The sequence below is a fragment of the Flavimobilis sp. BM9 genome (assembly GCF_058313055.1).
In genome coordinates this window covers 570,591-626,064 of record NZ_JBZEMO010000001.1, presented here as the reverse complement: position 1 = coordinate 626,064, position 55,474 = coordinate 570,591, and the positions used below count along the sequence as shown (strand labels likewise).

Genomic DNA, 55,474 nt, shown 5'->3' with positions numbered 1-55,474 from the left:
GCCGACGCCTCGAACACCGGGCCGAACTGGCGGCACGGGCCGCACCAGGACGCCCAGAAGTCGAGCAGGACGATGTCGTTGGACTTGATGGTCTCCTCGAACGAGGCCTCGGTCAGCGCCGTGGTGGGCATGTCGTCTCCTTGTGCATCTTCTTACGCTTCCAGTGGACACAACCATCCCAGGCGGCACATATTCCCGCCGCGCCCGGTCCCCCGTTCGCCGATCCGTGTCTCGGGAGGATAGAACTGTCGGGTGACCGAGACAGCCGACTTCCCGTCCGAGAGCCCGCGCCCGTCGGGATGGCTCAGCCGCGCCGAGATCAACCGCATCCGCGCGCAGGTCCCGATCGTCTACGTCGACGCCGTCCCGGTGCGGGTCGACGAGTCCGGTGACGTCGTCGCCGTGGGTCTCCTGCTGCGCGTGACGCCGGAGGGCGTCATGACGCGCGCCCTCGTCTCCGGACGCGTGCTGTTCCACGAGCGCGTGCGCGACGCGCTGCTGCGGCACATCGAGAAGGACCTCGGACCGGTCGCGCTCCCCCAGATCCCCGCCGCGCCGCAGCCCTTCACAGTCGCCGAATACTTCCCCACGCCCGGTGTCACGCCGTACTACGACGCTCGCCAGCACGCGATCTCCATGGCCTACGTCGTCCCCGTGCACGGCGACTGCACCCCGCAGCAGGACGCGATCGACCTCGCCTGGATCACCCCCGAGGAAGCAGTCAGCGAGGCCGTCCAGGTCGAGATGCACGGCGGCAGCGGCTTCCTGCTGCGCCAGGCGATGGCGCACGTGGGTCGCGCCGTCTGACACGTCGCGGCTAGGCGAGCGGAGCCGGGGTCAGACGCGCACCCGTCACCTTCGCGTCACGAAGATCCTGAGCGATCGCCTCCGAGACGATGTAGAGCCAGGTCTCGACGGAGCTGGGAACAGTGACGACCACGCCATCCAGACGAGTCATCTCCTGTGCTGGCGAAGGATCTGCGGTGATGTTGCGACCAGCCAGAGCGTCACGCGAGTACACCTTCAACGTGGGGTTGTCCGGACCAACCCATGTCGTCGCTCCACGATGCAGGATGTCGTGATGCTCGACCAGGTGCGGGAACCAGTACGGGTCGGCACCTCCGTCAACCCTGCCGATGCAACCTGGCACCCACTGCACCGAGTCACGATCCGTGACGTGTCCCTCCACGATCTCCTTCGCCCGCGAGCTCAACAACAAGAGGCTATCGAGAAACACGACGTCGATCGGCTGGGAAAGGGGGCCCGCCCACCTCCACGAGAGCGCCGGGACCGGGTCGACCCAGCCTTCACGGGCGAGGCGACGCACATCGTCAGCATCGTGCCCATCCCGGCGCGCTCCAGGCCCAAAATCACCCGAGAGCTCCCAGAAGCTCGCTCCGCCAACCGGCTCACACTGAGCAGTCAAGTTGACTCCATTCATAGCACTCACGACGCCCCTGCAGACGGGCACGCACGATAGTTGGAACCTGGCGGCACCGGCTTCCTGCTGCGCCAGGCGATGGCGCACGTGGGTCGCGCCGTCTGACACGTCACGACTACGCGAGCGGGGCCGGGGTCAGGCGCGCGCCCGTCACCTTCGCGTCACGAAGATCCTGAGCGATCGCCTCCGAGACGATGTAGAGCCAGGTGTGGACGAAGCTGGGAACGGTGACGACGACGCCATCCAGACGAGTCATCTCCTGCGCTGGTCGGGGATCTGAGGTGATGTTGCGACCAGCCAGGGCATCACGTGAGTACACCTTCAACGTGGGGTTGTCTGGACCGACCCATGTCGTCGCTTCACGGTGCAGGATGTCGTGGTGTTCCGTGAGATGCGGGAACCAGTAGGGGTCGCCCGCTCCGTCAACACTGCCGATGCGAAACTGCAACCACTGCACTGCGTCACGGTCCGTGACGTGTCGCTCCACGATCTCCTTCGCCCGTGTGCTCAACAACAAGAGTCGTTCGAGAGCAACAACGTCAATTGGCTCGAAAACGGGACCAGCCCACCTCCACGAGAGCGCCGGGACTGGGTCGATCCACCCCTCACGGTTAAGGCCACGCATGTCGTCAGCATCGTGCCCATCCCGGTCCGCACCAGGCCCAAAATCGCCCGAGAGCTCCCAGAAGCTCGCGCCGCCTGCCGGCTCACACTGAGCAGTCAAGTTGACTCCATTCATAGCACTCACAGCACTTCCAATAGGCGGCACGCACGATGGTCGGATCACTCTGCACGACATCGACAACTAGCCGCTGGAACTCCCGGACGAACCGGGCAGATTGAAGTTCGGGAAGCGACTCCTGCATCGCAATCAGCCGCGCAGCCCGCATGTTTCGAACGACCCGGTTGTGATAGTTCCAGGGGTGCGGGCCCGCGTGCTTGATCCGATACACGTTCCAGGCTTGAGCCGCGTCAAGCACGCTGAGGCCAGACGGGTCTGCAATGCTGGACTTCCGCGGCGCCCTGCCCGGTCGGACGCTAGCAGCGGCGGTGCTCGCGGGCAAGACAAGCTCGCGATGGCTCGTTGCTCTGCAGACCGCGGCTCGGCCGGGTCGTGATGGCCATTCAGCCCAGGTGGAGTGTCGGCCAGTCCGCGAGGTCCTCGCGCATGCGCCGGTCGTGCGTCGCGACGACGACGGCCGCAGGCGTGCGGCGCAGCGCGAGCGTGAGCTCGTCGACGAGGTCGATCGACAGGTGGTTGGTCGGCTCGTCGAGCAGCAGCACGTGCGGCGCCGCGAGCAGCGCGCACGCGAGGTCGAGGCGACGCCGCTGCCCCACCGACAGGTCGACGACCGGACGGTCGAGGTCCTCCTCGGGCAGCAGTCCCAGGAACGCGACGGGCACGACCAGCTCGGGGTCGAGCGCCCCGGCCTCGAGCAGCCGTAGCGCGAGGCGCGCGCACAGGTCGAAGCCCGTCGCGCCGTCGGCCACCGACGCCGCGAGGCCCGACAGGTCGACGCCCGCCTGCACGCCCATCCCCTCCTGCCCGACGACGCCCAGCCGCGCCCCGGGCCGCACGACCCGGTCGCCGCGGTCGCTCGCCAGGGTCCCCGCAAGGACTGCGAGCAACGACGACTTGCCCGTCCCGTTGCCGCCCGTGATGAGCAGCCTGCCCGACGGCGGCACCGCGATCCGCGTCCCCGGCAGGTCCAGCCGCCCCGGCACACGCGGGCTGCGCACCGCGAGCACCTCGAGCGCTGCGGCACGCGACCAGTCCTCGGCCATCGCCGGGAGGTCCGGGAAGCGCAGCTCCGCGGGCGGCACCGGGACCTCGACCGCCTGCGCCTCGAGCCGCTCGACCAGCCGGTCAGCCGCCTTCACGTGGATCCGCGCGCGCGTGCCGCGGCGGTTCTTGTTCGAGCCCTTCGGCGGGCGCCACTCGTCCGACAACCCCTCGTACGACGCGTCGAGGCGCTGCGCGAGCACCTCGCGCCGCTTCGTCTCCGCGCGGAAGCGCTGCCGCCAGCGGTGCAGCGCCTGGTTCTTCGCGAACCGGAACGACAGGTAGCCCGGCTGCCCGTAGAGGACCGGTCGGCCGTCCATCGCCGGGTCGAGGTCGAGGATCCCGGTCGCGACGTCGTCGAGCAGCATCCGGTCGTGCGTCACGATCACGACCGCCGCCCGCGACTCGAGGAGCTGCGCCGTCAGGTACTCGATGCCCGAGTCGTCGAGATGGTTGGTCGGCTCGTCGAGCAGGAGGACGTCTGCGCGCTGCGCGAGCCGGCACGCGAGACGCACCCGGTGCCGCTCCCCGACCGACAGGTGCGCGAGCTCACGCGTGCGGTCCGTGCACGCCCCCAACCGGGAGAGCGCCTCCTCGACCCGGCGCCCGGCGTCCCACGCGGCGACGTGCTCGGCGCGCGCGAGCAGCTCGGTCAGGGCAGCGAGGTCGCCGCGCTCGTGGTCGAAGTCTCGCGTCGCGGCGTCGAGCTCCGCCGCGAGCTCGTGGACGTGCACGAGCGCCTCGTCGATCTCGTCGCCGACCGTGCGCCCGGGCTCGTGCACCATCTCCTGCGGCACGACGGCGATGCTGCCCTCGCAGCGCACCTCGCCCACCGACGGCGCGAGCTCACCAGCGAGGACGCGCAGCAGCGTCGTCTTGCCGCTGCCGTTCTCGCCCACGACGGCGAGGCGCTGCCCCGCTGAGACGTGCGCGGTGACGTGCTCGAGGACCTGGCGCCCCGGATAGCCGTAAGCGACGTCGTCGGCGACGAGGTGCACGGTGGGCATCGGTCTCCTGTCGTCGCTACGGGCGGCTGCAGCATCCCAGCCTACGGCCGCTACCGTGGGCTCATGACCGACCGCATCGAGCACGACAACCCGCACGACCTGCTCGGCACGCCGCTGCCGCCCGCCCGCACGCCTCGCAACGTGGTCGTCACGGCGGCCGTCACGGACGCCCTCGCCGTGCTCACGTTCGCCGCGATCGGTCGGGCGAGCCACGACGAGGCGCTCGGGCTGGCCGGGCTCGCGGAGACGGCATGGCCGTTTCTCGCCGCGCTGCTCGTCGGCTGGCTCGTCCTGCGCGCGCACCGCGCGCCTCGGGCGGCGTGGCCGACAGGCGCGGGCCTGTGGCTCGTCACCTGGGGCGGCGGCATGCTGCTCCGTGCTGCGACGGGCGGCGGGACGGCGACCGCGTTCGTGATCGTCGCGCTGTGCTTCCTCGGCCTGTTCCTCGTCGGCTGGCGGCTGCTCGCCCGCCTCCTGGGCAGCCGGTCGCTCCTCCCCGGACTCTCGGAGAGCTGACCGCTCAGGCGCTCGTGAGCGCCGCGGCGATGTGCGGGGCGAGCGCGCGGAACGCGCGGCCTCGGTGGGAGATCGCGTTCTTCTCGTCCGGCGTCAGCTCGGCCGTGGTCCGCTCGCTGCCCGCGGGCAGGAGTATCGGGTCGTAACCGAAGCCGCCCGTGCCGCGCCGCGCGGTGAGCAGCGTCCCCCGCAGGTACCCCTCCTCGACGTGCTCGACGCCGTCGGGCGTCACGAGCGCGGCCGCGCACACGAACTGCGCGCCCCGGTGCTCGGGTGCGATGTCCGAGAGCTGCGCGAGCAGCAGGTCGAGGTTCGCAGCGTCGTCGCCGTGCTTCCCGGCCCAGCGCGCGGAGAAGATGCCAGGCGCGCCGCCCAGGACGTCGACAGCGAGGCCCGAGTCGTCCGCGACGGCCGGCAAGCCGGTCGCCTTCGCGAGGGCATGCGCCTTGATAAGCGCGTTCGCGGCGAACGTGAGGCCGTCCTCGACGGGCTCGGTGACGCCGAAGTCCGTCGCCGAGACGACCGACGCAGGGTCGAGGCCGGAGACACCCGAACCGTCCGCGGGCACGAGGATCGCGCGGAGCTCACCGAGCTTGTGCGCGTTGTGCGACGCGAGGACGAGCCTCGCAGGGGCGGTCTGGGCAGGCACGGTCATGTCGTCTCCAGCGGTTCGCGGGTGGTGGTCTGGCGATTCAGACGGCGTACGTCTCGCCCGGACGGGCGAGCTCGGCCGGGCCAGCGTACGTGGAGCGGGCCTCGTCGAGGATCACGGCCGGATCCGTCCAGGGCTGCAGGTGCGTGAGCACGATGCGGCGGGCACCGGACGCCGTCGCAACCTCACCTGCACGCCGTCCGGTCAGGTGGATGCCGCGCGCCTCGTCGCGGTCTTCTTGGAAGGCCGCCTCGACGAGGAACAGGTCGGCGTCGCGGGCGGCGTCCATGATGTTGTCGCACACGTCCGTGTCGCCCGAGTACGTGATCGTGACGTCGCCGTCACCCGACTCGCTCGGCCCGGTGATGCGCAGCGCGTACGCCTCGACGGGATGGTCGACGGCGTACGGCTCGATCGTCAGGGGGCCGACCTGCCACGGCTGGTCCCACGTGCCGAGGTCGAAGCAGCACAACCGCTCGGCCGCACCGAGACCGAAGGCCACACCGACCCGCTCGTCGGTCGCAGCCGGGCCGCGGACCGGCATCCGGCGGCACTCGCCGCGCGCGTCCTGACCGTGCTCCGGGTGGTAGCGCAGGTACACGTACAGGCCGCACAGATCGATGTAGTGGTCAGGGTGCAGGTGCGTGATCGCGACCGCGTCGAGCGAGCTCGGCTCGACGTGCGACTGCAGCGGACCGAAGGCGCCGCTGCCGAGGTCCAGCAGCACGGTCCACGTGCGGCCGTCCGCGTCGTCGGCCGCGACGAGGTAGCTCGAGGCGGGCGACTGCGGGCCGGCCATCGACCCGGAGCAACCGACGACGGTGAGCCTCACGAGTGCCTCACCAGGTCATCGTGGTTCTCGCCCTCGACCGCGGTGACCTCGGGCCCGAGGAAGCGCCGCGCGAGCGCGTGGAACGACGTCGGGTCGCCCGTCGCGACGAACCGGTGCTGGGGCGGGCCGGCTTCGGGGCTGCGCGCGAGGTCGTGGGCGACGAGGGTGCGGTAGACGTCCTTCGCGGTCTCCTCAGCGCTCGAGACGAGCGTGACGCCCTCCCCCATGACGTAGGAGATCGGGCCGGTCAGGAGCGGGTAGTGCGTGCAGCCGAGGACGAGCGTGTCGACGCCCGCGTCGCGCACAGGCTCGAGGTAGCGCTTCGCGACCTCGATCGCCTCAGGGCCCGACGTCGTCCCCGACTCGACGAGCGACACGAAGTCAGGGCAGGCCTGCGACACGAGGCGGACGTCCTGTGCGATCGCGAACGCGTCGTCGTAGGCGCGGGAGTCGATCGTGGCGCGCGTGCCGATCACGCCGACACGGCCGGAGCGGGTCGCGGCCATCGCGCGGCGCGCGGCGGGGAGGATCACCTCGACGACGGGGACCCCGTGGCGGACGGTGTAGCGCTCGCGCGCGTCACGCAGGACGGCAGCCGAGGCGGAGTTGCAGGCGATGACGAGCATCTTGACGCCCTCGTCGACGAGGCGGTCCATGATCTCGAGAGCCATCGCGCGCACCGCAGCGATCGGCTTGGGGCCGTAGGGGCTGTTCGCAGTGTCCCCGATGTAATGGATCGACTCCTGCGGGAGCTGGTCGAGGATGGACCGCGCCACCGTCAGACCTCCCACGCCGGAGTCGAAGATGCCGATGGGCGCGTCGTTCACGGCTCCGAGCCTAGCGAACGGTCCTGACGGACGCGGTGCCTGCCGTCACGTTGAGCCGCACCTCACACCTGGGAGGCGCGTCCCGGTCGCAGATCGCGCCGGTGCAGGAAACGCCGCGGGGCGGCCCCGGCCAGATGGCCAGGACCGCCCCGCGACGAAGGGGTTGGAGCGTTGCCGCTTAAGCCCTGCTGCGTCCGCGGCCGACGAGACCCAGGATCAGGCTGACGACGAGGACGGCGACGCCGATCCAGACGAGGAGCGAGCCCACCCCGGAGAAACCGACGATCATGAGAATGACACCGACGATCAGAATCAGAAGCCAGCTAGGCATGAGAATCTCCTCTCGTTGGGCGGCCCGGGCAGGCCGCCTTTCTCCTCAACCATGCAGGGGGTCATCGCTGGCCGCACGCTGAACCAATAACACCAGGGTGGTAACACCCATCACAGTGTTTCAAGTTGCGGATCATCGACTTCTGAGGTCTGCGAGCATCAGCTCGACGAGGGAATCCTGCAGGAAGCCCGTGAGCACATAGACCGACCCGAGCAGCCGGACCCGCTCGTCGAGCCCGTGCTCCGCACGGGGCCGCCCCTCCCACGCCGCCGCCACCGCGTCGTCGAGACGCTCCGCCGACTCCTCGTCCACGATCTCGAGGCGGTCCGCGAGCACGAGGCGCAGGTCCGTGAGCGCCCCCGCGACGTCGGCAGCCTCGTCCCGGCCGACGACGACGTCACGCGCCCCGAGCCCCAGGTCGTCCTCGCTGAAGAACGCCGTCGCCGACGCCGCGCCGGTCGACTCCTCCGCACGCACGAGACGCCCGATGAGGTCGACGAGCCGCGCGACCTTGTGCCGCGCGACGTCCTGCTGGGTGAGCCGCCGGAACTCGGCAGACACCTCGGGCTCGGTCGGCGCGGCGTCCGGCAGCAGACGCGCGATCGCCGAGTCCGACGGCGCGTCCGGCACCTCGGCCGTCACGCCCGCGAGCGGCCACCCCTCCGGGACGTCCACGTCGGCGTCACCCTCGTCGACGTCGAGCCCCACGACCTCAGACTCGAGCAGCTCGATGACCTGCTCCGCGACCTGCGCCAGGACGTAGCGCTCGTCACGGGTCAGCCGCGCCACGTACCGCTCAGGGCGCACGTCGTCGACACGGAAGACCTGCATCAGCGCGGCGACCTCTCGAACGTCGCCCACAGGCCGCGCTCGTGCATCGCCTGCACGTCCCGCTCCATCTGCTCCCGGCTGCCCGTCGAGACGGCCGAGCGCCCCTCGTGGTGCACCTCGAGCATGAGCTGCTCGGCCTTGGCCTGCGTGTAGCCGAAGTACGACTCGAAGACGTACGCGACGTAGCTCATGAGGTTGACCGGGTCGTTCCACACGATCGTGACCCACGGGTCGTCGGGGCGCGCGAGCGTCGCCGTCGCGCCGCGCTCCTCGGCGTCCAGCTGTGTCCCGTCCTCACGTCCTGCCACGGTGCCAGCCTAGGACAGCGTGCAATACGGTCTGAGGATGACCGGTCACCCCACGCACAGCTCCGCGCTGCTCACGGACAAGTACGAGCTCACGATGCTCCAGGCGGCGCTCGCAGCAGGAACCGCCCACCGCAGGTGCGTGTTCGAGGTCTTCACCCGGCGGCTGCCCGCAGGCCGTCGCTACGGGGTCGTCGCGGGTACCGGCCGGTTCCTCGAGGCGCTCGAGCGCTTCCGTTTCGGCACCACCGAGATCGAGTGGCTGCTCGCCGACGGCGTCGTCGACGAGCCGACGGCGCAGTACCTCGCGGACTTCCGCTTCTCGGGGACCATCCGCGGCTACGCGGAGGGCGAGATCTACTTCCCCGGGTCGCCGCTCATGGTCGTCGACGCGCCGTTCGCCGAGGGCGTCGTGCTCGAGACGCTCGCGCTGTCGATCCTCAACCACGACTCGGCCGTCGCTGCCGCCGCCTCGCGCATGACCGCCGCCGCCGGCGACCGGCCCTGCCTCGAGATGGGCGCCCGCCGCACCCACGAGGAGGCCGCGGTCGGGGCGGCGCGCGCCGCCGTCGTCGCGGGCTTCGTCGGGACGTCGCACCTCGAGGCGGCACGCCGGTACGGGCTCGCCGCGATCGGCACGGCCGCGCACGCGTTCACGCTCCTGCACGACGACGAGGAGCAGGCCTTCGCCGCCCAGGTCGCCTCGCTCGGCACAGGCACGACGCTGCTCGTCGACACGTACGACGTCACGCAGGGCGTCGAGCGCGCGATCAAGGTCGCGGGGACGGGGCTCGGCGCGGTACGGCTCGACTCGGGCGACCTGGGCGCGCAGGCCGTCGAGGTGCGCCAGCAGCTCGACGCCCTCGGTGCGACCGGCACGCGGATCACCGTCACGAGCGACCTCGACGAGCATGCGATCGCGGCCCTCGCGTCCGCGCCGGTCGACTCGTACGGGGTGGGCACGCAGCTCGTCACCGGCTCCGGCCACCCCACCTGCTCGATGGTCTACAAGGTCGTCGCCCGCGAGGACGCGGCAGGTCGGCTCGAGCGGGTCGCGAAGGCGTCTGCGTCCAAGGCGAGCGTCGGCGGGGCGAAGAACGCCGCCCGGACGCTCGACGGACGCGGGCGCGCGACAGGCGAGATCGTCGCGGTCGGGACGCCCGAGGCGGTCGCCGCGTGGACCCCGACCGGGCGGACGCGACCGCTCCACGTCGACCTCGTGGTCGACGGCGAGATCAACACTGACCTGACCGGGGCGCAGGGCGTACGCCGGGCCGCAGAGCACCACGCGCGCGTGCGCGCCGAGCTCCCGCTCGACGCGTTGCGACTCTCGGTCGGTGACCCGGCGCTCTCGGCGAAGGTCGTCGACCTCGGCTGACCTGGGCGGTCGTCAGCGCTTGCCGACGAACCAGCGCCGCACGAGAGCGACGCGCGCCTCGAGCTGCTCGACGGTCGCGAGCGGCACCTCGGGCCCCCCGCACTGCCGACGCAGCTCGACGTGCACGGTTCCGTGCGGCTGGCCCGACCGGCGGGCCCAGCCCGCGACGAGCTGGTTGAGCTCGCGTCGCAGCTCGGCTGCCTTGCGGTGGTCCATCTCCTCGCGGACCGCGTCCGCGCTGCCACGGCTCATCTGCCCGGCCTGACGCTGCCGCAGCAGCGTCGTCACCTGGTCCGCGTCGAGAAGCCCGGGCAGGCCGAGGAAGTCGAGCTCCTCGTCCGAGCCGACGTCGGCACCCAGGCCGAACTCGCCGCCGTCGAACAGGACCTTGTCGAACGACGCCTGCGCCTCGAGCGCCTCGAACGAACCGAGCAGGTCGCCGGCGGCCTTGTCCTCACGGTTGGCCGCAGCGATGAGCGAGTCCTCGAGCTGCCCGTCGGTCTCCCCGGGCTTCTCCGGCCGGTCGAGCGCGTGGTCACGCTCGACCTCCATCGCGTGCGCGAGCTCGAGGAGCTGCGGGACGCTCGGGAGGAAGACCGACGCGGTCTCGCCGCGACGCCGTGCGCGCACGAAGCGACCGACGGCCTGCGCGAAGAACAGCGGCGTCGACGCCGACGTCGCGTACACGCCGACCGCGAGACGCGGGACGTCGACACCCTCGGAGACCATGCGCACGGCGACGAGCCAGCGCGAGTCCGACGACGAGAACTCCTCGATGCGCTGCCCTGCACCTGCATCGTCGGAGAGGACGACCGTCGGCGACTCGCCCGTCAGCCGGGCGATGTGGCCCGCGTAGGCGCGCGCGTCCGTCTGGTCGGTCGCGATGATCATCGCGCCCGCGTCGGGGACCGAGCGCCGCACCTCGGTGAGGCGCTTGTCCGCAGCGGCGATGACCGACGGGATCCACTCACCGTTCGGGTCGAGCGCGGTGCGCCACGCCTGCCCGGTCATGTCCTTCGTGAGCGGCTCGCCGAGGCGTGCGCTGATCTCGTCGCCCGCCTTCGTGCGCCAGCGGACGTTCCCGGAGTACGACATGAAGATCACGGGCCGCACGACGTGGTCGCGCAGCGCCTGACCGTAGCCGTACGTGTAGTCGGCCGACGAGCGCCGGATGCCGTCGTTGCCGCGCTCGTAGCGCACGAACGGGATCTTGGCGGTGTCCGAGCGGAACGGCGTTCCCGTCAGCATGAGCCTGCGGGTGGCGCTCTCGAACGCCTCGCGGACCGCGTCACCCCAGCTCAGCGCGTCGCCCCCGTGGTGCACCTCGTCGAGGATGACGAGCGTGCGGTCGGCCTCCGTGCGGGCGCGGTGGAGCGCGGGGTTGGCAGCGATCTGCGCGTACGTGATCGCGACGCCGTCGTAGAAGGCGCCGTGCCGCCCCTGGTTGTTGCGGAACGACGGGTCGATCTTGATGCCCACGCGCGCAGCCGCGTCGGCCCACTGGTGCTTGAGGTGCTCGGTCGGTGCGACCACGGTCACGCGCCGCACGACGCCCGCCTCGAGGAGCTCGGTCGCGAGCCGCAGCGCGAACGTCGTCTTGCCGGCGCCCGGGGTCGCGACAGCCATGAAGTCGCGCGGGTGCGTCGCGCGGTACCGTTCGAGCGCCTCGGCCTGCCACGCACGCAGCTTCGTCGCGGTACCCCAGGGCGCACGCTGCGGGAACGCGGGCGCGAGCTGAGACGCCGCCGCCGACGACGCGTGCACGGGCATGCTCTGCACAGCCTGCCGCGGCGCGGGCCCACCGACGGTCGCCCGGGCGCGCTCCGCCGAACGTTCGCGAGCCCGCTGGACGCGGTCCTCGAGAGCGGAGGCGAAGAGGTCAGGCTGCTCTGCTGCCTCCGTCACTTGTCCGAGTCGCCGGCGCCGTCGTTCCCGTCGCCGTCCTCGGGCTTGCGGAAGCCCTCGTAGATCTCCTTGCACACGGGGCACACCGGGAAGCGGTTCGGGTCGCGACCAGGGACCCACACCTTGCCGCACAGCGCGATCACGGGGTTCCCCGAGACGGCGGAGGCGAGGATCTTCTCCTTGCGGACGTAGTGCGAGAAGCGCTCGTGGTCCCCCGGCTCGACCTCCTGCGTCTGCTCGACGCGCTCGAGCAGGCCCGTGGCGCCGCCGTCGCGGCTCGGCCCGCCGGGGCCCGTGGGGCCGGACGGGGCGGAAGGTCCGTTCGGGGAGGGGAGGGTCTCGCTCATGAGCACGAGTCTACGATGCCCCCTCCGACACACCCGGTCCGTCCGGGCGTCGGTACAGTGCTCGGGTGACCTCCCCCGCAGCCCCGTCGCCGCCTCCCGGGAGCCCTGCGCCCGACGGCGCGAAGGCCCGCGCGGACAGCTGGACGTGGGCGGTGCGCGTCTACCGGACACGCTCCCTCGCCGGCGCGGCGTGCCGCGCCGGGCACGTGAGCGTCAACGGGGAGAAGGCCAAGCCGTCGTCGCCCGTCCGGGTCGGCGACGAGGTGCGCGCCCGCACGGACGCGGGCGAACGCATCCTCGTCGTACGTCGGGTCCTCACCAAGCGGGTGAGCGCGCCGCTCGCGGCCGAGGCCGTCCAGGACCTCACACCTCCGCCTCCCCCGCGCACCGAGGTCCCGCTCGCGCCGATGCGCGAGCGAGGCGCCGGGCGTCCCACGAAGCGGGAGCGGCGACAGATCGACGAGCTCCGCGGTCGCGAGGCCCGCTAACCGCCGAAGCCGGCTGACCGCCGAGGGCCGCGAGGCCCGCTGGGGCCTGGAGGCCTGCTCAGGCGAGCGGGCTCGCGAGGGTGTTCGTCCCGAAACCCGAGGAGAAGGTCGGGCCGCGGTCGGCGAGCTCGCGCGCGAACTCGTGCTGCCACGCGGGGAACGGTGTGTGCGCGAGAGACTCGTTCGCGAACCGGCGGTCCTCGGTCACCTCGGTGACGCAGAACGACGGGATGCTGAGGTTCGTCACCGGAGTACCGCGCTCGCACTCGGCGATGACGAGGCCGCGGTTGCGCCCCGCGAAGACGTCGACGACCCAGCCGTCGTCGCCGAGCCAGGCGGAGTAGCGGTTCTTGACGATGCGAGCTCCCCCGCGCCGCATCATCTCGATGCCGACGTGGACGTCGATCTCGCGCTCGGCCTCGTACCGCGTGCCACCGACCTGCGGGCCCTTGACGGTGAGCGCGCAGAAGTCGAAGCGGTCCGCGTGCACGTCGAGGAGGTCGACCGCGTCGAGGTCGGCGCTCGGGTCGAGCACGATCCCGTCCGCCTGGACGCGCAGTCGCATGGCGTAGCCGTCGACGGCCAGGAAGTAGGACTGCACGATGAGCGTCGGCGTCGGGTCGTCGCGCACCGCGTCAGGCAGGCCTCGGACGAAGAAGCGCCGCTCGAACTCGAAGTCGCCGTATCCGGTCTCGCTCATGGGTTGTCCTGGGGTGGGGGCCGGTGGTCGTCGGCGGGGACGCCGTCGGGCCGAACGTAGCACCGCGGGCCCCGGATTCGTGGGATCTCGGGGCTGTGCGGCCTCTCTCAAGACGCGTCAGCGTCCGTAGGGCAGCGAGCGGCGTCCCTCGGGGTCGATCCGGCCGAGGATCAGGTCGCTGATCGTGTGGAGCTGGGCGACCTGCTCGTCGCTGAGCGGTTCGAACACCTGGGAGCGGACCGTGCGCGCGTGCCCGGGTGCGGCCTCGACGACGGCGTCCCAGCCTGCGTCGGTGAGGCGGGCGTTCATCGCCCGGCGGTCCGCGTCGCAGACGGCGCGGCTGACGAACCCGCGCTTCTCGAGGCGGGTGACGACGTGGGAGAGGCGCGGCAGGGTCGCGTTGGTGCGGGCTGCGAGGCCCGTCATGCGCAGCGTACGGTCCGGGGCCTCGGAGAGGATCGCGAGGACGTAGTACTCGAAGTGGCTGAGCCCGCTGTCGCGCTGGAGCTGGGAGTCGAGGACGCCGGGCAGGAGCTCGACGACGCCGATGAATCGCACCCAGGCGGACAGCTGCTCGGGGCTGAGCCAAGGGCTGTCGTCGGGGGCTACCACGGTGCTGTCGTCGTTCATGCCCTCATCATAGCGCATTGGTTGACGCTTCAACCAATGCGGCGTAGCGTCGATGGAACCGAGCCGCCCGCTCGGCACCACCCCCGTCGAAGGAGCTCCTCATGACCACGATCACCATCATCGGCACCGGCAACATGGCCCACGCGATCGGCGGCGTGCTCGCCGACGGCGGCGCCTCGGTCCAGTACATCGGCCACGGCGAGAACACCCCCGTCCAGGGCGACATCGCCATCCTCGCCGTCCCCTACCCCGCCGTCGACGACGTCCTCGCGACATACGGCGACCAGCTCGACGGCCGCGTCGTCGTCGACATCACGAACCCCCTCGACTTCAGCACGTTCGACTCCCTCGTCGTCCCGTCCGACAGCTCCGCGACCGCGCAGATCGCCGCACGCATCCCCGGCGCCAAGGTCCTCAAGGCGTTCAACACCACCTTCGCCGCGACGCTCTCCGCCAAGACCGTGGGCGGCCTGCCCACCACGGTCCTCGTCGCCGGGGACGACACCGACGCGAAGGCCGCGCTGATCGGCGCCGTCACCGCGGGCGGCGTCTCCGCCCTCGACGCCGGAGCGCTCTCTCGGGCACGCGAGCTCGAGGCCCTCGGGTTCCTGCAGCTCACCCTCGCCGTCGGCGAGAAGCTCCCGTGGACCGGCGGCTTCGCCGTCGCGCGCTGAACCGCCCGAGGAGGTGCGCGCCAGGCGGCGCGCACCTCCTCCCGCGTGCACCACGGGCCCCGGGCGCCCGAGATGCACCGTTTGCGGCATTCCCGGCGCGGACTTAGCGTCACAGGGTCCGGCACGAGCCGTCGACCGCAGCGTGGCGGCCGGCAAACGGCTGGGATGCCGGACCCGACCGACGGGCTCACCCGCCCGCCGAAAGGGGCAACGCGATGAGGTCCACACCCACACGATCGCGCGTCGCCGGGGCCGCACTGGCCCTCGTGCTCGCCGGGACCGTCGGAGCCTCCGGCTCCGGATGGCACGGCCACGACAAGAAGCACCACCGCGACGACACCCGCGCGAAGAACGTCATCTTCATCGTCGGCGACGGCATGGGCATCGCCCACCGCGAGCTCATCAGGCTCGCGACCGTCGGACGCGACGCGGAGCTCGAGATGGACCAGATGCCGTACCACGGCTGGGCCCACACAGACCCGGCGGATCCCGAGGACGTCGTCACCGACTCCGCGGCCGGCGCGACCGCGTTCGCGACCGGGGTCCGCTCCTACAACGGCGCCGTCGGCGTCGACGTCGACGGCAAGCCCGTCACGAGCCTGCTCGAGCGAGCCAAGAAGTCTGGCAAGGCGACCGGGCTCGTCACCACCTCCCAGGTCACCGACGCGACGCCCGCCTCCTTCGGGTCGCACGTCGCGGACCGCAGCGACCAGAGCGAGATCGCCCGCCAGTTCCTCGAGGTCACCCAGCCAGACGTCATCCTCGGCGGCGGCGAGGACTGGTGGTACCCCGCGGACGAAGAAGGTGCGTGGCCGGACAACCCGCCCACCGACCCGAGCGAGCAGTCGAAGGGCACGAAGGGCAACCTGGTCGAGCGCGCCAAGACGCTCGGGTACGAGTACGTGACCGACGCCGACACCCTCGCCGCCGCCAAGGTCCACCAGGGCGGCAAGCTCCTCGGGCTCTTCGCCAACGAGGAGATGTTCGAGCACCACAACGAGGGACCCGACGCCATCTACGACCCGTCCGTGCCGCTGCCGACCATGGCCACCAAGGCCCTCGACGTGCTCAAGAAGGACAAGCAGGGCTTCTTCCTCGTCATCGAGGAGGAGGGCATCGACGAGATGGCGCACCACGGCAACGCGACGCTCATGATCGAGGCGGGCCGTGCGCTCGACCGGACGGTCGCGCTCGCACGTGACTTCGCGAAGAAGGACGGCAACACGCTCGTCGTCGTCGCGGGCGACCACGAGACCGGCGGCCTCGCGATCGAGAACCCCGACGACGACGAGTCGGGCGACGGCGAGCAGGCCGAGGACGGGCCCATCACCCTCTACGGGACGGACCAGGAGTTCTACGTCGACTGGACGACCAGCGGCCACACGGGCGCCGCGACCCCGGCCACCGCTGAGGGCCCGGGCGCGGCCCGCATGCGCGACGTCCGCGACAACACCGACATCCACGACCTCGTCCTCGCGGCGATGAAGCTGGACCGCGGACGCCGCTGACCCGTCAGCGCGGCGCCGCCGTCGCGCGACGACGCCCGCGGCGACGACCCGCGACGGCGACCCGCGACGGCGACATCGCACGACGACGCGGGCGCCCGCACCGGTGAGGTGCGGGCGCCCGCGTCGTGCTGCGTCGGCCTGGCTCCGCGCTACGGCGCAGCCGTGCGCGCTACCGCGTCGCCGTGCTCCAGGTACGGATGCCGCCGTCGAGGTTGCGGACGTCGTCGTGCCCGAGCTGCGCGAGCAGCCGTGCGGCGCTGTGACCGCGCTGCCCGACGGCGCAGTGCACCACGACCGGCCCCTCCCCGATCTCGCCGTGCCGCTCGCGCAGCTCGTCGAGCGGGATGTTGACCGCGCCGGGGATCGACTCGCGCTCGTGCTCGGCCGGGGTCCGGACGTCGACGAGCGTCGCACCCGCCGCGAGGACGGCGTCGAGCTCGTGCCACTGGACCGATCGCGTCAGGCCGGACGCGAGGTTCTCCGCGATCATGCCGAGCATGTTGACCGGGTCCTTCGCGGAGCCGAACTGCGGCGCGTAGGCAAGCTCGAGGTCGGCGAGGTCGCTCGCGTGCAGCCCGCTGCGGATCGCCGTCGCGACGACGTCGATCCGCTTGTCGACGCCCGCCTCGCCGACACCCTGCGCACCCAGGATCTCGTCCGTCGCGGCGTCGACGACGAGCTTGAGCGCCATCGGGCGCGCTCCCGGGTAGTAGCCGGCGTGGTCGCTCGGGTGCGTGTGGATGACACGGACGTACCGACCTGCCGCGCGTGCACGGCGCTCGCTCCACCCAGTGGAGGCGGCGGTCAGTCCGAACACCCCGACGATCGCCGTGCCGAGGACCGGCTGGGACCGCACCGGACGGCCGGTGATCGCGTCCGCGACGAGGCGGCCGTGACGGTTGGCGGTCTGTGCGAGCGGGACGAACGCGTCGCCGCCACCGATCGCGTCGCGCTTCACCGCGACGTCGCCGACGGCGAAGATCGCAGGGTCGCTCGTGCGCTGCTGCTCGTCGACGACGACAGCGCCGCGCTCTCCCGTCTCGAGCCCCGCCTCGCGGGCGAGACGTGACTCGGGCGAGACGCCGACGGCCATGACGAGCAGGTCCGCCCGGACGGTCGAGCCGTCGTCGAGCACGAGGTCGGTCTCGGTGACGCTCGTCGCCGCAGCGCCGGTGCGCACCGTGACGCCGTTCTCCTCGAGGCGGGCGCGCACGAGCGCGGCCATCTCGACGTCGAGCGGCGGCAGGACCTGGTCCGCGAGCTCGACGACCGTGACGTCGAGACCACGCAGCGCGAGGTTCTCGGCGAGCTCGACGCCGATGAAGCCCGCACCCACGATCGCGGCGGTGCGCGGTCCTGCGGCGACTGCCGCGACGATGCGGTCGACGTCGGCGACGTCGCGCAGCACGTGCGCCCGCTCGGCGCCCGGGAGCGTGGGGCGGATCGGGGAGGCGCCCGTCGCGATGACGAGCGAGTCGTAGCCGAGCTCGACCTCCTCGCCGGACCGGAGCCGGGCGGTCACGGTGCGGGCGTCGCGGTCGATCGCGACGACGTCGTGCCCGGTGCGCACGTCGAGGCGGAAGCGTGCTCCGAGCGACGCGGGCGTCTGCAGCAGGAGGGCCTCACGGTCCTCGATGACGCCACCGACGTGGTACGGCAGCCCGCAGTTCGCGAACGAGACGTGCTCGCCGCGCTCGAGGACGACGATCTCGCGGTCCTCGTCGAGCCTGCGCAGCCGGGTGGCGGCGGACATGCCGGCGGCGACGCCGCCGATGACGATCGTGCGGGGTACGGCCTGCGGGTTGCTCATGGCGCGCCTCGTCAGCGGCCGAAGAGGCCGGAGAACCAGCCGCCGGACTTCTGCTGCGCGCCGACCGAGGTCTGCGGCTCGTCAACGCAGCGGCACTGCTCGGACTTGGGCACGGACGCCATGACGGAGTCGACGTGCTGGCCGCAGCCCGCCCAGGTCGTCTTGCCGCACTTCTTGCATGCCACCGGTCGGCACATGTGTTGCTCCTGGTTTCTCGTCGGAAGATACCCCCTGGGGTACCTGATGTTCGCCACGATACACCCCCGGGGGTATGCTGTCCACATGAAGCTCCCACCCGAGACCACCCAGGCCGTCACCACCCGGCTCAAGCGCGCGCACGGCCAGATCGCCGGCATCATCAAGATGCTCGAGGAGGGCCGGGAGTGCGAGGACGTCCTCACTCAGGTCGCAGCCGTCAGCAAGGCGCTCGACCGCGCCGGCTTCGCGCTCATCGCCGGCGGCATGCGCGAGTGCCTCGTCGCCGACGACCCGTCGGTGTCGGACCAAGAGCGCCTCGAGAAGCTCTTCCTCTCCCTCGCCTGACCTCCCCCTGGCGCTCGAGGCTAGAAAAGTGATATCACTTTGCTACCAACGAGCACGAGGAGAGGCAGACCATGAGCGAGGCAGACCAGTCCGTCGGAGGCACCCCCAGCACCGTCCCCGTCGGACATGACGGCGTCCGCGTCGAGATCGACGAGCGCACCGTCACCATGCGCAACGGATGGGCCGCGCTCGGAGGCGCCACCCTGCTCCTCGCCCTCGCGGCCGGAGCCTTCGTCGGGATCGAGCTCGTCGACCCGGTCGCCCTCAAGGCCCTCCTCGCCGTCGCCGGCTCGATCCTGTCCATCGTGTCGGTCCTCGCCTACAGCGCCCTCACGATCGTCAACCCCGGCCAGACCAAGGTCGTGCAGTTCTTCGGCCGCTACATCGGCACCGTCCGCCGCACCGGACTCGTCCTGACGCCCCTGCTCTCCTCCCGCAAGACCGTCTCCGTGCGCGTCCGCAACTTCGAGACGAGCGAGCTCAAGGTCAACGACGCCGACGGCAACCCCGTCAACATCGGCGCCATCGTCGTCTGGCAGGTCGCCGACACCGCCCGCGCGACGTTCGCCGTCGAGGACTACGCCAACTTCGTCCGCGTCCAGTCCGAGGCCGCGCTCCGGCACGTCGCGACGACGCACCCCTACGACAACGCCGACGACGGCGAGGCCACCCTGCGCGGATCCACCGACCAGGTCTCCGCCGAGCTCGCCCACGAGGTCGCCGAGCGCGTCGCGCTCGCCGGCGTCGAGATCATCGAGGCGCGCATCTCGCACCTCGCCTACGCCCCCGAGATCGCCCAGGCGATGCTCCAGCGCCAGCAGGCCGGCGCGATCATCGCGGCGCGCGAGAAGATCGTCGAGGGAGCGGTCGGCATGGTCGAGACCGCGCTCGAACGCCTCGAGCGCGACTCGATCGTCGCGCTCGACGACGAGCGCCGCGCCGCCATGGTGTCCAACCTGCTCGTCGTCCTGTGCGGCGACTCGCGCGCGACCCCGATCGTCAACACCGGCAGCCTCTACAGCTGACACGTGCACGACGACGCGACCACCCCGGCAGGGCGCGGCACCGACGGTGCCCCGCCCTCCTCGGGCGAGCCCGCGCCCCGCACCCCGCACGACGAGAACACCCGCAGCAGCGCGGGCGGGGCACGCCCCGCTCGTGCGGCGCGCAAGCAGGTGCTGCTCCGCCTCGACCCGGCCGTGCACGACGCCGTCGCGCACTGGGCCGCCGACGACCTGCGCAGCGTCAACGCCCAGATCGAGGTGATCCTGCGCGACGCTCTCGACCGCGCTGGACGCTCCCCCCGGGGCGCGGGCCCACTCCCCCGACGGGGTCGCCCGCCGGGCGAGACGACACCCTGAGCCCGGGCGCCGCGCCCCAGCCCGGCCCCTCGCTCTCGTCCTGGCCCTGGTCCTCGCCGCCGTCGCCCTCGTCCCCGACCTCGTCCCCCACCGATCGTCCAGGCGCACACGTCACGTGTGCTGGCGGGCGATCGGCCGCGAAGGTGGCGGGTACGACGAAGGGCCCCGCCAGCGGCGGGGCCCTTCGTCGTGCAGGGGTGGAGGTGCGGGGAATCGAACCCCGGTCCGGTGACGCGTATCCAGGACTTCTCCGGGCGCAGTCTGCTAGTGGATTTTCTCGGCCCCAGCTCTCATGCAGACATGCTGCTGACAGGCCCAGTCATCTGAGAGTCCCCACGCCGCCGATGACGAGCGACGTGAGCAGTGGCTTCCTAGATGACGCCAGGAACCGGGACGGAAGCTAGCCCGGGCTGACGGACTTCGGGGCTCGCTCAGGCGGCGAGGGCGAAGTCGGTGCGCTTGGAATCGGCACCTATTGGTTTGCAGACATCGTTAACGAGATAAGTCTGCATCCTCGGCCCGCTTCTCCTCGAAGCACGACCACCGTCGAAACCGATCACCCCCTGTGCAGTTGTCAAGCAACGCCCGTGGGCGCCACCCCGAGGGGTGAGCCTGACAAGCAAGACCAGTCTAGAGCACCCTCGTCGGGGTCCGCACTGCTTTTTGTGGTGGCACCGGACACGCTCCACCCGACGTCGGACCTGCCCGGACGAGCCGGGCCGTCGCGCAAGGTGTCAGCTCATCTCGCGGTGACGCATGGCGCGCTGCGCCTCGAGGTTGTCCTGACGCTCGCGCAGCGTCTGCCGCTTGTCGTACTCCTTCTTGCCGCGCGCGAGCGCGATCTCGACCTTGGCACGGCCGTCGAGGAAGTAGATCGACAGCGGGACGATCGTGTGGCCCTTGGCCTGCACGTCGTTGCCGAGCCGGACGATCTCGTTCTTGTGCAGCAGAAGCTTGCGCTTGCGACGCGGCGCGTGGTTGGTCCACGTGCCCTGGGCGTACTCGGAGATGTGCGCGTTCTCGAGCCACGCCTCACCCCGGTCGACGGCGACATAGCCGTCGACGAGCGACGCCCGGCCTGCGCGCAGCGCCTTGACCTCCGTGCCGGACAGGACGATGCCCGCCTCGTAGACGTCCTCGATCACGTAGTCGTGACGCGCCTTCTTGTTCTGCGCGATCATCTGCTTGACCGGCACCCGCCCGGCGTCGGGCCGGTGGCTCTTCTTGGAGCCGTCAGGGATCTGGTACAGCTTGCCCTTCACCATCGTCCCTCCTCCGGGATGAGTCGTGCTGCGGCGCCGATCGGCCGCGACCATCCAGGATACCCGGCGAGAGCCTGGTCTCCCGAGCGATTATCGGTTCAGAGCATCGACATGGGGTTGACGGTGGACCCGTTGACGTAGACCTCGAAGTGCAGGTGGCAGGCGGTGCTCGTGCCCGTCGTGCCGGAGTATCCGACGAGCTGTCCCTTGGAGACGCGCTGGCCCGTCGCCACGGCGAACTTCGAGAAGTGGTTGTAGCTCGTCATGAGGTTCGCACCGGCCACGGTCCCGTGGTTGATGAGGACCTGGTTGCCGAAGCCCGACACGTAGCGCGCCCACTGCACTGTGCCCGCAGCAGACGCGTAGATCGGCGTGCCGCAGTATGCGCGGAAGTCGGTGCCCGCGTGCAGGCGGAGATACCCGAGCACGGGGTGCATGCGGTAGCCGTACCGCGACGTGATGTGCACGTTCTTCACCGGGTAGGCGAGGAACTTCGAGCTGGACGGCGGGTCGTTGCCGGGAAGTGACGTCGGCGGCTTGCTGCCGTTCTTCTTCGCGTCCTCAGCCGCCTTCTTCGCAGCTTCCTCCGCAGCCTTGCGCTCCGCCGCGCGGATCGCGGCGAGACGAGCCTTCTCCTTCTGCGTCAGACCGATGACCTTCTGGATCTCGTTCTCGAGCGCCTTCGCGTCGGCTTCCTTCTGCGCCTTCGCCGCGAGCTGCTGCGCCTTGCGGTTCTCGATCTTGGCGAGCTGTGCCTGCTGGGACGAGACGAGGGCCGCAACCTCCTGCTTCTTCTTCTCGGCCGCGCCCTGAGCCTCCTGCGCGGCGACGACCGCGGCGTCCGCCTCGGTCTTGAGCGAGGCGATCTGCTCGCGGACCCCGGCGAGCCGGGCCTGCGCGTTGCGCGACGTCGCCTCCGCCTGCTGCAGGTCCGTGAGCGAGTTCGTCTGGGCACGCAGGGCGGTCTGGGAGAGCGTGTAGCGGTCGACGAAGTCCTCGGTGCTCGACGCGCCGACCACGAGTCCGAGGCTGTCGGCCCGGCCCTCGCCGCGGTACGCGCGACGTGCGAGCTCGGCGATCGACGCACGCGTCGTCGTCGCGGCCGCGTCCTGCTCCTGGACCTGGGTGACGAGGAGCGACTCCTGGGACTTGGCGTCCTCGAGGCGCTCGCCGAGCGCGTCGGCCGCGGCCTGCGCCTTCGTGTGCGTCGCGACGGCCTCGTCGAGCTCGGCCTGCGCGACGGGCAGGAGCGCCTCGACGCGCTTGAGCTCGACGTATGCGGCTGCCATGTCGGCGTCCGTGTCCTCGAGGTCCTCCTCGAGGTTGTCGATCTCCTTCTCGGCGGCGCTCCGCGCCTTCTGTGCGGCTTCCTTCTTCTCGCGCAGGTCGTCGAGCGTGTCCGCGCCCGCGGGCGCGGGCGCGACGACCGCGACCAGCCCGACGACGATCAGGGCGGCAAGAGAACGACGCAGGTTCCTCATGTCACACCTTCGTGTAGCGGTTGAGGGTCACCAGGGAGGAGATCGCGGCAAGGATGATCGCGACGGCGAGCAGCAACGGGGCGATCGTCCAGACCTCGCCGACACCGACGAGCGGCACCCACGAGACCTCGCCCGCGAGCCAGTCGGTCACGAGGTACTTCACGCCCAGCCACAGCCCGCCGACCGCCATCACCGCACCGAGCGCTGCGGCCAGCGCACCCTCGAGCATGAACGGCAGCTGGATGAACAGGTTGCTCGCGCCGACGAGCCGCATGATGCCCGTCTCACGCCGTCGGCTGAGCGCCGAGAGGCGGATCGTGGTGGTGATGAGCAGCACCGCAGCCAGCAGCATGACCGCGGCGAGCCCGACGGCGAGCACGGACGCACGGTTGAGCACGAGGAACAGCGAGTCGAAGATCTTGCGCTGGTCCTCGACGCTCTCGACGCCCGGGCGGCCCGTCAGGACGTCAGAGACGACCTGGTAGTTCTCGGGATTGACGAGCTTGATGCGGAAGGACGCCTGCATGTCCTCGGCACGGATCGCCTCGGCCCAGTCCTGACCGGAGAAGTACTCCTGGAAGGACTCGAACGCCTGCTCCTTCGTCTCGAACCACACCTCCTGGATCTCCGGGGCGAGCTCGGGCGACTTGATGAGCGCCTCGAGGTCGGTCACCTGCTCGGGCGTGGCCTCGCCTGCGGCGCACTGCACCTTCGACGAGCCGTTCGGGCACAGCAGGACCGTGACCTCGACCTTGCCGTACCAGTCGTCCTTGAGCTTGGACACCTGCATCTGCAGCAGGCCCGCGGCACCCACGAACGTGAGCGAGACGAACGTGACGAGGATGACGGAGATGGTCATCGACAGGTTGCGACGCAGCCCGATGCCGATCTCGGAGAGGATGAACTGAAGTCTCATGATCCCGTCCCTCAGCGCGCCGAGCCGTACACGCCACGGTGCTGGTCGCGGACGAGCTCGCCCGCGGACAGCTCGATGACGCGCTTTCGCATCTGGTCCACGATCTCGTCGTCGTGCGTCGCCATGACGACGGTCGTGCCGGTGCGGTTGATGCGGTCGAGCAGGCGCATGATCCCCAGGGAGGTCGTCGGGTCGAGGTTGCCGGTCGGCTCGTCGCACAGCAGGATCGGCGGGCGGTTGACGAACGCGCGAGCGATCGCGACGCGCTGCTGCTCACCGCCGGAGAGCTCGTGCGGGCGGCGCTTCTCCTTGCCGCCGAGGCCGACCATCTCGAGGACGTCAGGGACGACGGTCTCGATGTGGTGCTTGGGCTTGCCGATCACCTGCAGCGCGAACGCGACGTTCTCGAAGACCGTCTTGTTGGGCAGCAGGCGGAAGTCCTGGAAGACGGCGCCGATCTGGCGGCGCAGTGCGGGGACCTTCCAGCTCGACAGCGTCGAGAGGTCCTTGCCGGCGACGAGGATCGTGCCCGACGTCGGGCGCTCCTCGCGCAGCGCGAGCCGCAGGAAGGTGGACTTGCCCGAGCCGGACGCGCCCACGAGGAACACGAACTCGCCACGCTCGATCTCGAGAGAGATCGAGCTGAGCGCGGGTCGCGCACCGCGTGCGTAGATCTTGGTGACGTTCTCCAGGCGAATCACGTGGGGTGCCGGTTCCGTTCCTTCGTGCCGGTCGGCCAGACGACCGACAGCCCCGTGGCGGGTCGCGTCGCGACCGCAGACCACGGTGAGCCTCGTCGAGCGTAGGCAGACCCGTCCCGGAGTTGGGGGCGGACACGCCGCCGCCCGCCGTCCTGGAAGCGCTCTGGGAGCGGTCTGGACGCTCCGGGCGGCCGTGCGGCGTGCGGGGATCAGTCGCGCTTGGACCGGCGCCAGCGGATGCCGGCCTCGATGAAGTCGTCGATGTCGCCGTCGAACACGGCGCCCGTGTTGCCGACCTCGTGCTCGGTGCGCAGGTCCTTGACCATCTGGTAGGGCTGCAGCACGTAGGAGCGCATCTGGTCGCCCCAGCTCGCCTTGATGTCCCCGGCGAGCTCCTTCTTCTTGGCCTTCTCCTCAGCCTGACGCTCGAGGAGGAGGCGCGACTGGAGGACGCGCATGGCAGCCGCGCGGTTCTGGATCTGCGACTTCTCGTTCTGCATCGACACCACGATGCCCGTCGGGATGTGCGTGAGGCGCACGGCAGAGTCGGTCGTGTTGACGGACTGCCCACCGGGGCCGGACGACCGGAAGACGTCGACCTTGATCTCGTTCTCGGGGATGTCGATCGAGTCGGTCTGCTCGATGAGCGGGATGACCTCGACGGCGGCGAACGACGTCTGGCGGCGGCCCTGGTTGTCGAACGGCGAGATGCGCACGAGGCGGTGCGTGCCGGCCTCGACGGACAGGTGCCCGAATGCGTAGGGAGCCTTGACCTCGAACGTCGCGGACTTGAGGCCTGCCTCCTCGGCGTAGGACGTGTCGAGGACCGCGGTCGAGTAGCCGTGCCGCTCGGCCCAGCGCAGGTACATGCGCATGAGCATCTCGGCGAAGTCGGCGGCGTCGACGCCACCCGCGCCGGCGCGGATCGTCACGACGGCCTCGCGGGCGTCGTACTCGCCCGACAGCAGGGTGCGGACCTCGAGCTGGTCGAGGTCCTTGCGGATCGTGAGGAGCTCCGCCTCAGCCTCAGCGAGCGTCTCCGCGTCGTCGTCGCCCGCGCCCTCGGTCGCCATCTCGACGAGGACCTCGAGGTCGTCGATGCGCGACTCCATCGAGGTGATGCGCTCGAGCTCGTTCTGCGCCTGGGACAGCGCGGTCGTCACCTTCTGCGCCTTGTCGGTGTCGTCCCACAGGTCGGGGGCGGTCGCCTGCTGCGACAGGTCCTCGATGCGTGCGCGGAGCGCCTCAGGGTCGCTCACGGCACTGATCGTGCTCAGGGTCGCCCGGAGGGCGCTGATCTCGGCGGAGAAGTCGGTGGTGGCCACGAGAGTCAAGGTTACCCTCCGCGGTCCGCTTCCCCTCACGGAATGCGGGCCGCGGTAGCGGGGTTGTGCGGTCAGGTGGAGCGGCAGGTCGGGCGCTCCCCCGCTGGCGCACACGTGCCAGCCCGTCGGACGCAGGAGCGGCACGTGCACTACGGACATCGCCTCGAGCTGGGCACCTTCATCACTCCGGGCGCCGCCCAGCCGAGCGCGACGGTCGCGCTCGCGCAGCTGAGCGAAGAGCTCGGGTACGACGTCGTGACGTTCCAGGACCACCCGTACCAGCCCGCGTTCCTCGACACGTGGACACTCATGAGCTGGGTCGCGGCGCAGACGACGCGGATCCGGGTGGCGGCGAACGTGCACAACCTGCCGCTGCGTCCGCCTGCCGTGCTCGCACGGTCGGTCGCGAGCCTCGACCTGCTCTCGGGTGGCCGCGTGGACCTGGGGCTGGGTGCGGGGGTGTTCTGGGACGCGATCGAGGCGATGGGCGGTCGGCGGTTGACGCCCGGCGAGGGCGTCACGGCGCTCGAGGAGGCGATCGATATCATCCGCGGCGTGTGGGCGACGCACGAGCGTGCGCCGCTGCGCGCGGGCGGCACGTTCCACCGGGTCGACGGCGCGAAGCGCGGCCCGGCGCCCGCGCACGACGTGCCGATCTGGCTCGGCGCGCTCAAGCCGCGCATGCTGCGGCTCGTGGGCCGCAAGGCGGACGGCTGGTTGCCGTCGCTCTCCTACCTTGCTCAGGACGACGGCGGCAACGGCACGCAGGCGTTCGCGCGCGGCAACGCGGCGATCGACGAGGCCGCGGAGGCTGCGGGCCGTGACCCGCGCGAGGTGCGGCGCCTCCTGAACATCGGCGGGCGCTTCACGCCCGTGCGGCGGGGCTTCCTCGACGGCCCGGCCGGGTCGTGGGTCGAGGACCTGCTCCCGCTCGTCGTCGAGCAGGGTGCGGGGACGTTCATCGTGTCGAGCGACGACCCGAACGTGCTGCGGGAGTTCGCGCAGGACGTCGCCCCCGCGCTGCGCGAGGCCGTGGACCGGGAGGTTCCGGGCGGGTCGGCAGGCGTGCGGGTGCGGCCGCGGGCGTCGCTCGCGCTGCGCCGCGAGGGCGTCGCGTACGACGACGTGCCTGAGTCCCTGCGCGAGCTCGCGGTCGAGCCCGGCGACCGGGAGTTCCACCGCCTTCGCGGCGGATACATGCGCGGGGGCAACCCGGGGCTCGTGCTGCGGCCGCGCAGCACGGCCGAGGTGGTCGAGGCGCTCGCGTTCGCACGCCGGCACCCGGACCTGGACCTGGGCGTGCGCTCGGGCGGGCACGGCATCTCGGGCCGGTCGACGAACGACGGCGGCCTGGTGCTGGACCTGGCGCGCATGAACGCCGTCGAGGTGCTCGACGAGGCGGCGCGGCTCGTGCGGGTCGAGCCGGGGGCGCGCTGGATGGACGTGGCGCGGGTGATCGCGCCGTTCGGGTGGGCGGTGACGTCGGGCGACTTCGGTGGTGTGGGCGTGGGCGGGCTCGCGACGGCGGGCGGTGTGGGCTTCCTGAGCCGGTCGCAGGGGCTGACGATCGACCGCGTGCGGGCGGTGGAGATGGTGCTCGCGGACGGGTCGGTGGTGCGCGCGAGCGCGGACGAGAACGCGGAGCTGTTCTGGGGTGTGCGTGGCGCGGGCGGCAACCTGGGCGTGGTGACGTCGTTCGAGATCGAGGCTGGCGAGGTGGGCGAGGTCGGCTGGGGTGTGCTGACGCAGGACTTCTCGGACCCGGCGGACTACCTGGTGCGGTGGGGTGCGGCGGTCGAGTCGGCGCCGCGCGATCTGACGAGCTTCCTGCTGACGGGGGCGCCGCGCGCGGGGCGGCCGCCGGTGGTGCAGACGATGTCGATGGTGGTCTCGGACGATGCGGAGACGATCGTGGAGCGGTTGCAGCCGATCGCGGCGATCTCGCCTCTGTATGGCCAGGACGTGCGGTTGACGACGTACGAGTCGGTGATCGCGAACGCGCCCGAGGAGGGGCACGTGTCTGACGGTGAGCCGCACTCGCGCTCGGGGCTGTTGGAGCAGGTGACGCCGGGCTTTGCGCGGGCGGCTGCGGAGGCATTGGCGTCGGGCGAGATCTACTTCTTCCAGATCCGTGCGCTGGGCGGTGCGACGACGGACGTGCCGGCGGAGGCGACGGCGTTCGCGCACCGGGGTGCGCAGTTCGCGGTCTCGGCGATGGGCCGGTCCGAGGAGTCGTTGGAGCGGGTGTGGGCGCCGCTGCGCGAGCACATGGTCGGGCTGTACGCGAGCTTTGAGACGAGCCGCGCCCCCGAGCGGGTCACGGAGGCGTTCCCGCCGACGACGCTCGAACGCCTGCGCTCGCTCAAGGCTGAGGTGGACCCCGACAACGTGTTCCGCCACAACGTCGACGTGACGACGCGGTAGCGCCCCGCGTCCGCCCACCCTCGTCGAGCCGGAGAGCGAGCACCCACGCACACGTTGCGTGTGCAGGCGCGCTCACTGTGCGGGCGGGACGTCAGCTGCCGCGGGCCGCGCCCTCGACGACGATGCGGACGCCGCCGTCGTCGTCCAGCACGTCCATGAGCCAGCCGACGAGTGCTGGCCGTGCCACGCCCGCGAGCTCGACGACGGCGGTCTGCCCGTCGGGCGATGTCCCGGCGACGAGCCGCACGTCACGCAGGGGCACGACGTCAGCGGAGTCGTCGAGGTACTCCTGCGCGGCCGTCGCCACTGATGCGTCGGTCAGCACGATGACAGGATCCACGGTCTCGTCGCCGACCTGGTCGAGGTTCGCGTGGAACAGCGTCTCGTCGAAGGTTCCGGCGGCATACGCGGCAGCTGCGTCGGCCACGGACAGAAGGCGCTTGCGCTCCAGCTGGACACTCGTCACAGCGGCCACCGTGGCGATGAGGGCCAGGGCTACCGCGACGAAGCCGATCGCGAGAACCAGCACCTGACCGCTGTCATCGTCGCGCAGACGCCGCGCAAGTCGCCTCGCCCTTCCCGCGGGCGTCACGGCGTGGCTCGCAGGCGGTCGACGACGCCCCGCTGGGACGCCTCGACGGGCACGGACATGCTGTCGAGCCCGATGCTCGCGACACCGGGAAGCGGCACGCGGAGGTGCACGCGCACCGATATGTCCTGCCCCGGGGTGACGCACGGCTCGGCGCAGTCGACCTCGACCGCCGCACGGTCGGCAGCGAGCCCGTGGTCCTCCAGCGCGACCTTGACGGCCGCTACGGCTCGGGCGGCAGCGTCAGCGTCGTCGTCGGCGATCGTGTAGGCCCGCAGGACGTCCCGGGCAGCCCCCTCGGTCGCGAACGCCGCCGCCTGCACCTGGCTGAGGAACACGACGAGGTAGACGAGCGGGATGATGAAGACGACGGCCACGAGAAGGAACTCGACCTGGGCGTTGCCAGCGTCGTCGCCCAGGTGCACGCGTCGAGCGAGACGAGCTCCCCTCGGCCGGCCCTTCACTGCTGCTCCATGATCGCGTGGCCGCGGACCGTGATCGTCCCTGCGGACCCGATCAGCCCGATCACCGGGGCGGGGGCCGTCACGGTCACCTCGGCGAGCAGCACGTCGTCACGAGTGACCGTCCCTGCGACGACGTCCTGCGCGTACCTCTCCGACAACGAGCTCGTCACGAGGTGGGCCGTGCGGTCGACGCCATCCCGCGGGGTGCTGTCCGCGCGTGCAGCGAGGCGTGCGCCCTCCGCAGCGGCGTCGACGAGGGTCGTCCGCACGTGCAGCACGAGCGCGAGCTGGAGCACCGCGACGAACAGCACGACGACGAGCCCGCCGACGAGGACGAACCCGACGGGGGCAGACCCTGCGTCCGCGGCACCGAGCCGCGTACCGAGACGGGTCAGGGTGCCTTGACGCTCTTGACCGCGTCCGTGAACAGCTGGGAGAGCAGCCCGCCCGCCGTCGTCCACAGGATGATGACGAGGCCTGCGCTCATCATCGTGACGAGCACCCAGCCAGGGACGTCTCCCCTGTCGCGCGGGCCCGACATCATGACGCGCGCAGCGAGGCGCGCCTTCCATGACACGTCCGGCGCTCGCCACGTCGTGGTCCCCTGGTTCATCGTGATCCTTCCTGATGGTCGTTCCGGCGCCCGCTGCGGGCGCCGGTCGTGCAGGTGCTGGCAGAGCCTCGTCCTGTGTCACAGCCCGATCCTCAGGACGAAGAGCGACGGGAACACGGCGAAGACGACGGTGATCGGCAGGACGAGGAACACGACCGGGACGAGCATGAGCACCTCCTTGCGGCCACCCACCTCCATGAGCGTCCGCTTCCCCTGCTCGCGCACGTCCTGGGCCTGAGCCCGGAGCACCTCCGCGACGGGCGTCCCGCGCTCGACAGCGACGGCGACGCCCTCCGCGAACCTGCTGAGCGGCGCGAGCCCTGTCCTGTCCGCGAGGCCTTCGAGCGCGCCGCTGAGCGACGCTCCTGCGTGGACGTCCGCGAGCGTCATCCGCAGCTCGCGCGCCAGCTCGCCGCTCGCGGTCCGGGCGACGCGCTGGAGGGCCGCGACCGGAGCCTCCCCTGCGGCCACCGCGAGCGCGAGAAGCTCGGCGATCGTCGGGAACTCGAGGAGCATGACCTCGTCTCGGGCACGGATCGTCCGGGCGAGCTCCCGGTCGCGGAGCATGGCCCCGCTGGCGCCCGCGATGAGCACGAGGACTGCCCCCAGCAGCACTGGGAGGTTCCGGGTGGCGGAGAGGACGAGCGCGAAGAAGAGCCCGGCAGCGAGACCGATCGTGCCCCAGAGAAGCTGTTGCGCCCGGTACTGCTCGACCGTCCAGCGCGAGCCAGCGCGCTGCAGCCGGCGCCTGAGCTGGACCGTCGGTGTGCCGAGCCTGGCGACGAGCCCACCGAGGGTCGCGACCCAGGGCGCGACCAGCATCTCGAGCGTGGGGAACGGCGTGATGGCGCGACGCTCCTCGAGCAGCGCCGACCCGGTGTCCCGACGACCGACATACGGCGCTACGCGCGCGGCGAAGGTGACCCGACGCGCGCGCAGGCGCCACGCGATCGTCAACAGCCCGACGCCGCCCACGAGCCCGATCGCCGCGCCCTTCACCTCCTCCGGGCTCATCGCAGCACCCGCACGTCGTCAGGAAGCCGCCCGATGCGCAGCATGGCCCAGTAGGCGAACGTCGAGACCGCGCCGCCTCCGGCGAGCACGAGCGCACCCTCGATCGAGCTGTAGGCCGACGCAGTCTCGGGACGGGCGCTCAGGAGGGCGAGGATGACCCAGGGGCCCGCGACGGCGAGCCTGGCTCCGGCGACCGTCCAGCTCTGCCGGGCCTCGAGCTCGCCGCGCGTCCTGAGGTCTTCGCGCAAGAACGCGGAGAGCGTGCGGAGCAGACGACCGAGGTCCGTCCCGCCGACCTCGCGGCTGAGGCGGAGCGACTCGACGATGCGGTCCGCGACAGGATCGGCCATCCGGGTCTTGAGGTCGTCAAGGCAGTCGTTGAACCTGCCGGTCGCGCGGTAGTCGCGCGCGAACGCGGCGAACGGCTCGCGCAGCTCTTCGGGGCCCCGCACCGCGAGCTGGCTGAGCGCCTCGGGCAGCGAGAGCCCGGCGCGCACTCCGGAGGCGAGGTGGTCGACGACCTCGGGCCAGACCTCACGGAGCGCCTCGCGGTGCTTGCGCGCGCGGTGCCTCACGATCGCGACCGGCGCCCCGGCTGCGATGACCGCGAAGCTCGCCGCGATCGGGAACGAGCGTGTCGCCGCGAACGCGACGAGCAGCACGGCCACCGCACTGCCGAGGCACATGCCGACGACGCTGCGCACCCGCACGCCCGGCAGGCCCGCCGCCCGCAGGGCGTCGTCCATCCGGGCCCCGCGCGTCGTCCCGCGCGGACGGTCCTGCTGCTCCCAGCAGGACAGCCAGAGACACAAGACCCCGGCGCCCAGGAGGAGCCCGACGACGACTCCCATCAGCTCGCGGCCCGCAGCTCGGCGGCGATGTCGATGCCCGCGCGTTCGAAGCGCTCGAGCCCTGGCGGGAAGCCGTCTCCACGGACCAGCGCGCCGTCGACCGTGCGGAAGACGTCGGCAAGCTGCACGACCCCCGCCTCAGCGCGGCCGGGGACCGCCGCGATCTGCTCGACACGCCGTGTCCCGTCAGACCGGACGCCGAGATGGACGACGAGGTCGATCGCGGACGCGACGGTCGGCACCACGAACGTCGCCGAGACGTTCTCCCCGGCGAGGAGCGGCAGCAGGCAGAGCTTGGCGACGGCGTCTCGTGCAGAGTTGGCGTGCAGGGTCGCCATGCCGGGGATGCCGGCATTGAGGGCGATGAGCAGGTCGAGGCTCTCGGCCTCGCGTACCTCGCCGACGACGATCCGGTCAGGGCGCATGCGCAGCGCTTCCTTGACGAGTCGCCGCAGCGGGATCTCGCCCGTCCCCTCGAGGCTCGGCTGGCGGCACTGCATCGCGACGGTGTCGCGGCACGCGAGCCTGAGCTCGAAGACCTCCTCGCACACGATCACCCGCTCCTTCGCGGGGATCGAGCCGCCTAGGGCGTTCACCATGGTGGTCTTGCCCGCCTGGGTGGATCCGGACACGAGGATGTTGAGCCCTGCCCGGACCGCCGCGTCGAGGAACCGTGCTGCGTGCACGGTGAGCGACCCGAGCGCCACGAGGTCCTCGAGGCCGCGAGCGGCAACGACATACTTGCGGATGTTGACGGCCCACTGCCGAGTGATGTCGGGGATCACGACGTGCAGGCGCGACCCGTCGGGCAGGGTCGCGTCGACGAACGGGGACGACAGGTCGAGGCGACGTCCGCTGGACTTGAGCATCCGTTCGACGAGGTCGCGGAGCTGGGTCTCGGTGAGGATCGTCGTCGTCAGCTCGGGGACTCCGCGCCGCGCGACGAAGACCCGGTGCGGGCCGTTGACCCAGATCTCCTCGATCTCGGGATCGTCGAGGTACGGCTGCAGCGGGCCCATGCCTGCGACAGCGGCGACGATCTCCCGGGTCGCACCGTCGGCGTCGGCGAGCGCCGGGACGACGCCACGTCCCGAGCGCCGGTCGTAGTCCTCGACCGCCTCGCGGACGAGGACGGCCAGGTCGCCCGAGTCGCGCTCGGGGTCGATCCCCCGGCGTCGGATGAGCTCGCGCACCTCGCGCTCGAGGATGGCCACACCGTCCACGTCGTCCCCCGTCCTGCCCCGCCCCCGCGGTGCTGGCGTGCCGCCCCCGCGGCACGCCAAAGCAGACCATAGGGGGTTTTCGGGCGGAGCGCGCGGCGACTGTGGACAACTCACCCGCCGAGAGCCGGACCGCGGCCCTCCGGCACGCCGCCACATCCGGACGGGAACGCATGCCCCCACGCGTCAGGTCTGCGAGAGGACTGCCCGTCAGAGGGAGCCCTGCGCCTGTGCTCCCGGCAGCGGGCGCGTGACCCACGCGTCCGGCTCGGCGAGCATGTCGGTCGCGGCGGGCGGGAGGTCGCCCGAGGCGACGTCGGCGAGCGTCACGTGCTCGAGGACCGTGCGCATGGCGACGCGCAGCGCGACCCACGTCTCGCGCAGGTGCGCGGACGCTCCCTGGTAGTCGACGTCCTCCGGCTGCACCCCGGCGATGTTCGCGAGCGGGCCGTCGATCGCGCGGATCACGTCCGCGACCGAGATCGTCGCAGGGTCCCGGGCGAGGCGGTAGCCGCCGTCGGCTCCTCGCCTCGACTCGACGAGACCGGCGCCACGCAGGTCGCCGAGGATCGACAGCATGAACGGAGCCGCGATCTGCTGCGCCGTCGCGACACTCTCCGCCTTGACGAACCCCCCGTCGTACGTGGTCGCGAGCTCGAGACAGCCCCGGACGGCGTAGTCGATCTTGGCGGTGATGCGCATGGGCCACAGTATGCCCGGCCAGCAGTGGCCCGAGCGTGAGCGCCCAGCGTCAGGCGTCGCCCCACGCGCCGCCGCGCCGGTAGGCGGGCGTCGCGACGGCGAGGACCGTCACCGCGAGCGCCACCGCGAGCGTCATGACCGCCGCCATCGCGACCGCCGTCCCGCCGAGCACGCCGACGAGCGGGCTGATCAGCCCCGCGAGACCAGCCTGCATCGCCCCCATGAGCGCGGCCGCCGTGCCCGCCATGTGACCGTACGGCGTCAGGGCGATCATCGACGCGTTCGCCGGGATCATCCCCTGCATGCCGAGCACGAGCCACAGCACGCACAGCAGCGCCACGAGCCCGCCCGCGCCCGTCGCGGTGACCGCGACGAGCGCAGCGCCGAGGCCCATCTGCACCACGAGCGCGACCCGCAGGATCCGCATCGGCGACACGCGCCGCACGAGCGCCGCGTTGAGCTGCGCCGACCCGACGAGCGCCACACCGTTGATCGCGAACGCGATCGCGAACTGCTGCTCGCTGAGCCCGTACTCCTCCTGCAGCACGAACGTCGACCCGACGACGTACGACATGATCACCGCCTGCCCCAGCCCGGGGATGACGGCGACGGCCATGAACTTCTTGTCCTTCAGCAGCGACGCGTAGCCGGCGGAGACGCCACGCGGGCCCGCGATGCGGCGCCGGTCCCCCGGCAGGGTCTCCGGCATGAATCGCCACACGATCACCAGCAGCACCGCGCCGATCACCGCGAGCGCCGCGAACACGAGGTGCCACGTGCCGCGCGACGCGATCGCCCCGCCGACCGTGGGTGCGAACAGCGGCGCGACACCGATGACGAGCATCAGGCGTGACAGGAGGCGCGCGGCCTCGGCGCCGACGAACCGGTCACGGATGACCGCGATCGCGACGACGGACGCGGCAGCGTTGCAGAAGCCCTGCAGCACGCGCAGCGCGATCAGGATCTCGATCGTCGGAGCGACGATGCACGCGAGCGACACGAGCACGTGCGCCGCGACGCCGATCAGGACGGGCAGCCTCCGCCCGAACCTGTCGGAGAACGGGCCGATGACGAGCTGGCCGACGGCGCCACCCAGCAGCATCCCCGAGACGGTGAGCTGAGCGGCAGCCGCGGTCGAGCGGAGGTCGAGCGCGACCGTCGGGAGCGACGGCAGGTACATGTCGACCGTGATCGCCGGGAGGGCCGCGAGCGCGCCGAGCATGAGCACCCACTTGAAGCCAGCGCCTCGAGGTGCGGGCGGGGCTGAGACGGGGTCGTTCGGGCGCGGGCTCACACGCTCGATCTTATCGATTCGATCCAGTGGCAGACCTCGCGGCAGCGGCTGTCACGGAGGCATGCGTCACAGCTCTGCGGTCGCGACGGTCTCGTGTCACGCCGTGGGGAACCGTCGGGCAGGGCGGCGGCCAGGACTCACCGGACCGCTGCCGCTCGCCGCCTCCCGCGCCGATGTCAGAGGGGTGCGGGACAGTGGAGGCATGTGCGGACGCTTCGCCTCGTTTCGGCAGACCCAGGACCTGCTCGACGCCTTCATGATCGACCCGACGCTCCCCCTCGACCCGGAGCTCGCGGCCTGGCAGGCGTCGTGGAACGTCGCGCCCACCGACCCGGTACGGATCGTCGTCGAGCGCGCACCCCGCGGTGCGGCACCGGGAGCGGCAGCCGAGCGGTCGCTGCGCCTCGCCCGCTGGGGTCTCGTACCGTCCTGGTCCAAGGACCCGAAGGGCGGCGCCCGGATGATCAACGCGCGCAGCGAGACCCTCCTCGAGAAGCCCGCGTTCGCCAAGCCGATGGCGGCCCGCCGCTGCCTCGTGCCGACCGAGGGTTACTACGAGTGGAAGGCGGGCGCCGACCCGAAGGCCCGAAAGCAGCCTTACTTCATCCGCCCCACGAGCGCGGGAGTGACCGCGTTCGCGGGCCTCTACGAGTTCTGGCGCGACAAGGACAAGGCCGACGACGACCCAGCACGCTGGCTCGTCACCACGACCGTCATCACGAAAGCCGCGACAGGCGACATGCTCGACCTCCACGACCGAGTGCCCGCCGTGCTCCAGCCCGATCTCTGGGCCGAGTGGCTCGCTCCCACGACGAGCGCCAGCGACGCCCGGGCCCTTCTCGACGTCCCCGTCCCCGACCTCGAGTGGTACCCCGTCAGCGCTGCGGTCAGCACCGCGACCACCGAAGGGCCGCAGCTCATCCAACCGGTCTCCTGACCCGCAGAGGCGACGCGGTCAGTGCGCCTCGGGCGCGCGAGCCCAGTCCAGCCGCACCGGCGTCAGCACGCCCAGACCCGCGACCTCACGCGGCTCGAGCGTCGTCTGAGCGAAGCGCGGGTTGTTCACCAGACGGTGCGCCGTCACCTGGTCCATCAGCACCGTCGACGGAGCCGCCTGGTCCGTGAGCCGCGACGCCAGGTTCACGCTCGGACCGAACACGTCACCGAACCGCGACAGCACACGGCCCCACACGAGGCTCACGCGCACGGGTCGTCCCGCATATCCCGCGACCGCCATGTCAGCCTCGTCCGCGCTCGCCAGGCTCAGCGCGACGTCAGCACCCGTCACCACGTCGTCAGCGATGAACAGCAGCGCGTCACCCACCGTCTTGACCACACGGCCACCGTTCGCCGTGACGATGTCCCGCGCACGCGTCTCGAACGTCTGGATGAACTCCGCGAACTCGCTCGCACCGAGCTGAGCAGTCAGCCGCGTGAACGACACGATGTCCGCGAACCCCACCGCACGCGGCAGCGGCAGCTCGCCGCCCTCAGCGCGCGCGACCGAGTCGCGACGCACACCCGCACCGAACTCGACCGCCTGCCTGCCCACCAGCGCCGCCATCTGCCGGCGCCACGCATGGACGAGCTGCTTCTCGAGCGCAGGCGCCAGACGTGACATCTCCTGCGCCACCTTGAGGCGCGCCTCCGGGTCGCTCACCCCGTCCCGCCGGACGACGTGATCGACGAGCGCCTCGAAGTGCCACAACGACAACCGCTCCGTCGAGTGCCCGACCGACCGGATGAGCGTGCCCATCGTGCGGTCGTCGAGCCCCTCACGGCTCGACTCCTGCGCAAGGTGCCGCAGAGCGTTCGCGTCCTCGTGCGTGAACTCGCGCGCCGACGGGTCCGTCACCGGGAGCCCCATGAGCTGCCAGTACCGCTGCGCGAACTCCGGCTCGAGCCCCGCCTCCTCGGCGAGCTCGTCCAGGTTCAGCTCGGGTCCGCCGCCGAGCAGCGCGGCGATGAGCTGCTCAGCAGCGTCGGACCAGGAGGAGAGCACGGCCCCATCCTAGGCGGAGCCGACGGTCCGAACGTGGCTCACGTCACCGCTGCGCACCTCGCACCTCTCACCGTCCGCCAGCTCGAGCAGGAGCGACCCGTCCGCCCCGAGCCCCACTGCGGCGCCCCGTACCTCCTTGCCGCCCGGCACGAGGACGCGCACCTCACGACCGATCGTCGCCATGCGCGCCTCGACCTCACTACCGAGCCCAGCCGCGAACGCGTCACCGTCCCCGTCACGCCACTGCCGGACGACGTCCGCGAGCGACTCCTGCAGCGCCGTCAGCAGCATCTCCCGCGACGGCGACGCTCCCGAGAGCCACAGCGACGACGCGCTCGGCACCGGCAGCTCGTCCGCCGTCTGCAGCACGTTCAGGCCCAGGCCCACGACCACACGCTCGTCGTCGACCACCTCCGTGAGGATGCCGCCCACCTTCCGCAGCGCACCCCAGCCGAGCATGTCCTCGCCGTCGGGCGCCTCGACGAGCAGGTCGTTCGGCCACTTCGTCAGGACCTGCACGCCCGTCGTCGCGCTCACCGCACGCGACGCCGCGAGGCCCGTCAGGAGGGGCAACCATCCCCACGTGTCGCGCGGCGTGCCGGGGGCGAGCAGCAACGAGCACGTCAGCGCCGTGTGCGGCGGCGTCTGCCACGCCCGGTCGAGCCGACCACGGCCCTGCGTCTGGTGGTCCGCCACGACGAGCGACGGCAACGGCCACGCGTGCGCCTGCGCACGCGCCTCCTCGACGAGGTACGTGTTCGTGGACCCCACCTCCCCGAGCACGACGACGCGCGCCGCGATCCCCGTCGGCGCCCTCAGCAGGTCCTGGACCAGCTCAGCATCGAGCCGGTGACGCGGGGGCAGCGCAGTGACGTCGTCCATGACCCCATCTTGCCCCCGTCAGCCGGCCGCGCTTGTGCGTTCCCGACGAAATCTCTCGCCCTTAGCCGTGCGCGGCCTGCACTGGCGGCGCGAAGGGCGCGGCCTAGGCTCGGGGGGTGACCGACGTGAACACGACCGACGCGACCCCGGCCTCCTCGAAGGTCGCTGATCTGCAGGAACGACGCAGGTCCGCGATCGACGTCCCCGAGGCGGCAGCACGCGAGAAGCAGCACGCCCGTGGCAAGAAGACTGCCCGCGAGCGCATCGAGGCGCTCCTCGACGAGGGCAGCTTCGTCGAGCTCGACGCGTACGCGACGCACCGCTCGACGAACTTCGGCCTCGACAAGAGGCGCGTCCCCGGCGACGGCGTCGTCGTCGGGCACGGCACGGTCGACGGCCGCCAGGTGTGCATCTACTCGCAGGACTTCACCGTCTTCGGCGGCAGCCTCGGCGAGGTGCACGGCCAGAAGATCACCAAGGTCATGGACCTCGCCCTGCGCACCGGCGTGCCGCTCATCGGCATCTCCGACGGCGGCGGCGCACGCATCCAGGAAGGCGTCGCCGCGCTCACGCAGTTCGCGGAGATCTTCCGCCGCAACGTCGCCGCGTCGGGCGTGATCCCGCAGATCTCGCTCATCCTCGGCCCGAGCGCGGGCGGCGCGGTCTACTCCCCCGCCCTGACCGACTTCATCGTCATGGCGGACGGCACGTCCAACATGTTCATCACCGGCCCCGACGTCATCCGAGCCGTCACCGGCGAGGACGTCGGCTTCGAGGAGCTCGGCGGCGCGACGACGCACAGCACGCGATCCGGTGTTGCCCACTACATGGGCGCCGACGAGGACGACGCGATTGACTACGTCCGCCACCTGCTCGCCTACCTGCCCCAGAACAACATGACGGACGCCCCGACGTTCCCCCTCGACGTCGACCTCGAGGTCACGGACGAGGACCTCGAGCTCGACACGCTCGTCCCCGCCTCCGACTCCCAGCCGTACGACATGCGCACGGTCATCGAGCACATCGTCGACGACGGCGAGTTCCTCGAGGTCCAGCCGCTGTTCGCCGGCAACGTCCTCGTCGGGTTCGCGCACGTCGAGGGACAGTCCGTCGGCATCGTCGCGAACCAGCCGCTCAACATGGCCGGCACGCTCGACATCGACGCCGCCGAGAAGGCCGCACGCTTCGTGCGGACGTGCGACGCCTTCAACATCCCCGTGCTCACCCTCGTCGACGTCCCCGGCTTCTTGCCCGGCACCGACCAGGAGTGGAACGGCATCATCCGCCGCGGTGCCAAGCTCATCTACGCGTACGCCGAGGCGACCGTCCCGCTCGTCACCGTCATCACGCGCAAGGCCTACGGCGGCGCCTACATCGTCATGGGCTCCAAGCAGCTCGGCGCGGACATCAACCTCGCGTGGCCGACCGCCCAGATCGCCGTCATGGGGTCGGGCGGCGCCGTCAACATCCTGCAGCGCGGGGCGCTCAAGGCTGCTGCCGACGCCGGTCTCGACGTGGACGCCGAGCGCCGCCGCCTGACCGCGGAGTACGAGGACGCGATCGTCAACCCGTGGGACGCCGCCCAGCGCGGCTACGTCGACGACGTCATCGCGCCGTCGACCACACGCGTGCAGGTCGTGCGCGCCCTGCGCGCGCTGCGCACCAAGCGCGCCTCCCTCCCGCCCAAGAAGCATGGGAACATCCCCCTGTGACCAGCTCTGCACCCACCCCCGACCCCGCCGACATCCCGGACGACGTCGACCCCCGCCACCGCGCGCCGCTCGTCGTCGACGCGACACCGCTGCACGCGCTCGTCGACGAGCTCAGCGCGCTCATGCACTCCTACGTGAGCACCGCCGTCGGCGTGCGCGCCGAGTTCGACGCCGCGACCGCCGAGGACGACCCCCGGGTCGGGGACCTCGAAGACCGGATCGCACGCCTCAACACGCGCCTCGGCGAGGCGTTCGAGCAGCAGCTCGGCCTCGTCTCCGGGCACACGGCCGAGTCCTGGGAGGACGACGACGAGGACGACGAGGACGATGACGACGAGAGCGGGACGTTCGAGCTGACGTTCGTCGTCGACCTCGACGACGACCTCGACCACGACGCGCAGCTCGCGCTCGTCGAGAACCTCGGCACCGCGACCGCGGACCAGCTCGAGGCCGCCGGGCTCGACGTCCAGCACTGGGGCGTGGCCTACCTCGGCGACGAGGACGAGGACGACGAGGAGTGAGCGTCCCGATGACCGAGCTGCCTCCCGTGCGGATCGTCCGCGGCACCCCCGACGACGACGAGGTCGCGGCACTAATCGCCGGGCTCGCCGCCGCCCAGCAGGGCGACGCCGAGCCGACCGCACCAGCACCTCGCTCAGCCTGGCGACGCGGGACCACCCGTGCCGGCGAGAGCTTCGGCCGGACGCCCGACGGCTGGCGCTGGAGCGTGCGCTGACCCGCTGCTGACGCCACGCACCCACCACGTCCCGCGCGGCTGGACGAGCCAGCCCGTCGCCCGCCGCACCGGCGCAGACGCGAGCGCGAGGGCGACCAGCACGGCCGCCGCCACGAGCACGACCAGGTCCGCTGCAGACGACACGTGGTCGAAGAGCCGCACCGAACGCGCCTGGCTCACGAGCAGCGTGTGCAGCACGTACACGTACATCGCCCCGCTCCCGAGGTACGTCACCACCGGCAGACGCCGCGTCGGGACGAGCAGCACGACCGCGACCGCGCCACCCGCCGCCACCGCGAGGAGAAGGCCGCGCAGCCCGGCCTGGGCGACCTGGTCCTCCCAGGCGCCGTCGTACGGCAGCAGGCGCAGCGCCTTGCGCGGCACCGAGCCAGCAAGGACGAGCAACGTGACGGTCGTCGCGCCCAGGACCGTCCCCGCCGCAACCCGCCACCCGTGACGGCGACGGTCCTGCGCCGCCCACCACTGCCGAGCACCGCAGCTCCGCAACCACCACCCCAGCAGGAACAACGGGAAGAACGTCACCGTCCGCGCTGCGGAGAAGTCCTGCCCCACCTCGTCGAAGAACCCGACACCCAGCGCAGCCACCACAGCGACGGCTCCGTGCCACCGCACGAGGACCACCACCGGCAGGAGCAGACGCCACACGAACAGCGACAGCAGGAACCACATGCCGAACGCGGGAACCGCAGGCTCGTACCGCCAGATGTCATCGACCAGCCCACGGCGCACGAACGCCAGGACGTCGACCGCGAGGTAGACGCCGAGGACCGACCGCACGAGCGTGACAGACCGGCGGCGGTCCAGCGGGCGCGCGTCGGAGAAGTAGCCCGCGACGAGCGCGAAGACCGGGATGCGCGCCGGCCACGTCGCCCAGTAGATCGCCGTCGCGGTCTCCGACCGCGCGAGCACCGGTTCGAGCGCGTGGCAGACGACGACGAGGACCGCCGCGACGATCCGCACGTTGTCCGGCCACGGGTCACGCAGGGAAGGCGCCGGCTCCGCCGGCGCGGAGCCTCCCCGGCGGACGGTCGGCGGCGAGGGCGCACGGGACAGGAGCGGGATCGCGGTCACGCGGGCAGGCTAGGCGGTCCGAGCGACCTCTGAACGTCCAGAACACGTCCCCAGGCGGACGTTCCCCAGGAGTTCACCGCGCCGACAGACCCGTCCCGGGTCGTCGCCAGGTCGACACCGTCCGTCCGTGCAGCGCACCCCGGCGCGTCACCACGACTCCCTAGCGTCACCGACGTGACCACATCACAGACCCAGCCACCGCAGCCCGCGAGCTCCGGTCGCGCCGTCGTCATCATCCCGGCGCGCGGCGGTTCCCGGGGCGTCCCGATGAAGAACCTCGAGCGCGTCGGAGGCGTGAGCCTCGTCGGCCGCGCCGTCCAGACCGCGACCTCCGCGCCGTCCGTCCGTCGCGTCGTCGTCTCGACCGACCACCCCGGCATCGCCGCCGAGGCACGGCGGCACGGCGCCCACGTCGTCGAGCGCCCCGCCGGGCTCGCGAGCGACACCGCCACCTCCGAGAGCGTCGTGCTGCACGCCCTCGCGGCGCTCGACGCCACCGCGGACGTCCCGCCCGTGACCGTCCTCCTGCAGTGCACGTCCCCGTTCATCGACGCGACCGACATCGAGGCCGCCGTCCGCCGCGTCGCCTCGGGCGAGCACGACGTCGTCATCTCCGCGACACCGAGCCACGCCTTCCACTGGACCGAGAAGGACGGCACCGCGACCGCTCGCGGGCACGACGCCGCTCACCGCCCCCGCCGCCAGGACCGCGAGCCAGAGCACCGCGAGACCGGCGCCTTCTACGCGATGCGCACGACCGGGTTCCGTGAGCACGAGCACCGCTTCTTCGGGCGGGTCGGGCTCCAGGTCGTGCCGAGCCTCACCGCGATCGAGATCGACACCCCCGCCGACCTCGAGCTCGCCCGCGCGCTCGCCGCGACGCTCGTCCCCGGGCCGACGCTCACCGCGATCGACGCTGACGCGGTCGTCACCGACTTCGACGGCGTCCACACCGACGACCACGCCTTCGTGACCGCCGACGGCACCGAGCACGTCCGCGTGCACCGCGGGGACGGCCTCGGCGTCGCCGCGCTCCGCCGCGCCGGCATCCCGCTGCTCATCCTGTCGACCGAACGAGACCGGGTCGTCGCAGCGCGCGGCCGCAAGCTCGGCGTCGAGACGCTGCACGGCGTCGACGACAAGGCCGCAGTCCTCGCGACGTGGCTCGCCGAGCACGACCTCGACGCGTCACGGGTCGCCTACGTCGGCAACGACGTCAACGACCTCGCCGCGATGGCGACCGTCGGATGGCCCCTCGCGGTCGCCGACGCCCACCCCGCCGTCCGCGCCGCAGCGCGGCACGTGCTCACGAGCGAGGGCGGGAACGGCGCCGTCCGCGAGGCCTGCGACCTCGTCCTCGCCGCACTTCCCCGCGTGTCCACGAGCGCACCCGTCCGGCGCGCTCCTCTCTCCGTCTGACCCCACCGACCGACCCAGCTCAGGAGTTCACATGGTTGCCAGCAGCGTCCGCACCGCCCCCGTCCAGATCGGCGACCGGCTCGTCGGCCCGGACCAGCCCGTCTACGTGATCGGTGAGATCGGCATCAACCACAACGGCGACGTCGAGATCGCCAAGCAGCTCATCGACGTCGCAGCCGAGGCCGGCGTCGACGCGGTCAAGTTCCAGAAGCGCACCCCTGACATCTGCACGCCGGCCGCGCAGCGCGACCAGGTCCGCTCGACGCCGTGGGGCGAGATGACGTACCTCGACTACCGGTACCGCGTCGAGTTCGACCGCGGCGCGTACGAGAAGATCGCCCTGCACGCGGCCGACCGCGGCCTGCAGTGGTTCGCGTCCCCGTGGGACGTGCCGTCGGTCGCGTTCCTCGAGGACCTCGGCGTCGTCACCCACAAGGTCGCGTCCGCGTGCGTGACCGACCTCGGCCTCCTGCGGGCCCTCGAGGAGACCGGCAAGCCGATCATCCTGTCGACCGGCATGTCCACGATCGAGCAGGTCGACCGCGCCGTCGACACGCTCGGCACCGACCGGCTCGTCCTGCTCCACGCGACGTCGACCTACCCCCTGCCTCCGGAGGAGGCGAACCTGCGCACCATCGAGACGCTCCGCGAGCGCTACCAGGTCCCCGTGGGCTACTCCGGGCACGAGCGCGGGCTGCAGATCTCCGTCGCAGCGGTCGCGCTCGGCGCCGTGGCGGTCGAGCGGCACATCACCCTCGACCGCACGATGTGGGGGTCCGACCAGGCGTCGTCGCTCGAGCCCACCGGTCTGACCCACCTCGTCCGTGACATCCGGATCCTGGAGAAGGCGATGGGTGACGGCGTCAAGCAGGTCTTCCCCGGCGAGCTCGCACCGCTGTCCCGCCTCCGCCGGATCGACGGCTGAGCGCCGCACCCGGGTTCGCAGCGTGACCGCCATCCATGCCCGACCGCGCGTGAGCGTGGTCGTCCCCGCGAAGGACCAGGCCGCGTTCGTCGACGACGCGCTCGGCAGCCTCGCCCGGCAGCTCGACGACCTGCACGACCTCGAGGTCGTCGTCGTGGACGACGGCTCGACCGACGGCACGAGCGAGCTCGTGGCGCAGCACGACGCGCGGCTGCCCGTGCTGCGGCTGCTGCGCAACGAGACGCCCGTGGGTCCGGCGTCGGCGAGGAACCAGGGGCTCGCGGAGGTGCACGGGCGGTTCGTCGCGTTCCTCGACCCCGACGACTGGTTCGCGCCGCGTCACCTGCAGCACCTCGCGGACGCCCTCGAGACGCTCGACGTCGACTTCGTGCGGACGGACCACGTCCGCCACGAGGGCGGGCGCCGGACGGTGCGGCGCGTCCCGGAGCACCGTCGCGGCACGCCGCTCGACCCGCGCAGCGGCATCGGCCCTGCCGACCGCACGACGCCGGTCGACTACTGCTTCCCACCGTTCGGTCTCTACGACGCCCGACTGCTCGAAGAGCGTCTCCTCACGTTCCCGAGCGGTCGCTTCACGGCCGAGGACCGCCCGTGGATCTGGGACCTGCACCTGCACGCCCGGAGCTATGCCGTCGTCGACTCCGTCGGGGCGTTCTACCGCCGCGGCGTACCGACGTCCCTCACGCAGGTGCGCGACCCGCGCCAGCTGGACTTCCTGCCGTGCTACGACCTGATCCTCGCCATGGTCCGCGAGGATCGTGCGCCCGAGACGCTGTGGTCGAAGGCCGTCCAGCAGCTGCTCGCGATCGCGTGCCACCACCTCGAGAGGTCGCCGGAGTCGTACCGGCCCGACCTCGTCGCGGGGATCGCGAGGACTCTCGCGAACGCCCCCGACGAGGTCGTGCGGGCGGTCGTCGGGCGGCTCGACACGCGGCGGCGCGACCTGCTCGCCGACGTCCACGGACTCATGCTCAGGAGCGCCTCGTGATCCAGCTGTTCGTCGTGACCGACCCGTTCCAGGCCGTGGTGCTCGCGGCCGCGCTCGACTCGGGGACGCTCGACCCGGACGAGACCTCTGCGGGTGCGGTCGAGCGCGTCCTGGTCACGGCGTCGACGGCGGACGTGCCCGAGGCCGCACCTGCGCTCCCGGCGCACCCCGGGCTCGACGCCGTCGCGCGCAGGTTCGACCGGGTCGTCGACCTCGACTCGGTCGTCGCACCGCTGCGCCCCGTGGACCTCGCCCCGCGCGATCTCGAGCTGCCGCTGTGGGAGCGGCTGCTGCGCGACCGGTGGGCGCTCGGCGACGCCCCGCTCGAGCTGTTCGTCGAGCCGCCGTACGCGGGGACCGGCCTGGCGCTCGCGCGCATCTTCGCGACGGCGAGGGTCTCGGTGCATGCCGGACGACTGCTCACGTACGGGCCTACCCGGCGACGTGTGCCAGCCGACGTCGCCGCACGGCTCGGCGTGCTCGTGCACCCCGAGCTCGTCGCCGGCGTCCCGGCGCTGCTCCTCAGCGACCTCCGGGTGCCGACCGCCGCGGTGGGCGCGGACGCGGTCCGCGCCGTGGTGGCCGAGGTCGCGGCCGCGGTCCCCGCGCCGCACGACCCGCGTCCCCGCCCGTTCGCCCTCGTGCTCGGCCCCGACGGCGCGCACGCCGCAGACGACGACGCCGGGGCCGCGCGGACCGCCGCCCAGGCCGAGCTGCGAGCCTCGCTCGAGACGGTGCGTGCGCACGGCGTCCGCCACGTCGTGCTGCGCCCCGGGGACGCACGCGTCCCGACAGGTGCTGTGCTCGCCGTCGCCCGGGAGCTCGGGATGTCGATCGGGCTCGCCGACCGCGACGAGCTCGTGGAGGCCGTCGCCGTGCGCGAGCAGCCGGACCTGCTCGTCGGCTGCACGCCGACGCTCGTCACGACCGGGGCCCTGGTCGACGGCGCCACGGTCGCCGTCGGCGCCGCGGAACGGCTCGACGAGCTCGCGCCGTTCCAGACGAGCGCACGCATCCCCTGGACGATCCTGGACGCCCTGCACTCGCCCGACGCCCCGGCCGCGCCGCTCCCGCACCTCGTCAAGACGGTCGCCCACTGCATGCAGCCCGGACGCACGCCCGACCTCCGGCCCGTCGCCGAGTCGTTCCTGGCGAGCCAGCCGCGCGAGGCGTGGCGGCGCTACGTGCGCGTGCTGCGCGCAGAGCGCGTCGGGCTCCTCGCCCCTCGCGTCCCCGCGCACCCGGAGGTGCGCGGGCTGGCCCTCGTGGAGTCGCCGCTGCAGCTGCTCGGCGCGTACGAGGCCTTCTGCCGCGGCCTCCTCGGGACGCGCTGCGACATCCTGGTACGTCCAGGACCAGGGATGGCACGGACCGCGGACGCCCTGCGCACGGAGCTGCCGCCCGGCCTGAACCTCGCGCTGGCTGCGGGTGGCGACGGCACGCCACGTCCTGACGTCGAGATCCTCGCGGTCGGCGACGCCCTCTCGGGGCAGATCCAGGCGCGGCTCGTGGCCCGCCGTCTCCCGCCCCGGGTCCTGCTGCTCGACGACGGCATCGCGAGCATCGCGGCCCTCTGTGTGATCGCCGACGGGCGCGGCCCGCTCGTCCGCGGGCACGTGCCTGCGCCCTTGCGGCGGAGGCTGCTCGGCCGCGCAGCGACGCGGACGCTCGCGCGCCTCGCCCGTGAGGGTCGGCTCGTGGCTCTCACCGCGCTGCCTCTCCCTGACGGTCTCGAGGCCCGGCTGACGAGCGCCGGCGTCGACGTGCAGCGGCACACGTTCGAGCACCTGCGTGGGCTCCGCGGCAGCTCCCCCGCCATGCCGCGGGAGCGGCTCGTGCTGCTCGGCTCGGCCCTGCCCGCCGACGGGCTCGTGGACGAGGCCGCGTACGTCGAGTGGGTCGCCGCGCAGGCCGCGTCGGAGCCTGTCCGCTACCTGCCCCACCGGCGGGAGACGCCCGAGGTGCTCGACCGGTTGCGCCGCCTGCCCGGGATCGTGGTCGACAGCGCGGGTCTGCCCGCCGAGCTCCTGCTGCGCGACCTGCGAGCTCCCCGCGCCGGTGACATCGGGCCTGCGCTGCGCGTGCGCTCGCTCCCGTCGACGGCGCTGCTGACGCTGCACCCCGTGCTGAGTCCCCGGGGCGTGCGCATCGAGGCGGTCGCGGTGCCGCCGCACTGGTGGACCTCCTCGGCGACGCCTGAGCTGCGTGCGCACCTCGAGCGTTCCGTGCCTGCGGTCGAGGATGACGCCGCGGTGCGGGTCGTCGAGCGATCGGACCGCCGATGACCGCCACGACGACCGCGCCGGCGCCCGTGGCGGCGCGCGCAGCAACCCCGCCGATCCGTGTCGTGGCTGTCGCGGACTCGGACTCGTACCTCAAGTGGGGCGCCGCGACGCTCGACCGGCTCGGGCCTGACCACGAGACGACGCTGCTCGTCGTCCGCTCGCCGATCGCGCCCACCCCGAGCCAGGTGGGTGCGGCGACGGCGTCGACACGGTTCGCTGCTGCGCCGCCTCCGGTCCTCGGGGTCGCGGCGCTGCGGCGCACGCTCGCACGCCTCGCTCCTGACGTCCTGCTCGTCTCCGCCACCGGGCCCGTCGCGGAGCTCGTGTGCGAGATGGCCGCGCGCCTGCCGCAGCGGCCCGTCCTGGTCTCCGGCCTGCCGGGGATGGCGCTGCCCGCGACGCTCAAGGCGCTGCGCTTCCGGGCTCGCTGCGACGTGCTCGTGACGCACTCGCGGCGCGAGCGTCGCGAATATGCCGCCGTTGCCGAAGGGCTCGGTCTCAGCCCTGCGCTGGCGCTCGCTCGCCTGCCGTTCCTGCCGCCCGCACCTGCCACGGAGGGGGACGGCACGGACCGGGCGACGCCCGAGGTGAGCCGCGTCGTGTTCGCCCCGCAGGCCAAGGTCCCTGCGGCCCGCAGCCAGCGCGAGCGGATCCTCGTCGCCCTCGACGACCTTGCCCGCACCCGCCCCGACGTCGAGGTCGTCGTCAAGCTCCGTGCGGCGCCGGGCGAGCAGCAGACGCACGAGGAGCTCCTGCCCTTCGACGCGCTCTGGACGGACCTGGCCCGCGCCGGCCTGGTCACCGAGTCCCACGTGACGTTCGCGACGGGCCCGCTCAGCGACCAGCTGGTGCCGGGCAGCGCGCTCGTGACCGTGTCGTCGACCGCGGTCCTGGAGGCGGTCGCGGCCGGCCTGCCGGCCCTCGTGATCGAGGACTTCGGTGTGAACGAGCGCATGCTCAACGCGGCGTTCGTCGGGTCGGGGTGCCTCGGCAGCCTCGACGACCTCGCGGCGGGGCGCTTCGGGCGGCTCACCGACGCGTGGGCGCAGGACAACTACCTCCACCCTGAACCGGACGACCTCGCCGACGTCCTCGGCGACCTCGTCGCGCGGCGCCGCGACGGCATCCTCGCTCCCACCGACGCGCGGGTCGAGGTCGCTCGGCGTGGGCACCGCAGGCGGCTGCTGCGAGCCGCGCTGCGCTCGACGCTGCCGCGCCAGGTGCTCGTCGCGGCGGGCGCCGTGCGGCACCCGCTGGCGTTCGTACGTCGAGGGTCGCGCTGACGCGCGAGCCTGCTCAGCCGAGCAGGACGGTCCCGTACTTGGACACGATGAGCGCGGCGATCGTCACGAGCACGCCGATCGTGACGAACAGGTCGGCGTCGGACCGGACGAACGCGAGGGCCCGCTCCTGCATGCGCCGGGACAGGTACAGGTTGTCGTGCAGGATGTTGTGGTGCAGGAGCGTCATGAACACGAGGGTCGTGCCGAGCGTGATGACGAGGCACCAGGGGCACAGGGCGCCGATGTCCCACATCGACTGCGTGAACAGCCAGTACGCGAACACCAGACCGACGAGGTAGATGGCCTGCGCGGTGAACATGAACCACCGCGGGAAGCGCACCCCGGCGAGGCCTGCGACGGCGATCGTGATGACGACCGGCTCGCACATCATGCCGAGGAACGCGTTGGGGAAACCGAGCAGCGAGGCCTGCCACGAGAGAGCGACGGTCCCGCAGCTGAGGACGGAGCTGATGTCGCACGCGAGCTGCTGGTCCGGGTTCGCGGCGAGGAGGATCGCGTCGTAGGACAGCGTGAAGGACGCGACGAGGCTCAAGCACGCGGAGAACAGCATCGTGGCGAAGATCCAGGTGCGGCTGTGCCGGAAGCCCGGCATCTGCGTGAAGGCGCGTGCGCGCGGCTCGCCACGCTCCCCGGCCGGCAGGGTGACGTCCACGTCGGCGTCTCCTGCTGGGCTGGTCGTCGTTGTTGCTGGCATGAGCACCCCTCCGAGAGTTCAGGTCTTATCGTCGCCGTGCCGGAACTGCGCCGCTCGGGACGAATGTCCCGGCGACTGCCGGTAATGGTCGGCGCCCGACAGGAGGCGTGACCGCACCGGTCCCACCAGTGTGCCGCACTAGCCTGGACGCATGACCGCCACCCCTGCCGCCCGCCCAGCCAGTGATGTCGACCGCGTCGCGGAGGCGCACCTCGAGGCGGTGTGCCGGCTCGACCCGGTCGCCGCGACGTCGATGGGCGTCGCGGGGTACGACGGCGAGGTCCCCGACCTGTCCCCCGCGGGCGTCGAGGCACGCGCGGCCTCCGCGCGCGCGACGCTCGACGCGGTCGCAGCGCTGGACCCCGCGACGTTCGACGACGTCGACCGTGTGACGGTCGCCGCGCTCCGGGAGCGTCTCGGCCTCGAGGTCGAGCTCGCGGACGCGGGCGAGACCCTCGCGCCCCTCAACGTGATCGCCTCCCCCGTGCAGGACCTCCGCGACGTCCTCGACCTCATGCCGACCGGGACGGTCGAGGCGTGGGAGAACGTCGCGTCGCGCCTCGGCGGGCTGCCCACGGCGATCGACGGGTACGTCGAGAGCCTGCGGCTCGCGGCGTCGCGCGGCGAGGTCGCGGCGGTGCGCCAGGTCGCGGCGTGCGCGCAGCAGGCGCGCGAGCTCGCCGACCCGTCGTCGGGCTTCTTCGCGTCGTTCGTCTCGGGACCGGAGGTCGACGCCGTGCTCGACCCGTCGTCGTCGTGCGCGTTGCTGCGCCGCGAGCTCGAGAGTGCCGCGCAGGACGCCGCGGCGGCGTACGGCCGCCTCGCGGACGTGCTCGAGCAGGAGCTCGCCCCGCAGGCCCCGACGGTCGACGCCGTCGGTGAGGAGCGCTACTCGCTGTGGTCGCGGTACTTCCTCGGTGCGCGCGTGGACCTGCGCGAGACGTACGAGTGGGGGCTCGAGGAGCTGGCTCGTGTCGTCGCGGACCAGGAGCGCACGGCAGCACGCGTCGCGGGCCCGGGCGCGTCCGTCGAGGACGCGGTCGCGAGGCTCGACGCCGACCCGGCGTACCGGCTCGACGGCACGCACGCGCTGCGACGCTGGATGCAGGAGACGTCCGACGCCGCGATCGCGGCGCTCGACGGCGTCCACTTCGACATCCCCGAACCTGTCCGGACGCTCGAGTGCCGCATCGCGCCGACACAGACGGGCGGCATCTACTACACAGGCCCGAGCGACGACTTCAGCCGGCCGGGACGCATGTGGTGGTCGGTCCCCGCGTCGGTCACGTCGTTCAGCACGTGGCGCGAGCGCACGACCGTCTACCACGAGGGCGTCCCGGGGCATCACCTGCAGGTGGGCCAGGCGGTCTACGAGCGGGCGACGCTCAACTCGTGGCGCCGCCTCGCGTGCTGGACGTCGGGCCACGGCGAGGGCTGGGCGCTGTACGCCGAGCGCCTCATGCAGGACCTGGGCTTCCTCGACGACCCGGGCGACCTGCTCGGCATGCTCGACGGTCAGCGGATGCGCGCGGCGCGCGTGGTCCTCGACATCGGCGTGCACCTCGGCCTGCCGTGCCCCGAGCGCTGGGGCGGCGGCACGTGGGACGCCGCGAAGGCGTGGGAGTTCCTGCGTGCGAACGTCAACATGCCCGAGGACTTCGTGCGCTTCGAGCTCGACCGGTACCTCGGTTGGCCGGGGCAGGCGCCGTCGTACAAGGTTGGCCAGCGGCTGTGGGAGCAGGCGCGAGACGGCGCCCGCGACACGGCGACCGCGCGCGGCGAGGAGTTCGACCTCAAGGCGTTCCACGCCCGCGCGCTGCGGATGGGGTCGGTCGGTCTGGACGTGCTGCGCGACGAGCTCGCGCGCTGACGCGGGGGCGGGGGCGGGGGGCGGCCACGCAGGTCGCCCCGTCCCCGCGTGTTGGAGGGCACTCGTGACGGGGCGACCGACGCAGAAGCGTGGGTGCACCCAGGCCCCGGAGGGGTACGTGAACCCGGGCACACCCACGCTTGTCAGCGGGACGGCACCGTTACCGTCGGGGAGGTGGGAAGCCGGGTGGCGGCAGGAGACGCCTCCAGGAGCTCCCCTCGATCTCCTCGTCCCATCATGGTTCGCGCAGCCTCGGCATCGTCAGGACCAATGTCCCCGGCCGAGGCTCTGCGGGGCACTCTCGGCTAACCTCGGGGCATGCCTCGTCTCGTCCTCGCCTCGGCGTCCCCTGCCCGTTCCGCGACGCTCCGCTCGGCGGGCGTCGAGCCGCTCGTGCGGGTGTCGAGCGTCGACGAGGATGCGAGGCTCGCCGAGGCTGCGGAGCGGCTCGGCCCGCTCGAGCCCGCGGACGCGGTCCTCGTGCTCGCGCACGCGAAGGCGCTCGACGTCGCCGCAGCGTGGCAGGCGGCCGACGAGGAGGACGACGACGTGCTCGTGATCGGCTGCGACTCGATGCTCGAGATCGACGGGGAGATCCTCGGCAAGCCGCACGACGCCGCGACCGCGACGGCCCGCTGGCAGCAGATGCGCGGCCGCTCCGCGACGCTGCACACGGGCCACTGGCTGATCGACCTGCGCGACACGGACGACGACGGCACGGGGGCGACGATCGGCGCGACGAGCTCGACGGTCGTGCACTTCGCGGACGTGAGCGACCGCGAGATCGACGCCTACGTCGCGACGGGCGAGCCTCTGCACGTCGCGGGCGCGTTCACGATCGACGGTCTCGGCGGCCCGTTCGTCACGGGTGTCGAAGGGGACCACCACGGCGTCACGGGCCTCAGCCTGCCGCTCGTGCGCGAGCTCCTGGGCGAGGTCGACGTGACCTTCCCCGACCTCTGGAACCGCTGACCGCGTTGTGCGGCCGCGACAACGCGGCCGCCGCTCGCCCGGGATGCGACGGCGAGCGTTGTAGGTTTCCTACCACCGCGACCGGCCCCAGTTGGTCCCGGGTCCAGTGTTGTGGTCACGGGGCCGTGCCGCTGCCGACTAGGACCTTCATCCGCGTTACCGTGAGCCGTGCCCGCTATCACCAAGGTCCTGATCGCCAACCGAGGTGAGATCGCCGTCCGCGTCATCCGAGCATGCGCCGACGCCTCGATCGCCTCCGTCGCCGTCTACGCCGACCCCGACCGTGAAGCCCTCCACGTCCGTCTCGCGGACGAGGCCTTCGCGCTCGGCGGCGCGCGTGCGCAAGAGACGTACCTCGACATCCCGAAGCTGATCGACGTCGCACGTCGCAGCGGCGCGGACGCCGTCCACCCGGGCTACGGGTTCCTCGCGGAGAACTCCGCGTTCGCGCGCGCCGTGATCGACGCCGGTCTCGTGTGGGTCGGCCCCTCCCCCGACGCGATCGAGGCGCTCGGCGACAAGGTCAGCGCCCGCCACATCGCGCAGCGCGCCGGTGCGCCGCTCGTGCCCGGAACGCCCGACCCGGTCAGCTCCGTCGCCGAGGTCGAGGAGTTCGCGCGCACGCACGGCCTCCCGATCGCGATCAAGGCGGCGTTCGGCGGCGGCGGCCGCGGCCTCAAGGTCGCGCGCACGCACGAGGAGATCGCCGAGCTCTACGACTCGGCCGTCCGCGAGGCCACGGCGGCGTTCGGCCGTGGCGAGTGCTTCGTCGAGCGATACCTCGACCGGCCGCGCCACGTCGAGACCCAGTGCCTCGCCGACGCGCACGGGACCGTCGTCGTCGTCTCGACGCGCGACTGCTCGTTGCAGCGCCGCCACCAGAAGCTCGTCGAGGAGGCACCCGCGCCGTTCCTCACGCCCGCGCAGGAGCGGCAGCTCGTCGAGGCGTCGCAGGCGATCCTCCGCGAGGCGGCCTACGTCGGCGCCGGCACGTGCGAGTTCCTCGTCGGCACCGACGGCACCCTGTCCTTCCTCGAGGTCAACACCCGCCTCCAGGTCGAGCACACCGTGACCGAGGAGGTCACGGGCATCGACCTCGTGCGCGAGCAGCTCCGCGTCGCCGCGGGCGAGCCTCTCGGCTACGACTCCGTCGAGACGCGCGGCCACTCGTTCGAGTTCCGTCTCAACGGTGAGGACCCTGCCGCAGGCTTCCTCCCCGCCCCTGGCACGATCACGCGCTTCGACCTGCCGACCGGCCCGGGCGTCCGCGTCGACTCGGGCGTCACGCAGGGCGACGTCGTCTCGGGCGCGTTCGACTCGATGATCGCCAAGCTCATCGTCACGGGCGCCGACCGGCACCAGGCGGCGCAGCGCGCCCGTCGTGCGCTGCGCGAGCTGCGCATCGAGGGCATCCCGACCGTCGTCCCGTTCCACCGGGCCGTCATGGACTGCGACGCGTTCGTGCCGGCGGGGGACGAGCCGTTCTCGGTGCACACCCGGTGGATCGAGACGGAGTTCACCGACGAGCTCGCCGCGCTCTCACCCGCCGCCCCCGCACAGACGGAGACGACGCCCGAGGCGCCCGCGACCGAGCGCGTCGTCGTGGAGGTCGGTGGCAAGCGCCTCGAGGTCGTCATCCCGGCCGGGCTCAGCATGAAGCGCGGGGGCGGCTCGAGCCGCCCGCAGCGTCCGCGCCGCAGCTCCGGGCGTCCGACGGCGCAGGCCTCGGGCGACACGCTCACGTCGCCCATGCAGGGCACGATCGTCAAGGTCGCGGTCGCCGAGGGCGACCAGGTCGAGCAGGGCGACCTCGTCGTCGTGCTCGAGGCGATGAAGATGGAGCAGCCGCTCGTCGCGCACCGCGCCGGGACGATCACGGGCCTCGCGACCGCCGTCGGCGCTGGTGTCAGCGCGGGCACCGCGATCTGCTCGATCTCCTGACGCGGTCCCGCCGAGCCCGGTAGGCGACAGGTCCCGCCTGCCGGTGCGCCGCGCGGCGTACCGTTGACCCGTCTGCACGTACGACCCTAGGGAGAGCTGTGCCCACCTCACCGATCGACGCCACCACCACGGCCGCCTGGCGCGACCTCACCGCGCACCGCGACGAGTTCCGTGGCGACCTTCGTGGCTGGTTCGAGTCCGACCCGCAGCGCGCGACGCGCCTGACCCGCGTCGCGGGCGACCTGCACGTCGACCTGTCGAAGAACCTCGTCACCGACGAGACCCTCGCGATCCTCGTGCGTCTCGCCGACGAGGTCGACCTGCGCGGCCGCACCGAGGCGATGTTCACCGGCGAGCACATCAACGTCACCGAGGACCGCGCCGTCCTGCACACCGCGCTGCGCCGCCCGACGGGCATGACTCCCGCGCTCGTCGTCGACGGGCAGGACGTGGACGGCGACGTCCAGGCCGTCCTCGCGAAGGTCTACGCGTTCGCGGACAAGGTCCGCTCGGGCGAGTGGACCGGCGTGACCGGCAAGGCCGTCAAGACGGTCGTCAACATCGGCATCGGCGGCTCCGACCTCGGCCCCGTCATGGCGTACGAGGCGCTCAAGCCCTACGCCGGTGACATCGAGCTGCGGTTCGTGTCGAACATCGACCCGTCCGACGTCGCCGAGACCGTCCGCGACCTCGACCCCGAGACAACGCTGTTCATCGTCGCGTCCAAGACGTTCGGCACGCTTGAGACCCTCACGAACGCACGTCTTGCGCGCGAGTGGCTCTGGGAGACCCTCGCGGCCGCGGGCGCGGTCGACTCCTCGGAGGAGAGCCGCAACGGCGCCGTCGCGAAGCACTTCGTCGCCGTGTCCACGGCGCTCGACAAGGTCGCGGCGTTCGGCATCGACCCCGAGAACGCGTTCGGGTTCTGGGACTGGGTCGGCGGCCGCTACTCCGTCACCTCGGCGATCGGCACGAGCCTCGCGATCGCGGTCGGCCCCGACGGGTTCCGTGACTTCCTCGCGGGCTTCCACACGATGGACGAGCACTTCCGCAACGCGCCGTTCGAGCAGAACGTGCCCGTGCTCATGGGCCTGCTCAACGTCTGGTACGTCAACTTCCTCGACGCGCACACCCACGCGGTCCTGCCGTACGCGCAGTACCTGCACCGCTTCGCGGCGTACCTGCAGCAGATGACGATGGAGTCGAACGGCAAGTCGGTCCGCTGGGACGGCTCGCCCGTCACCTCGCAGACCGGTGAGATCTTCTGGGGCGAGCCGGGCACGAACGGCCAGCACGCGTTCTACCAGCTCATCCACCAGGGCACGCGCCTGGTCCCGGCCGACTTCATCGCGGTCGCGACGCCCGCGCACCCGCTGCGTGACGGCGAGGCGGACGTCCACGAGCTGTTCCTGTCGAACTTCTTCGCGCAGACGAAGGCGCTCGCGTTCGGCAAGACGGCCGACGAGGTCCGCGCGGAGGGCACCGCCGAGGAGCTCGTCTCCGCGCGCGTGTTCTCGGGCAACCGTCCGACGACGTCGATCATGGCGCCGTCGCTCACGCCCTCGGTCCTGGGCCAGCTCATCGCGCTGTACGAGCACATCACATTCGTCCAGGGCATCGTGTGGGGCATCGACTCGTTCGACCAGTGGGGCGTCGAGCTCGGTAAGAAGCTCGCGATGGAGATCGCTCCCGCGGTCGGCGGCGACACTGACGCGCTGGCCGCTCAGGACCCGTCGACGCGCGGCCTGATCGAGTACTACCTGGCGAACCGCACCCGCTGACGCGACACGCCTCGAGGACGGCCGCCCCGCGCCCGCGGGGCGGCCGTCCTGCGTCTGCGAGGTGCGCGGGCCCGCGCCCGGTGGGCGGGATACGGTCGTGACCATGGATGCTCGGCACGTCAGAC

The 55,474-nt window shown here is 72.0% G+C and carries 58 protein-coding genes and 1 other RNA gene (2 of these 59 only partly in view); 24 read left to right on the top strand and 35 right to left on the bottom strand.

Annotated elements, in window-relative coordinates; all coding sequences use genetic code 11:
* Positions 1–131: the 5' end (the start) of a thioredoxin gene (gene trxA / locus AC4F3Q_RS02785; RefSeq protein ID WP_168446015.1), read on the bottom strand. Its footprint begins 241 nt before the window's first position; only the first 131 of its 372 coding nucleotides appear in the window; it begins with the start codon at positions 129–131; its stop codon lies beyond the left edge, outside the window.
* A gap of 121 nt (positions 132–252) precedes the next feature.
* Between trxA and AC4F3Q_RS02780 the strand changes: the two genes are divergently transcribed.
* Positions 253–807, top strand: coding sequence for an NUDIX hydrolase family protein (locus AC4F3Q_RS02780; protein ID WP_491038630.1), 555 nt, complete (start codon positions 253–255; stop codon positions 805–807).
* Between the two features lie 10 nt (positions 808–817).
* On the opposite strand, the gene AC4F3Q_RS02775 is transcribed toward AC4F3Q_RS02780, so the two are convergent.
* The 3 genes from AC4F3Q_RS02775 to AC4F3Q_RS02765 form a co-directional block, all read right to left on the bottom strand.
* On the bottom strand, positions 818–1,327 hold the full coding sequence (locus AC4F3Q_RS02775; RefSeq protein WP_491038629.1) for a hypothetical protein: 510 nt from the start codon (positions 1,325–1,327) through the stop codon (positions 818–820).
* A gap of 229 nt (positions 1,328–1,556) precedes the next feature.
* Positions 1,557–1,928: a hypothetical protein gene (locus tag AC4F3Q_RS02770; protein ID WP_491038628.1), complete on the bottom strand. Its 372-nt coding sequence runs from the start codon at positions 1,926–1,928 to the stop codon at positions 1,557–1,559.
* Positions 1,929–2,566: 638 nt separating this feature from the next.
* Positions 2,567–4,231 carry an ABC-F family ATP-binding cassette domain-containing protein gene (locus AC4F3Q_RS02765; protein ID WP_491038627.1) on the bottom strand — a complete coding sequence of 555 codons (1,665 nt, stop codon included), beginning with the start codon at positions 4,229–4,231 and terminating at the stop codon, positions 2,567–2,569.
* Between the two features lie 63 nt (positions 4,232–4,294).
* Here AC4F3Q_RS02765 and AC4F3Q_RS02760 point away from each other — a divergent pair, with 63 nt between their 5' ends.
* The gene (locus AC4F3Q_RS02760; protein WP_491038626.1) at positions 4,295–4,747 is read left to right on the top strand and encodes a DUF3054 domain-containing protein; all 453 of its coding nucleotides are present in this window, start codon (positions 4,295–4,297) and stop codon (positions 4,745–4,747) included.
* 4 nt (positions 4,748–4,751) lie between these two features.
* Here the strand turns inward: AC4F3Q_RS02760 and rdgB are convergent, their stop codons facing one another.
* The 6 genes from rdgB to clpS form a co-directional block, all read right to left on the bottom strand.
* Positions 4,752–5,402, bottom strand: coding sequence for an RdgB/HAM1 family non-canonical purine NTP pyrophosphatase (gene rdgB / locus AC4F3Q_RS02755; protein ID WP_491038625.1), 651 nt, complete (start codon positions 5,400–5,402; stop codon positions 4,752–4,754).
* 37 nt (positions 5,403–5,439) lie between these two features.
* Positions 5,440–6,231 carry an MBL fold metallo-hydrolase gene (locus AC4F3Q_RS02750; protein ID WP_491038624.1) on the bottom strand — a complete coding sequence of 264 codons (792 nt, stop codon included), beginning with the start codon at positions 6,229–6,231 and terminating at the stop codon, positions 5,440–5,442.
* On the bottom strand, positions 6,228–7,058 hold the full coding sequence (murI, locus tag AC4F3Q_RS02745) for a glutamate racemase (protein ID WP_491038623.1): 831 nt from the start codon (positions 7,056–7,058) through the stop codon (positions 6,228–6,230). The genes AC4F3Q_RS02750 and murI overlap by 4 nt, the downstream gene beginning before the upstream one ends.
* A gap of 178 nt (positions 7,059–7,236) precedes the next feature.
* The gene (locus tag AC4F3Q_RS02740) at positions 7,237–7,389 is read right to left on the bottom strand and encodes a hypothetical protein (protein WP_168446021.1); all 153 of its coding nucleotides are present in this window, start codon (positions 7,387–7,389) and stop codon (positions 7,237–7,239) included.
* 132 nt (positions 7,390–7,521) lie between these two features.
* Complete coding sequence (locus AC4F3Q_RS02735; protein ID WP_168446022.1) at positions 7,522–8,250, bottom strand: DUF2017 family protein; 729 nt, start codon at positions 8,248–8,250, stop codon at positions 7,522–7,524.
* Positions 8,220–8,501 carry an ATP-dependent Clp protease adapter ClpS gene (clpS, locus tag AC4F3Q_RS02730; protein ID WP_210727129.1) on the bottom strand — a complete coding sequence of 94 codons (282 nt, stop codon included), beginning with the start codon at positions 8,499–8,501 and terminating at the stop codon, positions 8,220–8,222. The genes AC4F3Q_RS02735 and clpS overlap by 31 nt, the downstream gene beginning before the upstream one ends.
* A gap of 64 nt (positions 8,502–8,565) precedes the next feature.
* Here clpS and AC4F3Q_RS02725 point away from each other — a divergent pair, with 64 nt between their 5' ends.
* On the top strand, positions 8,566–9,903 hold the full coding sequence (locus AC4F3Q_RS02725) for a nicotinate phosphoribosyltransferase (RefSeq protein WP_168446024.1): 1,338 nt from the start codon (positions 8,566–8,568) through the stop codon (positions 9,901–9,903).
* A 12-nt stretch (positions 9,904–9,915) separates the two neighbouring features.
* Here the strand turns inward: AC4F3Q_RS02725 and AC4F3Q_RS02720 are convergent, their stop codons facing one another.
* Positions 9,916–11,673 (bottom strand): DEAD/DEAH box helicase, encoded by a 1,758-nt coding sequence (locus tag AC4F3Q_RS02720; protein WP_491038837.1) that lies wholly within the window; start codon positions 11,671–11,673, stop codon positions 9,916–9,918.
* A 131-nt stretch (positions 11,674–11,804) separates the two neighbouring features.
* Entirely contained in the window at positions 11,805–12,155 is a 351-nt protein-coding gene (locus AC4F3Q_RS02715) for a DUF3039 domain-containing protein (protein WP_168446025.1), read from the bottom strand.
* 65 nt (positions 12,156–12,220) lie between these two features.
* Here AC4F3Q_RS02715 and AC4F3Q_RS02710 point away from each other — a divergent pair, with 65 nt between their 5' ends.
* Positions 12,221–12,643 (top strand): RNA-binding S4 domain-containing protein, encoded by a 423-nt coding sequence (locus tag AC4F3Q_RS02710; RefSeq protein ID WP_168446026.1) that lies wholly within the window; start codon positions 12,221–12,223, stop codon positions 12,641–12,643.
* 58 nt (positions 12,644–12,701) lie between these two features.
* On the opposite strand, the gene AC4F3Q_RS02705 is transcribed toward AC4F3Q_RS02710, so the two are convergent.
* Positions 12,702–13,343, bottom strand: coding sequence for a CYTH domain-containing protein (locus AC4F3Q_RS02705; protein ID WP_491038622.1), 642 nt, complete (start codon positions 13,341–13,343; stop codon positions 12,702–12,704).
* Positions 13,344–13,460: 117 nt separating this feature from the next.
* Positions 13,461–13,973 (bottom strand): MarR family winged helix-turn-helix transcriptional regulator, encoded by a 513-nt coding sequence (locus AC4F3Q_RS02700; protein WP_168446028.1) that lies wholly within the window; start codon positions 13,971–13,973, stop codon positions 13,461–13,463.
* Between the two features lie 101 nt (positions 13,974–14,074).
* Between AC4F3Q_RS02700 and AC4F3Q_RS02695 the strand changes: the two genes are divergently transcribed.
* On the top strand, positions 14,075–14,647 hold the full coding sequence (locus AC4F3Q_RS02695; RefSeq protein ID WP_491038621.1) for an NADPH-dependent F420 reductase: 573 nt from the start codon (positions 14,075–14,077) through the stop codon (positions 14,645–14,647).
* Positions 14,648–14,862: 215 nt separating this feature from the next.
* On the top strand, positions 14,863–16,155 hold the full coding sequence (locus AC4F3Q_RS02690; RefSeq protein ID WP_491038620.1) for an alkaline phosphatase: 1,293 nt from the start codon (positions 14,863–14,865) through the stop codon (positions 16,153–16,155).
* Between the two features lie 169 nt (positions 16,156–16,324).
* Here the strand turns inward: AC4F3Q_RS02690 and AC4F3Q_RS02685 are convergent, their stop codons facing one another.
* Complete coding sequence (locus AC4F3Q_RS02685) at positions 16,325–17,965, bottom strand: FAD-dependent oxidoreductase (protein ID WP_491038619.1); 1,641 nt, start codon at positions 17,963–17,965, stop codon at positions 16,325–16,327.
* Between the two features lie 11 nt (positions 17,966–17,976).
* Entirely contained in the window at positions 17,977–18,150 is a 174-nt protein-coding gene (locus tag AC4F3Q_RS02680; RefSeq protein WP_491038618.1) for a DUF8730 family Cys-rich protein, read from the bottom strand.
* A gap of 97 nt (positions 18,151–18,247) precedes the next feature.
* Here AC4F3Q_RS02680 and AC4F3Q_RS02675 point away from each other — a divergent pair, with 97 nt between their 5' ends.
* The 3 genes from AC4F3Q_RS02675 (at position 18,248) to AC4F3Q_RS02665 (ending at position 19,869) form a co-directional block, all read left to right on the top strand.
* Entirely contained in the window at positions 18,248–18,508 is a 261-nt protein-coding gene (locus tag AC4F3Q_RS02675) for a metal-sensitive transcriptional regulator (protein ID WP_168446033.1), read from the top strand.
* A gap of 71 nt (positions 18,509–18,579) precedes the next feature.
* Positions 18,580–19,533, top strand: a complete 954-nt coding sequence (locus tag AC4F3Q_RS02670; RefSeq protein ID WP_168446034.1) for an SPFH domain-containing protein — start codon at positions 18,580–18,582, stop codon at positions 19,531–19,533.
* 3 nt (positions 19,534–19,536) lie between these two features.
* The gene (locus AC4F3Q_RS02665; protein WP_168446035.1) at positions 19,537–19,869 is read left to right on the top strand and encodes a type II toxin-antitoxin system antitoxin; all 333 of its coding nucleotides are present in this window, start codon (positions 19,537–19,539) and stop codon (positions 19,867–19,869) included.
* 195 nt (positions 19,870–20,064) lie between these two features.
* Here AC4F3Q_RS02665 and ssrA read toward each other — a convergent pair.
* The 6 genes from ssrA to prfB form a co-directional block, all read right to left on the bottom strand.
* Positions 20,065–20,433, bottom strand: a transfer-messenger RNA (tmRNA) gene (ssrA, locus tag AC4F3Q_RS02660).
* A 170-nt stretch (positions 20,434–20,603) separates the two neighbouring features.
* Complete coding sequence (gene smpB, locus AC4F3Q_RS02655; RefSeq protein WP_245854886.1) at positions 20,604–21,050, bottom strand: SsrA-binding protein SmpB; 447 nt, start codon at positions 21,048–21,050, stop codon at positions 20,604–20,606.
* 179 nt (positions 21,051–21,229) lie between these two features.
* Positions 21,230–22,612, bottom strand: a complete 1,383-nt coding sequence (locus tag AC4F3Q_RS02650; RefSeq protein ID WP_491038617.1) for a peptidoglycan DD-metalloendopeptidase family protein — start codon at positions 22,610–22,612, stop codon at positions 21,230–21,232.
* Position 22,613: 1 nt separating this feature from the next.
* Complete coding sequence (gene ftsX, locus AC4F3Q_RS02645; RefSeq protein ID WP_168446037.1) at positions 22,614–23,528, bottom strand: permease-like cell division protein FtsX; 915 nt, start codon at positions 23,526–23,528, stop codon at positions 22,614–22,616.
* A gap of 11 nt (positions 23,529–23,539) precedes the next feature.
* A complete protein-coding gene (ftsE, locus tag AC4F3Q_RS02640; RefSeq protein ID WP_098457306.1) occupies positions 23,540–24,229 on the bottom strand; it encodes a cell division ATP-binding protein FtsE in 690 nt (229 codons plus the stop codon).
* 209 nt (positions 24,230–24,438) lie between these two features.
* Entirely contained in the window at positions 24,439–25,554 is a 1,116-nt protein-coding gene (gene prfB, locus AC4F3Q_RS02635) for a peptide chain release factor 2 (protein WP_491038616.1), read from the bottom strand.
* A gap of 144 nt (positions 25,555–25,698) precedes the next feature.
* On the opposite strand from prfB, the gene AC4F3Q_RS02630 reads away from it, so the two are divergent.
* Positions 25,699–27,978, top strand: coding sequence for an LLM class flavin-dependent oxidoreductase (locus AC4F3Q_RS02630; protein ID WP_491038615.1), 2,280 nt, complete (start codon positions 25,699–25,701; stop codon positions 27,976–27,978).
* 91 nt (positions 27,979–28,069) lie between these two features.
* On the opposite strand, the gene AC4F3Q_RS02625 is transcribed toward AC4F3Q_RS02630, so the two are convergent.
* From AC4F3Q_RS02625 to AC4F3Q_RS02585, 9 genes are all read right to left on the bottom strand, one after another.
* Positions 28,070–28,507 (bottom strand): hypothetical protein, encoded by a 438-nt coding sequence (locus AC4F3Q_RS02625; protein ID WP_491038614.1) that lies wholly within the window; start codon positions 28,505–28,507, stop codon positions 28,070–28,072.
* Between the two features lie 59 nt (positions 28,508–28,566).
* Positions 28,567–28,992 (bottom strand): pilus assembly protein, encoded by a 426-nt coding sequence (locus tag AC4F3Q_RS02620; RefSeq protein WP_491038613.1) that lies wholly within the window; start codon positions 28,990–28,992, stop codon positions 28,567–28,569.
* A gap of 35 nt (positions 28,993–29,027) precedes the next feature.
* The gene (locus AC4F3Q_RS02615) at positions 29,028–29,426 is read right to left on the bottom strand and encodes a TadE/TadG family type IV pilus assembly protein (protein WP_491038836.1); all 399 of its coding nucleotides are present in this window, start codon (positions 29,424–29,426) and stop codon (positions 29,028–29,030) included.
* Positions 29,423–29,644, bottom strand: coding sequence for a hypothetical protein (locus AC4F3Q_RS02610; protein WP_168445801.1), 222 nt, complete (start codon positions 29,642–29,644; stop codon positions 29,423–29,425). The genes AC4F3Q_RS02615 and AC4F3Q_RS02610 overlap by 4 nt, the downstream gene beginning before the upstream one ends.
* A 78-nt stretch (positions 29,645–29,722) precedes the next feature.
* Positions 29,723–30,658 (bottom strand): type II secretion system F family protein, encoded by a 936-nt coding sequence (locus AC4F3Q_RS02605; RefSeq protein WP_491038612.1) that lies wholly within the window; start codon positions 30,656–30,658, stop codon positions 29,723–29,725.
* On the bottom strand, positions 30,655–31,509 hold the full coding sequence (locus tag AC4F3Q_RS02600) for a type II secretion system F family protein (protein WP_491038611.1): 855 nt from the start codon (positions 31,507–31,509) through the stop codon (positions 30,655–30,657). The genes AC4F3Q_RS02605 and AC4F3Q_RS02600 overlap by 4 nt, the downstream gene beginning before the upstream one ends.
* Positions 31,509–32,732, bottom strand: coding sequence for a TadA family conjugal transfer-associated ATPase (locus AC4F3Q_RS02595; RefSeq protein ID WP_491038610.1), 1,224 nt, complete (start codon positions 32,730–32,732; stop codon positions 31,509–31,511). The genes AC4F3Q_RS02600 and AC4F3Q_RS02595 overlap by 1 nt, the downstream gene beginning before the upstream one ends.
* A gap of 207 nt (positions 32,733–32,939) precedes the next feature.
* Complete coding sequence (locus AC4F3Q_RS02590) at positions 32,940–33,431, bottom strand: RrF2 family transcriptional regulator (RefSeq protein WP_491038609.1); 492 nt, start codon at positions 33,429–33,431, stop codon at positions 32,940–32,942.
* A 49-nt stretch (positions 33,432–33,480) separates the two neighbouring features.
* Positions 33,481–34,725 carry a multidrug effflux MFS transporter gene (locus AC4F3Q_RS02585; RefSeq protein WP_350308686.1) on the bottom strand — a complete coding sequence of 415 codons (1,245 nt, stop codon included), beginning with the start codon at positions 34,723–34,725 and terminating at the stop codon, positions 33,481–33,483.
* A 202-nt stretch (positions 34,726–34,927) separates the two neighbouring features.
* Between AC4F3Q_RS02585 and AC4F3Q_RS02580 the strand changes: the two genes are divergently transcribed.
* Positions 34,928–35,662: an SOS response-associated peptidase gene (locus AC4F3Q_RS02580; protein WP_491038608.1), complete on the top strand. Its 735-nt coding sequence runs from the start codon at positions 34,928–34,930 to the stop codon at positions 35,660–35,662.
* A gap of 18 nt (positions 35,663–35,680) precedes the next feature.
* On the opposite strand, the gene AC4F3Q_RS02575 is transcribed toward AC4F3Q_RS02580, so the two are convergent.
* Both AC4F3Q_RS02575 and AC4F3Q_RS02570 read right to left on the bottom strand, forming a co-directional pair.
* The gene (locus tag AC4F3Q_RS02575; protein WP_168446048.1) at positions 35,681–36,727 is read right to left on the bottom strand and encodes an adenylate/guanylate cyclase domain-containing protein; all 1,047 of its coding nucleotides are present in this window, start codon (positions 36,725–36,727) and stop codon (positions 35,681–35,683) included.
* A 9-nt stretch (positions 36,728–36,736) separates the two neighbouring features.
* Positions 36,737–37,609: a biotin--[acetyl-CoA-carboxylase] ligase gene (locus AC4F3Q_RS02570; protein ID WP_491038607.1), complete on the bottom strand. Its 873-nt coding sequence runs from the start codon at positions 37,607–37,609 to the stop codon at positions 36,737–36,739.
* Positions 37,610–37,725: 116 nt separating this feature from the next.
* On the opposite strand from AC4F3Q_RS02570, the gene AC4F3Q_RS02565 reads away from it, so the two are divergent.
* From AC4F3Q_RS02565 to AC4F3Q_RS02555, 3 genes are read left to right on the top strand one after another with little or no spacing between them, the layout of a single operon-like run.
* Positions 37,726–39,321, top strand: coding sequence for an acyl-CoA carboxylase subunit beta (locus AC4F3Q_RS02565; RefSeq protein ID WP_491038606.1), 1,596 nt, complete (start codon positions 37,726–37,728; stop codon positions 39,319–39,321).
* Positions 39,318–39,842, top strand: a complete 525-nt coding sequence (locus AC4F3Q_RS02560; protein WP_168446051.1) for a hypothetical protein — start codon at positions 39,318–39,320, stop codon at positions 39,840–39,842. Before AC4F3Q_RS02565 ends, AC4F3Q_RS02560 begins: the two co-directional genes overlap by 4 nt.
* A gap of 8 nt (positions 39,843–39,850) precedes the next feature.
* Positions 39,851–40,057 (top strand): acyl-CoA carboxylase epsilon subunit, encoded by a 207-nt coding sequence (locus AC4F3Q_RS02555; protein ID WP_491038605.1) that lies wholly within the window; start codon positions 39,851–39,853, stop codon positions 40,055–40,057.
* On the opposite strand, the gene AC4F3Q_RS02550 is transcribed toward AC4F3Q_RS02555, so the two are convergent.
* Positions 39,977–41,149 (bottom strand): acyltransferase family protein, encoded by a 1,173-nt coding sequence (locus tag AC4F3Q_RS02550; protein ID WP_491038604.1) that lies wholly within the window; start codon positions 41,147–41,149, stop codon positions 39,977–39,979. The two genes, AC4F3Q_RS02555 and AC4F3Q_RS02550, sit on opposite strands and share 81 nt — an antisense overlap.
* Before the next feature lie 174 nt (positions 41,150–41,323).
* On the opposite strand from AC4F3Q_RS02550, the gene AC4F3Q_RS02545 reads away from it, so the two are divergent.
* The 5 genes from AC4F3Q_RS02545 to AC4F3Q_RS02525 are packed head-to-tail and all read left to right on the top strand — an operon-like array spanning position 41,324 to position 48,070.
* Complete coding sequence (locus AC4F3Q_RS02545; RefSeq protein WP_491038603.1) at positions 41,324–42,568, top strand: cytidylyltransferase domain-containing protein; 1,245 nt, start codon at positions 41,324–41,326, stop codon at positions 42,566–42,568.
* Positions 42,569–42,599: 31 nt separating this feature from the next.
* Complete coding sequence (locus AC4F3Q_RS02540) at positions 42,600–43,493, top strand: N-acetylneuraminate synthase family protein (RefSeq protein WP_168446054.1); 894 nt, start codon at positions 42,600–42,602, stop codon at positions 43,491–43,493.
* Between the two features lie 22 nt (positions 43,494–43,515).
* Positions 43,516–44,502, top strand: coding sequence for a glycosyltransferase family 2 protein (locus tag AC4F3Q_RS02535; protein ID WP_491038602.1), 987 nt, complete (start codon positions 43,516–43,518; stop codon positions 44,500–44,502).
* Positions 44,499–46,787 carry a hypothetical protein gene (locus AC4F3Q_RS02530; protein ID WP_491038601.1) on the top strand — a complete coding sequence of 763 codons (2,289 nt, stop codon included), beginning with the start codon at positions 44,499–44,501 and terminating at the stop codon, positions 46,785–46,787. Before AC4F3Q_RS02535 ends, AC4F3Q_RS02530 begins: the two co-directional genes overlap by 4 nt.
* The gene (locus AC4F3Q_RS02525) at positions 46,784–48,070 is read left to right on the top strand and encodes a DUF6716 putative glycosyltransferase (protein ID WP_491038600.1); all 1,287 of its coding nucleotides are present in this window, start codon (positions 46,784–46,786) and stop codon (positions 48,068–48,070) included. Before AC4F3Q_RS02530 ends, AC4F3Q_RS02525 begins: the two co-directional genes overlap by 4 nt.
* A gap of 13 nt (positions 48,071–48,083) precedes the next feature.
* On the opposite strand, the gene AC4F3Q_RS02520 is transcribed toward AC4F3Q_RS02525, so the two are convergent.
* Complete coding sequence (locus tag AC4F3Q_RS02520) at positions 48,084–48,743, bottom strand: vitamin K epoxide reductase family protein (protein WP_350308689.1); 660 nt, start codon at positions 48,741–48,743, stop codon at positions 48,084–48,086.
* A 193-nt stretch (positions 48,744–48,936) separates the two neighbouring features.
* Between AC4F3Q_RS02520 and AC4F3Q_RS02515 the strand changes: the two genes are divergently transcribed.
* The 5 genes from AC4F3Q_RS02515 to AC4F3Q_RS02495 all read left to right on the top strand — a co-directional run.
* Positions 48,937–50,655, top strand: coding sequence for a DUF885 domain-containing protein (locus AC4F3Q_RS02515; RefSeq protein WP_491038599.1), 1,719 nt, complete (start codon positions 48,937–48,939; stop codon positions 50,653–50,655).
* Between the two features lie 318 nt (positions 50,656–50,973).
* Positions 50,974–51,627, top strand: a complete 654-nt coding sequence (locus tag AC4F3Q_RS02510) for a Maf family protein (RefSeq protein WP_491038598.1) — start codon at positions 50,974–50,976, stop codon at positions 51,625–51,627.
* A gap of 168 nt (positions 51,628–51,795) precedes the next feature.
* Positions 51,796–53,568, top strand: coding sequence for an acetyl/propionyl/methylcrotonyl-CoA carboxylase subunit alpha (locus AC4F3Q_RS02505; RefSeq protein WP_491038597.1), 1,773 nt, complete (start codon positions 51,796–51,798; stop codon positions 53,566–53,568).
* Between the two features lie 98 nt (positions 53,569–53,666).
* A complete protein-coding gene (gene pgi / locus AC4F3Q_RS02500; RefSeq protein WP_491038596.1) occupies positions 53,667–55,349 on the top strand; it encodes a glucose-6-phosphate isomerase in 1,683 nt (560 codons plus the stop codon).
* Positions 55,350–55,452: 103 nt separating this feature from the next.
* On the top strand, positions 55,453–55,474 hold the beginning of the coding sequence (locus AC4F3Q_RS02495; RefSeq protein ID WP_491038595.1) for an NUDIX domain-containing protein. It continues 479 nt past the right edge of the window; the window shows 22 of its 501 coding nt (coding positions 1–22); its start codon is at positions 55,453–55,455; the stop codon falls past the right edge of the window.

Coding starts and splice junctions, on each gene's coding strand:
- AC4F3Q_RS02765 (WP_491038627.1), bottom strand. CDS start 4,231: ATGCCCACCGTGCACCTCGTCGCCGACGACGTCGCTTACGGCTATCCG.
- AC4F3Q_RS02760 (WP_491038626.1), top strand. CDS start 4,295: ATGACCGACCGCATCGAGCACGACAACCCGCACGACCTGCTCGGCACG.
- rdgB (WP_491038625.1), bottom strand. CDS start 5,402: ATGACCGTGCCTGCCCAGACCGCCCCTGCGAGGCTCGTCCTCGCGTCG.
- AC4F3Q_RS02740 (WP_168446021.1), bottom strand. CDS start 7,389: ATGCCTAGCTGGCTTCTGATTCTGATCGTCGGTGTCATTCTCATGATC.
- AC4F3Q_RS02725 (WP_168446024.1), top strand. CDS start 8,566: ATGACCGGTCACCCCACGCACAGCTCCGCGCTGCTCACGGACAAGTAC.
- AC4F3Q_RS02720 (WP_491038837.1), bottom strand. CDS start 11,673: ATGCCCGTGCACGCGTCGTCGGCGGCGGCGTCTCAGCTCGCGCCCGCG.
- AC4F3Q_RS02715 (WP_168446025.1), bottom strand. CDS start 12,155: ATGAGCGAGACCCTCCCCTCCCCGAACGGACCTTCCGCCCCGTCCGGC.
- AC4F3Q_RS02705 (WP_491038622.1), bottom strand. CDS start 13,343: ATGAGCGAGACCGGATACGGCGACTTCGAGTTCGAGCGGCGCTTCTTC.
- AC4F3Q_RS02700 (WP_168446028.1), bottom strand. CDS start 13,973: ATGAACGACGACAGCACCGTGGTAGCCCCCGACGACAGCCCTTGGCTC.
- AC4F3Q_RS02695 (WP_491038621.1), top strand. CDS start 14,075: ATGACCACGATCACCATCATCGGCACCGGCAACATGGCCCACGCGATC.
- AC4F3Q_RS02690 (WP_491038620.1), top strand. CDS start 14,863: ATGAGGTCCACACCCACACGATCGCGCGTCGCCGGGGCCGCACTGGCC.
- AC4F3Q_RS02685 (WP_491038619.1), bottom strand. CDS start 17,965: ATGAGCAACCCGCAGGCCGTACCCCGCACGATCGTCATCGGCGGCGTC.
- AC4F3Q_RS02675 (WP_168446033.1), top strand. CDS start 18,248: ATGAAGCTCCCACCCGAGACCACCCAGGCCGTCACCACCCGGCTCAAG.
- AC4F3Q_RS02670 (WP_168446034.1), top strand. CDS start 18,580: ATGAGCGAGGCAGACCAGTCCGTCGGAGGCACCCCCAGCACCGTCCCC.
- smpB (WP_245854886.1), bottom strand. CDS start 21,050: ATGATCGCGCAGAACAAGAAGGCGCGTCACGACTACGTGATCGAGGAC.
- AC4F3Q_RS02650 (WP_491038617.1), bottom strand. CDS start 22,612: ATGAGGAACCTGCGTCGTTCTCTTGCCGCCCTGATCGTCGTCGGGCTG.
- ftsX (WP_168446037.1), bottom strand. CDS start 23,528: ATGAGACTTCAGTTCATCCTCTCCGAGATCGGCATCGGGCTGCGTCGC.
- AC4F3Q_RS02610 (WP_168445801.1), bottom strand. CDS start 29,644: ATGAACCAGGGGACCACGACGTGGCGAGCGCCGGACGTGTCATGGAAG.
- AC4F3Q_RS02605 (WP_491038612.1), bottom strand. CDS start 30,658: ATGAGCCCGGAGGAGGTGAAGGGCGCGGCGATCGGGCTCGTGGGCGGC.
- AC4F3Q_RS02600 (WP_491038611.1), bottom strand. CDS start 31,509: ATGGGAGTCGTCGTCGGGCTCCTCCTGGGCGCCGGGGTCTTGTGTCTC.
- AC4F3Q_RS02590 (WP_491038609.1), bottom strand. CDS start 33,431: ATGCGCATCACCGCCAAGATCGACTACGCCGTCCGGGGCTGTCTCGAG.
- AC4F3Q_RS02580 (WP_491038608.1), top strand. CDS start 34,928: ATGTGCGGACGCTTCGCCTCGTTTCGGCAGACCCAGGACCTGCTCGAC.
- AC4F3Q_RS02570 (WP_491038607.1), bottom strand. CDS start 37,609: ATGGACGACGTCACTGCGCTGCCCCCGCGTCACCGGCTCGATGCTGAG.
- AC4F3Q_RS02555 (WP_491038605.1), top strand. CDS start 39,851: ATGACCGAGCTGCCTCCCGTGCGGATCGTCCGCGGCACCCCCGACGAC.
- AC4F3Q_RS02540 (WP_168446054.1), top strand. CDS start 42,600: ATGGTTGCCAGCAGCGTCCGCACCGCCCCCGTCCAGATCGGCGACCGG.
- AC4F3Q_RS02525 (WP_491038600.1), top strand. CDS start 46,784: ATGACCGCCACGACGACCGCGCCGGCGCCCGTGGCGGCGCGCGCAGCA.
- AC4F3Q_RS02515 (WP_491038599.1), top strand. CDS start 48,937: ATGACCGCCACCCCTGCCGCCCGCCCAGCCAGTGATGTCGACCGCGTC.
- AC4F3Q_RS02510 (WP_491038598.1), top strand. CDS start 50,974: ATGCCTCGTCTCGTCCTCGCCTCGGCGTCCCCTGCCCGTTCCGCGACG.